The organism is Microbacterium sp. CFBP 13617, from assembly GCF_014839445.1.
GTDB lineage: Bacteria > Actinomycetota > Actinomycetes > Actinomycetales > Microbacteriaceae > Microbacterium.
Map to the genome: position 1 here is coordinate 1 of NZ_JACYNW010000002.1, position 57,671 is coordinate 57,671.

Sequence of the window (57,671 nt, forward strand, 5' to 3'; positions counted from 1 at the left end):
AGTCGGAATGGCCACCCAATGTTGGGTGGCCATTTCGCATTTACGGGCACATTTGGTGTTCGTGTGTGAGCGCCGGGTGGCGTTCCCTGTTGTGGGGGACACCGCCCGGCGCTTCGTCGTACCCCGACGACTGGCTAGAGTCGAGGGGTGAGCGCGTTCTCGGGGCACGTACCCGGGAGTCGCGACTACCGGATGCTGCTGATCGGTCTGTTCTTCGGCGGCGTCGCGACGTTCGCGCAGCTGTACGCCACCCAAGCGGTCCTTCCTCAGATCGCCGACGACATCGGGTCGGGACCGGCCTCGGCAGCCCTCACGGTTTCTGCGTCGACGCTAGGGCTGGCGGCCGCGGTGCTTCCCTGGTCCTTGGTCGCCGACCGTATCGGTCGGGTGCCCGCGATGGCATCCGGTCTCGTCCTGGCGACCGTGCTCGGGGCGGCGACCCTGCTCGCCGACGACCTCGTCGTGCTGCTGACGCTGCGGCTGCTCGAGGGGGCGGCGCTCGGTGCGGTTCCTGCCGTGGCCCTGGCCTACCTGAGCGAAGAGGTGCATCCTCGACACGTGGCGGCGGCGGCCGGCTCGTACATCGCGGGAACCACCGTGGGCGGCCTGTCGGGCCGGGTGGTCTCGGGTTGGGTCGGCGAGCTCGCCGGATGGCGGTGGGGAGTGGCATCCGTCATTCTTGTCTGCGTCGTGGCGGCGGTGATCTTCCTGGTTCTCATTCCCCGTGCGCGGGGTTTCGTGTCGGGGCGCGATCGCGAAGAGCGCGGACCCACGGTGCGCAGGAGGATCGGCGTCAATCTGCGATCCCCGGTGCAGCGGGCGCTGTACGCGCAGGGCTTCCTGCTCATGGGTGCGTTCGTGGCGGTCTACAACTACCTGGGGTTCCACCTCGCCGCTCCACCCTTCTCGCTGGCGCCCGCCCTGGTCACCCTGCTCTTCCTCGCCTATCTCGCGGGCACGGCGTCGTCTCCACGGGCGGGGGCCCTGGCCGTGCGGTACGGGCGGTTCCCCGTGCTGGCGCTCTCGATCGGCGTGATGGCGACGGGGGTCGCGCTGATGGCGGTCCCGGCTCTGGTCGTCGTGGTGGTGGGGTTGATCCTCTTCACCGCGGGCTTCTTCGGCGCGCACGCGGTGGCATCGGGGTGGACGCCCGTCGCGGCCGCGCCCGAGGCGCGCGCGCAGGCGTCGTCTCTGTATTACCTCGGTTACTACGCCGGGTCGAGCGTGTTCGGATGGCTGCTCGGCGTGGTGTTCGGCTCGGTGGGGTGGTTCTTGTTCCTCGTCGTGGTCTTGGCGATGTGCGCCGCGGCTCTCGGCGCCGCCCTCGTGTCGCTGCGCGCGGTTCGCCCCTCGCCGTGACCGTCTGAGCCCTTCTCCTATCCGACCCGCCGAGGTCAATGGCCCGGGGCGATGTCGCCGGAACCGGGTAGCGTCGGAGGTCAGACGTGAGGAGGTCGGGAGTGGACGACGCCGACGAGCGGACGATGGATCAAGGTACCGATGGCGAGACGGTGGGAGAGGTGACTGCAGACGACGTGGCCGAGACCGCGTCGGAGATCAGTTACGACGAGCAGAGGTACCCGGCTCGACCCCGCAGGCTCCGCCCGCGGGATCAGTTCCGAGGGGGAACTCTGCGACGGTTCCTGACGGATCCGCGCAACGCGAACGGAATGAACCCCTCGTACGTCGAGTGGCTCGTGCGCCAGTCGATGCTCAAAGACGCCGACGTCCTCAGCCGACAGCTGTCGGGACAGCCGTCGATGTGGCGGAACCCCTACGCTCGGCCCGACGCGCGACGCGCCATCGATTCGACGGACGTGTGGTTCACCGCCTATCCCATCTCGCTGATCACGCGACCGGGGGAATCCTTCCTCGAATCCCTCGGCAACGAGGCGCTCTGGGAGGCCTTCGAGTGGGTGGGCATCAACGGCATCCACACGGGTCCGGTGAAGCGGGCCGGCGGGATCACCGGATGGCAGGAGACCCCCAGCGTCGACGGCCACTTCGACCGCATCAGCACCCAGATCGACCCGGACTTCGGCGATGAGAACGCTTTCCGCCGCGTCGCCGACGTGGCCGACGCACACGGTGGCAGCGTCATCGACGACATCGTGCCCGGCCACACCGGCAAGGGCGCCGACTTCCGGCTCGCCGAGATGGCGTACAAGGACTACCCCGGCATCTACCACATGGTCGAGATTCCCCGGGAGGACTGGGGACTCCTGCCGGAGGTGCCCGCGGGACGGGACTCGGTCAACCTCGACTCCGACACCGAGCGCGAGCTCAGTGCGCGCGGATACATCATCGGCGAACTGCAGCGGGTCATCTTCTACACGCCGGGCGTGAAAGAGACCAACTGGAGCGCGACCGCCCCGGTGGTCGGCACCGACGGAATGGAGCGCCGGTGGGTCTACCTGCACTACTTCAAGGAGGGCCAGCCGTCGATCAACTGGCTCGACCCCACCTTCGCGGGGATGCGTCTGGTGATCGGCGACGCGCTGCACTCGCTCGGTGACCTGGGCACCAGCGCTCTGCGCCTCGACGCCAACGGCTTCCTCGGCGTCGAGAAGAGCGCGGAGGGTCTTCCGGCCTGGTCGGAGGGTCACCCCCTGTCGCACGCGGCGAACCACATCATCGCCGGCATGGTGCGCAAGGTCGGGGGGTTCACCTTCCAGGAACTGAACCTCACGATGGAGGACATCCGCGACACCGGTGCGGTGGGTGCCGACCTCTCGTACGACTTCGTCACGCGTCCGGGATACCACCACGCTCTGGCGACGGCCAACACGGAGTTCCTGCGTCTCGCGCTGACCACCGCGCTCGAGACCGGCCTCGAGCCGGCGCAGCTCGTGCACGGCATGCAGAACCACGACGAGCTGACGTATGAGCTGGTGCACTGGGCGACCACGCATCGCGACACCCTGTATCCGTTCCGTCACGGCGAGCACACCGGCGGCGAGATCGCCGAGATGGTGCGATCCGAGTTGACCGAGAAACTGACCGTCGAGGCCGACTACAACCTCGTCTTCACGCAGAACGGCATCGCGTGCACGATGACGTCGCTCATCGCGGCGACGCAGGGCAAGGGGACTCTCGCCGAGATCTCCGAGAGCGACGTGCCGGCGATCCGCGACGCCCACCTGCTGCTGGTGAAGTACAACTCGTGGCAGCCCGGGGTGTTCGCGCTGTCGGGATGGGATCTGACCGGATCCCTGACCCTCCCCGCCGACGATGTGCGACACCTCATCTCGTCGGGCGACACGCGATGGATCGAGCGCGGGGCGCACGACCTGCTCGACGTGGCCCCGGAGGCCTCGTCATCGGCATCCGGGATGCCGCGGGCCCGGTCGCTCTACGGCTCGCTGGGCAGCCAGCAGGACGACCCCGATTCGTTCCTCTCGGGGCTCCGCGACGTGCTGCGGATCCGTCGCGAGAACGGCATCGCCGTCGCCTCGCAGGTCGACATCCCGCAGGTCGGACACCCGAGCATGCTCGTGATGGTGCACCGGCTCGACGGTGGCGACAAGCACCTCGACGAGGCCCCGCTGCAGATCACGGTGCTGAACTTCTCGGGCGAGACGATCGAGGGAACGGTGCGCTCCGAGTGGTTGGTCCCGCAGAGCACCGCCGTCGACGCCGAGACGGGCGACGTGGTGGGTCGCGTCGACGAACTGCAGAGCTTCTCGCTCGAGCTGGGGCCGTACGCCGGGCTCTTCCTGACGCTGGAGGCCCCGGTCGCGGGGGAGTGAGCCCCGATGTCGGGGGCCGGACGTAGCGTGGAGCCGTGTCCGCCCCCGACTGTCTCGCCGATCGCTGCCTCGGGCCCGCCGTCGCCGACGCCCCCGTCTCGCTCTGCGCGTGGCATCTGGCCGTCAGCGCCGAGTGGGCGGCATCCGCCGACGGGGTGACCGATCTGCTCCCGACCCCCTGCATCCTCTGCGGATCGCGTCTGGGGGTGCGGTGGCCGAGTGGGTGGCTGTGCGCCGTGTGCGAATGGCGGCACGGGGATCCGATCGACGGTGAGCTCCCGCCGCCGCGCGTCGACGTCGTCTACTACCTGCGATTCGGCGACCGCATCAAGATCGGCACCTCGGCCCGCCCTCGCCAACGCCTGGCCGCGATCTGGCACGACGAGCTGCTGACGTTCGAACTCGGCGATCGTCTGGTCGAACGCCGTCGGCACGCCCAGTTCGCCGACGACCGATTCGACCGGACGGAATGGTTCCGCCGCAGCCCGGCGCTGTCGGCACACGTGGCGGCTCTGGCCGAGGGGGTCGACGACCCCTGGGCGCGATACGCGCTGTGGACGAGCGAGGCTCTCGCCCGACGGGGATGACACCCGGGGAGTCGGCGGGGAGCCGGGGCGCACGGCACAAGCCCCAGCCCGCTCCAAGCCGCGCCTTCTACCGTGAGCGGACACCACCCGGGAAAGGGATCTGATGGGCTTCCTCGATCGACTGTTCGGCTCCGGCGACACCCCTGAGCGCGGCCCCGTCGTGCCACCCGCACCCCGGCAGGCGGCCAGCGGACTGCGCGACGGTGACGGTCGCTACGCGCCACCTCCGCCCCAGACCTCGGCCGGGGCGACGTCGAGCTCAGTCGAGGGCCCCGTCGCCGGATCCGACGAGGATCGCCAGGCCGTCGAGCGGTACCGCTACCTTCTGCGCACGGCGCCGCCCGAGACCGTCGAGCAGGTGCACGCCGAGGCGTTCGGCCGGTTGACTCCCGCACAGCGCCAACAGGTGCTGCAGGAGATGTCCGCCGGCCTGCCGGCGTCGGAGCGACCGACCGGCGACGATCCGTCGTCGTTGGCCCGCGCGGCGACCCGCGCCGAGTACACGCAGCCGGGTTTCATGGAGCGCACCTTCGGCGGGCGGTCGTTCGGGGGTGGACCCGGGTTCGGATCGATGCTCGGGGCCTCGATGCTCGGCACCATCGGCGGCTACGTGGTGGGGTCCGCGCTCGTGGGCGCGCTCTTCGATCCCGGCTACGACGCCGGATTCGCCGACGGGGCGTCCGCCGATTCGGCCGTCGCCGACTCCACCGGGGGCGAGGGTGACGCCGGCGCCGTGGACGCCGGCGGGGGCGATTTCGGAGGCGGTGACTTCGGCGGCGACTTCGGCGGTGATTTCGGGGGAGACTTCGGCTTCTGAACCGAGCGCTGCGCGACGGGCGCCATTTCTGCGCGCCACGGGTGCCCGCGCCCCCACCGAGCCAATGAAAAGGCTATGGTCGAGGCCATGGCGCACCATGAACAGTGAGCGTCTCGGCCTCCGTCGCAGCATCCTGTCGAACCAGTTGCTTCTGTCGGCAGCGACCCTGATCGTTGTCGTGGTGTCGATCGCGCTCGGTCAGGTCGTCTCGGGCCCCTTCTTCGTCGCCGGTGCGGCAGTGATCTTCATCGTCGCCATCGTCAGCGTCCTGGCGCCGTGGCAGCGGATTCCGTGGTGGACCGTCGGTCTCGTGCCCATCGTCGACGTGCTCGCGGTCGCCATGCTGCGTGTGGGCGCTCCCCTCGCCGGAGTGGGTCTGCTCTGGGCCTTCCCCGCGATCTGGGTGGGCATGATCCTCGGCCTGCGCGGCGTGATCGCGTTCACCGCGGTGATCTGCGCGGTCATGTTGCAGCAGTTGGCGACCGACCCCCTGCAACGCTTCAGCGCCTCCACGCTGATCCTTCCCTTCACCCTCGCCGCTCTGGCATCCATGGCGCACTTGACCTCCCGCCGGACCCGCGCCCAACGTGCTCTGCTGGAGAAGCAGTCCACCGAGCTCCGGCGCGCCGTCGACCGGTCGCGCCGACAGGAGGATCTGGTCACCGAGGTGCTGGATGCCGTCGACTTCGGCGTCACGAGCGTGACGCCGACGGGGGAGCTCGTGGTCACGAACACCGCGCACGCGCGCCTGCTCGACCCCGTCGACGCCCTGGGACGCGACCTGGCCGTCTTCGCCGCGGACGGCGCGACGCCCATCGCGCCGCGGGACGCCCCGCTGGCCCGCGCGCGCGCCGGCGAAGCCTTCGAGGGCGAGCTCGTCTGGTACGGACAGCCCGGCGAGGGCCGCCGCGCGCTGAGCGTCACCGCGCGGCGTCTCCCCGCTCGGGCGGGCGAGGATGCCGGCGGCATCATCGTGTCGCGCGACGTCACCGTGGAGGAGCAGGCGCGTCGCATCCGGGAGGACTTCGTCGCGAGCGTCTCGCACGAGCTGCGCACCCCGCTGACCTCGATCCTCGGGTACCTCGATCTGGCCCTCGACGACGACACGATCACCGAGGCCACCCGGGAGCGGCTCGAAGTGGCCGAGCGCAATGCGGCACGTCTGTCGGAACTGGTCGCCGACATCCTCGCCCTGTCCACGGCGTCGGGAGAGGGCTTCGGGGTCGACCTGGAACGTGCGCCGGCCGATGTCTCGGCCCTGGTCCGCACCGCCATCCACTCGATCATGCCGCGCGCCGTCGAACAGCAGATCCGCCTCGACGGAACGGGGATCGACGACGGAGTCATCGCCGTCGTCGACGCGCACCGGGTGCGGCAGGTGATCGACAACCTGCTCTCCAACGCGGTCAAGTACAACCCACGCGGCGGAGCGGTGGCCGTCACCGTGACGGCGGATGCCCGATCCGTGACCGTCGTGGTCGCCGACGACGGCCCGGGCATCAGCGTGAGCGAGCAGGCGCGTCTGTTCGAGCGCTTCTTCCGCGGTGACGCCGTGCGCAAGTCCTCGACGCACGGGAGCGGGCTGGGGCTGGCCATCAGTCGCGACATCGTGCGAGCCCACGGCGGCGAGATCACGGTGCGCACCGCACCCGGTGACGGCGCCGCCTTCGCCGTGCGGCTTCCCCGGACCGGAGAAGAGGGGTGAACCTCGACGTGCTGACGCTGCAGGCGGCGGCGTCGCTCGTCATCGTCGTGTCCACCGTCATGTTCCTGCTCGACACCCTCATGTCGCAGGATTCCCCGCCGGGACGGTTGTGGGCGGGCGCCTACCTGTCGGGCACGCTGTCGGCCGTCTGCTATCTGGCGTGGATGCTCCTCCCCGACGCATGGATGGCCGTCGCGCTCGGCAACGGCGCCTTCGTCGCCGCCACCGGTTTCATCTGGCTGGGGTGCGTGTCGTACAACCGGCACGCCATGAGGGCGCCCGCCGTCGTAATGGCGGTGACGGTTTTCATCGTCATCTCGGCCGCGCTCATCGCCGGCCCCGAGGGCGGCGAATGGGCCGGTGCCGTGCCGTACTTCCTCGGCAACGCCCTGTTCGCGATCGCCGGCGCCGTCGAGACGCGGCGCGCCGCCATCGGCCGACGCTGGAGTTCGGGCGGGCTCACCCTGGTGCTGAGCGTGGAAGCGGTCTGGTTCCTCGCCCGCAGCGTGGTCTTCGTCACCGTCGGCCCCGACAGCGACCTGTTCCGCACCGTCTTCGACACCCGCGTGTCCGCACTGCTCACCATGACCCTGGTGATCGCCGCGGTCATCGTCACCTCGGCGCTGCGCGCGAACGAGTCGGCGCTGCGCGGACTGCCCGACATCCGCCGACTCTCCGTCGATCGCAACGGCGTGCTGTTGCGCGAATCGTTCGAAGCCGCTCTGGCCATCACCTGTGCGCGGGCGGAACGGGCGGGCGAGGGCGTGTGCGTCATCGGCATCCGCATCGACGACCTGCGTCGCGTGGTGACCGCCTTCGGGCCCGACGAAGGCGAGGGGATCGCCCGCGAGCTCTGGGCGTCGGTCCGCCGCCACGCGCCCACGATGGCGCTGGTGGGGGAGATGGATGCCACGGGGCTGAACGTGGCGTTCACGACCACGCCGACGACCGACGTACGCCGCGCCGCGCGTGTGCTGCACGCGCGGGTGATCGCCGACCTGGCGGGGGTGGGGGCGTCGGTCGTCCCGGTCGTCGGGGTCGGGATGGCGCTCTCGGACGAGCACGGGCACGACGCCGCGGTCCTGTCCGAGCGGGCCGACGCCGCGGCGGCGCAGGCGGCGCTCACGGGCGATCAGCCGTTCGGCCTCACCGGGCACTGAACGCGGGCGGGCCCGCCCGGGCGTCGCCCGGCGTCGCTCAGCTCGACGCCACGAGCTTCTGGACGAGCTCGCGCAACTCTCGCGGGCGGAAGGGTTTCGTGAGGTAGTCGTCGGCGCCGGCATCGCGGCCCGAGAGCTGCTCGAGTTCGTCGACGCGGGCACTCACCATCAGGATTTTCGTGGAGCTGAACTCGCGGATCCGCCGGGCCGTCTCGAACCCGTCGATGCCGGGCATGCTCACATCGAGCGTGGTCACGGCCGGATCGTAACGTTGGACGAGATCGATCCCGTCGAAGCCGTTCGGGGCCGTGTGCACGACGAAGCCCGCGCTCTCGAGCACCGCGGCGATCAGCGTGCGGATGTCGAGGTCGTCCTCGATCACCACCGTGATGTTCGGGTCGGTCATCGTCGTGCTTCCTCGGTGGGGGCCGGAGAAGATCCCGCCTCTGGACGAATGCTAGACCACGCTCCGCCCGCGGGACGTCTCCGGGCGCGAGGGCCGAGGTATGGCATCCTCGGATCGTGCCTCTTCTCGCGTTGACGGGCGGAATCGCCTCGGGCAAGTCCACCATCTCCGGTTTTCTCGCCGCCAAGGGCGCCGTCGTCGTCGACGCCGACGCGATCGTGCGCGAAGTGCAGGCGCCGGGGACCCCGGTCCTCGACGGCATCGCCGCGGAGTTCGGCCCCGAGGTGCTCCGCGCCGACGGATCGCTGGACCGCGCGGCGCTGGGTGCTCGCGTGTTCGGGCACCCCGATCGACTGGCCGCGTTGAACGCGATCGTGCATCCCGCGGTGCGGGCGGAGTCGGTCCGGCGCTTCCGGGCGGCGCTCGACGCCGACCCCGAGGCCGTCGTCGTCTACGACGTCCCCCTGCTCGCCGAGGCGCGGGCGGGCGACGAGTGGGATCTCGTCGTCGTCGCCCACGCCCCGGCGGCGGTGCGCGTGCGGCGTCTGGTCGAGACCCGGGGGATGAGCGAGGACGACGCGCGTGCGCGGATCGCATCGCAGGTCAGCGACGACGAACGCCTCGCCCTGGCCGATGTGGTCATCGACACCGCCGCCGACCTCGATGCCACGCGCCGCCAGGTCGACGAGCTCTGGGCGCGCGTGGCCGAGGCCGGCTGAGGGCGATCGCGCCGGCGCGCTCGCCCAGGGCGAACGCAACCCGCCCCCGATGTCGGAGGCCCCGCCTACGCTGGAAGCATGCAGGCCACCCGATCCGTTCGCCCCTTCGAGGTCATCAGCGAATACACCCCCTCCGGCGATCAGCCACACGCGATCGCCGACCTCGCCGCGCGCATCAACGCCGGCGAGACCGACGTGGTCCTGCTGGGCGCGACCGGAACCGGCAAGTCGGCCACGACGGCGTGGCTGGTCGAACAGGTGCAGCGCCCCACCCTGGTGCTGGCGCACAACAAGACCCTGGCCGCGCAGCTGGCGAACGAGTTCCGAGAGCTCATGCCCAACAACGCCGTCGAGTACTTCGTGTCGTACTACGACTACTACCAGCCCGAGGCGTACGTCCCGCAGACCGATACGTTCATCGAGAAGGACAGCTCGATCAACGCCGAGGTCGAGCGTCTGCGGCACTCCACCACCAACTCCCTCCTGTCCCGCCGCGACGTCATCGTTGTGTCGACGGTGTCCTGCATCTACGGCCTCGGTGCGCCCGAGGAGTATCTGCGCGCCATGGTCGCGTTGCAGGTGGGGGAGCGCTACGACCGCGACGCGCTGATCCGCAAGTTCATCTCGATGCAGTACAACCGCAACGACGTCGACTTCTCGCGCGGGAACTTCCGCGTGCGCGGCGACACGATCGAGATCATCCCGGTGTACGAGGAGTACGCCATCCGCATCGAGATGTTCGGCGACGAGATCGAGGCGCTGTACACGCTGCACCCGCTCACGGGCGACGTCATCGAGAAGATGGACTCCGTGCCGATCTTCCCGGCCTCGCACTACGTGGCCGGTACCGAGACGGTCCAGCGCGCCATCGGCACCATTGAGCACGAGCTCGAGGAGCGACTCAAAGAGTTCGAGTCCCAGGGCAAGCTGCTCGAGGCGCAGCGGCTGCGCATGCGCACGACGTTCGACCTCGAGATGCTGCAGCAGCTGGGCTTCTGCTCCGGGATCGAGAACTACTCGCGTCACATGGACGGCCGCATGCCCGGCGACCCGCCGCACACCCTGCTCGACTTCTTCCCCGACGACTTCCTGCTGGTGATCGACGAGTCGCACGTGACAGTTCCGCAGATCGGGGCCATGTACGAGGGCGACGCCTCGCGAAAGCGCACACTCGTCGAGCACGGCTTCCGCCTCCCCAGCGCCATGGACAACCGACCGCTCCGCTGGGACGAGTTCAAGGAGCGCATCGGGCAGGCGGTGTACCTCTCGGCGACGCCGGGGCGGTACGAGATGGGGATCGCCGACGGTGTCGTGGAGCAGATCATCCGCCCCACGGGGCTGGTGGATCCCGAGATCATAGTGAAGCCCTCGAAGGGGCAGATCGACGACCTGCTCGAAGAGATCCGGGTGCGTGTCGAACGCGATGAGCGCGTGCTCGTGACGACCCTGACGAAGAAGATGGCGGAGGAGCTCACCGACTTCCTCGGCGAGCACGGGGTGCGCGTGCGCTACCTGCACTCCGACGTCGACACCCTGCGCCGCGTCGAGCTGCTGACCGAGCTGCGAGCCGGCGTCTACGACGTGCTGGTGGGCATCAACCTCCTGCGCGAGGGGCTCGACCTTCCCGAGGTCTCCCTGGTGGCGATTCTGGATGCCGACAAAGAGGGGTTCCTGCGCAGTGGCACCTCGCTCATCCAGACGATCGGCCGCGCGGCGCGAAACGTGTCGGGCGAGGTGCACATGTACGCCGACCGCATGACCGACTCGATGCAGAAGGCCATCGAAGAGACCGAGCGCCGCCGAGAGAAGCAGGTCGCCTACAACCTGGAGCACGGGATCGACCCGCAGCCGCTGCGCAAGAAGATCGCCGACATCACCGACGTGCTCAACCGCGAGGCCTCCGACACCAAGAAGCTGCTCGCCCGCACCGACAAGGGGGGAAAGGGCAAGTCGCCGACTCCGTCGCTGCGGCGGACCGGTATCGCCGCCGAGGGTGCCGACCAGCTCGAGTCGACCATCGCCGATCTGACGCAGCAGATGCTCGCGGCCGCGGCGGAGCTGAAGTTCGAGCTCGCCGGCCGACTGCGCGACGAGGTGCAGGACATGAAGAAGGAGCTGCGGGCGATGGAGCGGGCCGGTCACGCCTGACCCGGTCGCAGAATCGTCGCGCAGCCGGGGGAGTCACGAGATGCCGTAGGAGGGCTCATGCAGCAGAGAGTGTCGCTGATCACGCTGGGCGTGCGCGACCTGGCTCGGTCGCTGGAGTTCTACGAGGGCCTCGGGTGGAGACGCCACGCGGATTCCGTCGAGGGTGAGGTGGCGTTCTTCGACACCGGGGGCATGGTGGTGGCGCTCTGGGCCCGCGCGTCGCTCGCCGAGGACTCCGCCGTGGACGACGCCGGGGGATGGGGTGGCATCACACTCGCCCACAACGTCCGGCGGCCCGACGAGGTCGATGCGATCCTGCACGCCGCCGTTGCCGCCGGCGCACGCCTCGGTCGTGGCGGTGCGCCGACGCCGTGGGGCGGGTACTCGGGTGTGTTCGTCGACCCCGACGGGCATCCGTGGGAGGTCGCGGTCAATCCGGGATGGCCCCTCGACGAGAACGGGCGTCCGCGCCTCGGCTGACGGCGCGGCCGGGAGGCGCTCCGCCTCTGCTGCGCGCACGGCTGACGTGCGCTGCGCCTCGGCTGAACGCACGGCTTGGCATGCGCACGAACCGCGGGCATCGATTGCGCGCGTGCGTGCGCACGACCGGGACGTGGTCAGGGGCAGTGCAGCAGGGGCTTCGGGCCGGTGCGGTCGACCGAGTGCTCCGTCATCGCGTGCCCGCAGAGCGGGCAGGGCCGACCGGTTCGAACCGGCTCGGGGGTCGTCTCGTACGGGCCGACCGATGCCGGGCCGGCCACCTTGATGAGGCGCGTGTTGAGGTACTGGTACCAGCCACCGGCTTCGCGCACGCGCTCGCGGAGCGGTGGGCGATCGGCATCCTTTCGTGTCATGATCTTTAGTGTACTAACGAATGGGAAGGTGCGGTGATGGACGATCCCCTGAAGCTCGAGAACCAGGTGTGCTTCGCGCTCGTGACGGCCGCGCGCAACGTGGTGTCGATCTATCGCCCCGTGCTCGAGCCGCTCGGGCTGACGCACCCGCAGTACCTGGTCATGCTCGCGCTGTGGCAGCGCGCCCCGCGATCGCTCGGCGACCTCGCTGCCGAACTCGCCATGGAGCCGGCCACGCTCTCGCCGCTCGTCAAGAGACTCGAGGCGCAGGGGCGCGTCGCGCGTACCCGGCGGGCCACCGACGAGCGCGTGCTCGACATCGACCTGACGGACGAGGGTCGGGCGCTGCGCGAACGCGCGCTCGCGGTGCCCGCGCAGATCATGGCGCGCGTCGGCATCGACGAGCGTCAGCTCGTCGCCCTGCGCGATGATCTCGCGCCCTTCGCCGCCTCGCCGCGCGACTGAGAAAGACCGGGCGCGGGCATGCACATCCGTGCGCCGGGTGCGAACCCGGGGCCGATGTCGGAGGCCCGACCTACACTTAACACGTGCCCATCGTTCCCGTTTCCTCTCCCTCGTCGTCAGCGAACTCCGGCACCAGCGGAAAGCTGAGCGTTCGGGGTGCCCGTGTCCACAACCTGAAGAACGTCGACCTCGACATTCCGCGCGACTCGCTCGTCGTGTTCACGGGGCTGTCCGGTTCGGGAAAGTCGAGCCTCGCGTTCGACACGATCTTCGCCGAGGGCCAGCGACGCTACGTCGAGTCCCTGAGCGCCTACGCACGTCAGTTCCTCGGCCAGGTCGACCGGCCCGACGTCGACTTCATCGAGGGACTCAGCCCGGCGGTCTCGATCGACCAGAAGTCGACCAACCGCAATCCGCGATCCACGGTGGGCACGATCACCGAGATCCACGACTACATGCGTCTGCTGTGGGCGCGCATCGGCGTCCCCCACTGCCCCGACTGCGGCGCGCGCATCCAGCGTCAGACCGTGCAGCAGATCGCCGATCAACTCATGGAACTGCCCGAGCGCACGCGGTACCAGATCGTCGCCCCCGTGGTCACGCAGAAGAAGGGCGAGTTCGTCGACCTCTTCAAGGAGCTCAGTGCGAAGGGTTACGCCCGCGCCGTCGTCGACGGTGACCTCGTGCAGCTCGCCGAGCCGCCGACGCTGAAGAAGAGCTACAAGCACGACATCGCCGTCGTCGTCGACCGACTCGTGGCATCCGGAGACAACCTGAGCCGCGTCACCGACTCGGTCGAGACGGCCATGGGCCTGGCCGGTGGCATCATGCAGGTGAACTTCGTCGACGAAGAGGGCGACGACGCCTGGCAGTCGTTCTCCGAGAAGCTCGCGTGCCCCAACGGCCACCCGCTGCAGCTGACCGAGATCGAGCCGCGCACCTTCTCGTTCAACGCCCCGTTCGGCGCCTGCCCGGTGTGCTCCGGCCTCGGCACGCGCATGTCGGTCGACGTCGACCTCATGCTCGGCGACGAAGATCTGTCGATCCGCGAAGGGGCGATCCTCCCGTGGACCACGCAGGGCAAGGGGCTTTTCCAGTACTACGAGCGCCTGCTCGAGGGACTCGCGCGCGACCTCGACTTCTCGCTCGACACCCCGTGGCGCAAGCTCTCGCACGACGTGCAGCAGGCCGTGCTGCGCGGCGAGAACTACAAGGTCACGGTCAAGTGGAAGAACCGTTACGGCCGTGAGATGCGGTACGCGTCGGGCTTCGAGGGCGTCGTGCCCTACATCGAGCGGCAGTACCTGCAGGCCGAATCCGACACGCAGCGTCAGCGGTGGTCGGAGTACCTGCGCGAGGTCCCCTGCGCCGTCTGCGACGGCGACCGTCTCAAGCCCGAGGTGCTGGCGGTGCTCGTCGACGACACGTCGATCGCCGCGGCCTCGCGCATGAGCCTCGCCGACGCCCGGGAGTTCTTCTCGAAGCTGAAGCTCACGGCCCGTGAGGCCACCATCGCCGCCGCCGTGCTGCGCGAGATCCGCGCCCGCCTCGACTTCCTGCTGCAGGTCGGCCTCAACTACCTCAGTCTCGGTCGGGCGGCCGGAACGCTGTCAGGCGGCGAGGCGCAGCGCATTCGACTGGCCACGCAGATCGGCTCCGGCCTCACCGGCGTACTCTACGTGCTCGACGAGCCCTCGATCGGTCTGCACCAGCGCGACAACCGCCGCCTGATCCAGACGCTCGAGACGCTGCGCGACCTCGGCAACACCCTCATCGTCGTCGAGCACGACGAAGAGACCATCCACGCGGCCGACTGGGTCGTCGACATCGGTCCCCGGGCCGGCGTCGACGGCGGCAATGTCGTGCACTCCGGCCCCCTCGCCGGGCTCCTGACCGACGAGAACTCCCTCACCGGCGCGTACCTCTCGGGACGCCGCGCGATCGAGGCGCCCAAGAAGCGCCGCAAGATCGACAAGAAACGTCAGGTGACGGTCGTCGGTGCACGCGAGAACAACCTGCAGAACGTCACGGTCGACTTCCCGCTCGGGGTGCTGACGGCCGTCACCGGCGTCAGCGGCTCGGGCAAGTCGACGCTGGTCAACGGCATCCTGTACGAAGTGCTCGCCTCGAAGCTCAACGGTGCCCGCCGCGTTCCCGGCAAGCACACGCGCGTCACCGGGCTCGACAACCTCGACAAGGTCGTGCACGTCGATCAGGCGCCCATCGGCCGCACCCCGCGCTCGAACCCGGCGACCTACACCGGCGTGTTCGACCGCGTGCGCAGCCTGTTCAGCGAGACGCCCGAGGCGAAGGTGCGCGGCTACCAGGCCGGGCGCTTCAGCTTCAACGTCAAGGGCGGACGCTGCGAGGCCTGCTCGGGCGACGGCACGCTGAAGATCGAGATGAACTTCCTGCCCGACGTGTACGTCGACTGCGAGGTCTGCCACGGCAAGCGGTACAACCGCGACACCCTGTCGGTGCACTACAAGGGCAAGAACATCGCCGAGGTGCTCGAGATGCCGATCGCCGAGGCCGCCGAGTTCTTCGAGCCCATCCAGGCCATCCACCGCTACCTCAAGACGCTCGTCGACGTGGGCCTCGGCTACGTGCGCCTCGGGCAGTCGGCGACGACCCTGTCGGGTGGTGAGGCGCAGCGCGTGAAGCTCGCCACCGAGCTGCAGCGCCGGAGCAACGGTCGGTCGATCTACGTGCTCGACGAGCCGACCACGGGCCTGCACTTCGAAGACGTCTCGCTGCTGCTCAAGGTGCTCAACGGCCTCGTCGACAAGGGCAACACCGTGATCGTCATCGAGCACAACCTCGACGTGATCAAGAGCTCCGACTGGGTGATCGACCTCGGCCCCGAGGGCGGCTCCGGCGGCGGCATGGTCGTCGCGACCGGAACCCCCGAGCAGGTGTCGAAGGTCGAGGCGAGCCACACGGGTGCGTTCCTGGCCGAGCTGCTGGAGTCCGGACGCACGGGGACGCAGCGCAACGCCGCCGCGCTCGACGCCGCACGCGCCGAGCCGGAGCTCGTGAGCGCGGCGGGCTGAGCCGTGGCATCCCGAGAACGGATGTCGCACCTGCCCTATCGTCCGAAAGCCGGCGAGATCCCCACCAACCCGGGGGTCTACCGGTTCCGCGATGCCGAGGGCCGTGTGCTGTACGTCGGCAAGGCCAAGAATCTGCGCGCCCGGTTGTCGAATTACTTCGCGCCCCTGCACTCGCTGCACGAACGCACCCGCCGCATGGTCACGACCGCGGCGAGCGTGGAGTGGACGGTCGTGCCCAGCGACATCGACTCGCTGCAGCTCGAGTTCATGTGGATCAAAGAGTTCGATCCGCCCTTCAACGTGCGCTACCGTGACGACAAGTCGTACCCCTTCATGGCGATCACCCTCGCCGACGAGGCGCCGCGAGTGATCGTGACCCGCAACCCCAAGATCCGCGGGGCGAAGTACTTCGGGCCGTACCCCAAGGTGTGGGCGGTGCACGACACGATCGACCTGATGATCAAGGTCTTCCCGATCCGCACCTGCAGCGATTCGTCGTACAAGAAGGCCATGGCCTCGGGGCGGCCGTGCTTCCCCGGGCAGATCGGCCGCTGCGGCGGACCCTGCTCGATGAAGGTCACCATCGCCGAGCACCGCGCGATGGTCGACGATTTCGTCGCCTTCATGTCGGGCGGCGACCAGCGTTTCGCGCGCGAGCTCACCGCCCGCATGAAAGAGGCGTCGGCGGCGATGGACTACGAGGCCGCCGCCCTCTACCGAGACCGTCTGCAGGCCATCGACGCCGTGCTGGGCAAGAGCGCCCTGGTGCTGGCGCCCGACACCGACGCCGATCTCTTCGGCATCGCCGAAGACGAGCTCGCCGCCACCGTGCAGCACTTCGTCGTGCGGGGCGGGCGCGTGCGCGGTGTGCGCGCCACGACGATCGAGAAAGAGATCGACATCTCGGGCGCCGACCTCGTCGACCAGGTGCTGCAGCGCACCTACGGCGATGCGGATGCCGCCGACATCCCGCGCCAAGTGATGGTTCCCGAGCTGCCCGACGACGCCCCGCAGCTCGAGGACTGGCTGCGCGAGCGACGCGGCCGCCCGGTGACGCTGCAGGTCGCCCAGCGCGGGCGCAAGGCCGACCTGCTCAAGACCGCCACCCTCAACGCGCAGCAGGCGCTGATGCTGCACAAGACGCGGCGCACGAGTGATTACGTCGCCCGGTCGCAGGCTCTCACCGACCTGCAGGAGGCGCTCGGCATGACCGAGGCGCCGTTGCGCATCGAGTGCTTCGACATCTCACACCTGTCGGGGACCAACGTCGTGGCCTCGATGGTGGTCTTCGAAGACGGGCTTCCCCGCAAAGACCAGTACCGCTCGTTCGGGGTCGCCGAGACGACCGACGACACCGACTCGATGTACCAAGTGCTCACGCGACGCGTGGCGTACCTGGACCGACCCGACGAGATCGAGCCCGAGACGATCGACGGCGCGATCGTGACGTCGCCCGACTCCGAAGAGGCCACGGCCGACGGCGACGTCGTGACGGCGCGGAAGCGCCCCCGCTTCGCGTATCGCCCGCAGCTGCTCGTCGTCGACGGCGGTCAGCCCCAGGTCGCGGCCGCCGCACGGGCGCTGGCCGACGCGGGACACGAGGAGATCGCGCTCTGCGGGATCGCCAAGCGTCTCGAGGAGGTGTGGCTGCCGGGGGAGGAGTACCCGGTGATCCTGCCGCGCACCTCCGAGGCCCTGTACCTGCTGCAGCGCCTGCGCGACGAGGCCCACCGGTTCGCGATCGTGCATCAACGCAAGCGCCGCAAGCGCGACATCACGAGCGTGCTCACCGAGGTGCCGGGGCTCGGCGACACCCGCATCAAGGCGCTGCTGCGCCACTTCGGGTCGGTCTCGGCGTTGAGGAACGCCACACCCGACGAGATCACGGAGCTTCCGGGTATCGGGCCGACACTGGCCGAGGCCATCCACACGCACCTGTCTCGGTAGGCTGGACACGACAACGGGAGGCGATCGCCCATGGAACCGGCACGCGACGAGCCAGGCGAGGTGCTGATCGTCACGGGAATGTCCGGCGCGGGGCGGTCGACCGTGGCCAATGCCCTCGAAGACCTCGACTGGTACGTCGTCGACAATCTCCCGCCGCAGATGCTGCGTCCGCTGCTCGAGCTCACCGAGCTCGCCGGTGGGGCGGTCCCGCGCGTCGCGGTGGTCGTCGACGTCCGCGGCCGCAGCCTCTTCAGCGATCTGCCCGAGGCGATGCGCAGTCTGCAGGCGGGCCGCCAGGTGCGCGTGGTGTTCCTCAACGCCAGCGACGCGGTGCTGGTGCGGCGGTTCGAAGCCGTGCGGCGTCCGCACCCGCTGCAGGGCGAGGGCACGATCCTCGACGGGATCCGCCGGGAGCGCGAACGTCTCGCACCCGTGCGGGAGGCCGCCGACGTCGTGATCGACACCTCGTCGCTGAACGTGCATCAGCTGTCGCTGCGCACGGTCGCCCTCTTCGGCGATGAGGGCGCTGCCCGCCACACGGTCACCCTCATGAGCTTCGGATTCAAGTACGGGCTGCCCCCCGACGTCGACCTCGTCGCCGACATGCGCTTCCTGCCGAACCCGTTCTGGAACGAAGACCTGCGCGCTCTCACGGGCGAAGACCCGCGCGTAAGGGAGTACGTGCTCGGGCAAGAGGGGGCGGCGGAGTTCCTCGGCGCGTACGCCGCGGCGTTGAACCCCGTGCTCGAGGGCTACCAGCGCGAGAACAAGCGGCACTCGGTGGTCGCGATCGGTTGCACGGGCGGCAAGCACCGGTCGGTCGTCATGGCCCGTGAACTCGCTGCACGTCTGTCCGATGTGCCCGGGGTGGCCGTACGTGTGGCTCACCGCGACCTCGGTCGCGAGTAGGCTGTACCGTCGTCCCCGCTGCCCCCACCCGAGGAGAACCGTGCCCCTGACCGCCGACGTGAAGGCCGAGCTCATCACCGTCCGCGACCCGCGCCCGACCGCGCGGATCGCCGAGCTCACCGCCCTCCTGCGCTTCTCCGGTGGTCTGCACTCCATCGCCAACCGCGTCGCCGTCGAGGCCGAACTCGACTCCGACATCCTGGCCCGCCGGGTGGCCCGCGACCTCATGGAGCTGTACGGCGTGCGTCCCGAGCTGCACCACGTGCAGGGGTCGGGCGGACGCACCGGCGGCCACTACGCGGTGCGCGTCATCGAGGCGGGCGAGACCCTCGCTCGTCAGACCGGCCTGCTCGACCAGCGCCGTCGCCCCGTGCGCGGCCTTCCCAACAAGCTCACGACGGGATCGCGTCCCGACCTCAGCGCCATCTGGCGCGGTGCGTTCCTGGCGAGCGGCACCCTGAGCGACCCCGGCCGCTCGGCGGCGCTCGAGATCTCGTGCCCGTCGTCGGAGGCCGCGATGGCCCTCGTCGGCGCGGGGCACCGCATCGGCATCCCCGCCAAGGCGCGAGAGGTGCGCGGTGTGCCGCGCGTCGTGGTGCGCGACGGCGAAGCCATTCGGGGCGCGCTGTACGAGATGGGCGCGCGCCGCACCGCGGGGGAGTGGGACCAGATGCGTCAGCGCCGCGAGGTGCGCGCGGGCGTGAACCGTCTCGTCAACTTCGACGACGCCAACCTGCGTCGCTCCGCCCAGGCGGCCGTCGCCGCGTGCGCCCGCGTCGAGCGCGCGCTCGAGATCCTCGGCGACGAGGTTCCCGACCACCTGCAGCAGGCCGGCGCTCTGCGCCTGGCCCACCGCGACGCGAGCCTCGACGAGCTGGGTCACCACGCCGACCCGCCCCTGACAAAAGACGCCGTCGCCGGTCGCATCCGCCGTCTGCTGGCGATGGCCGACAAGAAGGCCGAGGTCGAGGGCATCCCCGGCACCGAGGCCGCGGTTCCGGTCGGCGCCGAGGACTGATTCCCCGACTCCGGATGCCGCGCGGTCGACGCGTCGGTTGAGTGGTGGGGCCCGCGGACCGTTCGTGCTCCTCGGGTGCGGCTCGCGTCGGCGTATCCCGAGCCCGCGTCTGCGCCGCCCCGTTCTCGCCGTGCGGGTCCGGCATCCGGGGCCTTCTCGCCACGCTGAGCGACGCGCCCGGGCGATCTATCCTCCGTCATGCGGGGAAGCAACCCCGTGGCTCGTGCGTTACCCGTCACTAGGATGAAAACGTCACCCTCGCTGCTCGGTTCCTCGGCACGCCTTCCCGGTGAAGAGGCCTCGGCGGCGACCGATCGGAAGTAGAGAACATGGCGACCTACACGCTGCCCGAACTGCCCTACGACTACTCGGCGCTGGAGCCGCACATCAGTGCGACCATCATGGAGCTGCACCACAGCAAGCACCACCAGACCTATGTCAACGGCGCGAACACCACCCTCGAGCTCCTCGCCGACGCGCGCGAGAAGGGCGATTTCGCCAACATCAACCGCCTGCAGAAGGACCTCGCGTTCAACCTCGGCGGTCACACCAACCACTCGATCTTCTGGACGAACCTCTCGCCCCACGGCGGAGACAAGCCCACCGGTGATCTCGAGTCGGCCATCGACGACCAGTTCGGTTCGTTCGACGCGTTCCGCGCGCAGTTCACCGCCGCCGCTCTCGGCGTCCAGGGCTCGGGCTGGGCGGGTCTGTTCTGGGACTCGATCGGTCAGAACCTGCTGATCCAGCAGTTCTTCGACCAGCAGGGCCAGATCGTCGCCGGCACGGTTCCGCTGCTGCTGCTCGACGTGTGGGAGCACGCCTACTACCTCGACTACAAGAACGTCCGCGCCGACTACGTGAAGGCGTTCTGGAACATCGCGAACTGGGCCGACGCCCAGGACCGCTTCGCCGCGGCCCGAGAGAAGACCACGGGTCTGCTGGTACTGTCGTAAACGGTGCGGCGTCCCGGTGGGACACCTCACCGGGACGCCGTTGTCCGCCAGCGAACACCGCAATCACGCGCTTCTCGCGCACAACTGATTCAGGAGATATTCCGTGACCGTCAAGATCGGAATCAACGGCTTCGGCCGTATCGGACGCAACTACCTCCGCGCGGCTCTCGCGCAGGGTGCCGACCTCGAAATCGTGGCGGTGAACGACCTCACCGACAACAAGTCGCTGGCGCACCTCCTCAAGTACGACTCCGTCGGCGGCGTTCTCGCCGAGGACGTCTCGTACACCGCAGACTCCATCACCGTCGGCGACAAGACCATCAAGGTCTTCGAAGAGCGCGACCCGGCGAACCTCCCCTGGGGCGAGCTCGGCGTCGACATCGTCATCGAGTCGACCGGCCGCTTCACCAAGGCCGAAGACGCCAAGAAGCACATCACCGGCGGTGCCAAGAAGGTCCTCATCTCGGCTCCCGCCACGGGTGACGACGCGACCATCGTGATGGGCGTCAACGAAGAGACGTACAACCCCGAGACCGACGTCATCATCTCGAACGCGTCGTGCACCACGAACTGCCTCGCTCCTCTCGCCCAGGTCTTCAACGAGGCCTTCGGTATCGAGCGCGGCTTCATGATGACGGCTCACGCCTACACGGCCGACCAGAACCTGCAGGACGGCCCGCACAGCGACCTGCGTCGTGCCCGCGGTGCAGCGATCAACATCGTTCCCGCCTCGACCGGTGCCGCCAAGGCCATCGGCCTGGTGCTGCCCGAGCTCAACGGCAAGCTCAGCGGCTCGTCGTACCGCGTTCCGGTTCCCACCGGCTCGATCGTCGACCTCACGATCGTCACGCCCACCGAGGGCCTGACCGTCGACCAGGTCAACGAGGTCTACAAGAAGGCCGCTGCCGAGGGTCGCCTCAACGGCATCCTGCAGTACACCGAAGACCCGATCGTCTCGAGCGACATCCAGGGCAACCCGCACTCGTCGATCTTCGACGCCGAGCTGACCAACGTCAGCGGCAACCTCGTCAAGGTCTCGTCGTGGTACGACAACGAGTGGGGCTACTCGAACCGTCTCGTCGACCTCACCGAGTACGTCGCCGAGCGCCTGTAAACCTTCATGGCTCTGCGCACCCTCGATTCGCTGGGGTCGCTCGCCGGCACGCGCGTCATCGTCCGTTGTGATCTCAACGTTCCTCTCAAGGACGGGATCATCACGGACGATGGCCGCGTGCGGGCGTCGCTGCCGACTCTCAACGCACTGATCAACGCCGGCGCGCGTGTGGTCGTGTGCTCGCACCTGGGCCGCCCCGACGGCGCGCCCGACCCCAAGTACTCGCTCGAGCCGGTCGCGCAGCGGCTGTCCGAGCTGCTCGGCCAGCCGGTCGCGTTCGCGCGCGACACGGTCGGCGAGTCGGCTCAGGATGCCGTGGCCTCGCTCGAGAACGGCGAGGTCGCCGTCATCGAGAACCTCCGCTTCAACGCGGGTGAGACCTCGAAGGACGAAGCCGAGCGTCAGGCCTTCGCACGGGAGCTCGCCGGACTCGGCGACGCGCTCGTGTCGGACGGCTTCGGCGTCGTGCACCGCAAGCAGGCGAGCGTCTACGACCTCGCCCAGCTGGTGCCCTCGGCCGCGGGCCTGCTCATCCAGAAGGAGCTCGAGGTCCTCGACCGCCTGACCGAGAACCCGGAGCGTCCGTACACGGTCGTGCTCGGCGGATCGAAGGTCAGCGACAAGCTCGGCGTCATCGAGCACCTGCTGCCCCGCGTCGACAAGCTCCTCGTCGGTGGCGGCATGATGTTCACCTTCCTCGTCGCCGAAGGGCACAAGGTCGGCTCGAGCCTGCTCGAGAAGGACCAGATCGACACCGTGAAGGGCTACCTCGCCACGGCGAAGGAGCGCGGCGTCGAGATCGTCCTCCCGGTCGACGCGGTCGTCGCGGCCTCGTTCTCGGCGGACGCCGAGCACGTGATCGCCGACGCGGACGCACTCGAGGACACCGACTTCGGCGCCTCGGGTCTCGGTCTCGACATCGGCCCGCGCACGGCGGAGATCTTCGCCGACGCGATCCGCGCCTCGCGCACCGTCTTCTGGAACGGCCCCATGGGCGTGTTCGAGATGGCGGCGTTCGAAGCCGGCACCAAGACGGTCGCTGCCGCTCTCACCGAGGTCGACGGCCTCAGCGTGGTCGGTGGCGGCGACTCGGCCGCGGCCGTGCGTCAACTCGGATTCTCGGATGACGAGTTCGGCCACATCTCCACGGGTGGCGGCGCGAGCCTGGAGTTCCTCGAAGGCAAGAAGCTCCCCGGACTGGAGGTCCTCGGATGGTCGTAATCGACACGGAATCGTCTGCTGCGCAGAACAGGCGAACCCCCCTCATCGCCGGCAACTGGAAGATGAACCTCGACCACCTGCAGGCGGTCGCGTTCGTCCAGAAGCTGCACTGGACGTTGAAGGACGCCCAGCACGACGACAGCAGCGTCGAGGTGGCGGTCTTCCCGCCGTTCACCGACCTGCGTACCGTCCAGACGCTGCTCGACGCCGACAAGATCCCGTTCGCCCTCGGCGGCCAGGATCTGTCGGCACACGACTCCGGTGCGTACACGGGTGAGATCTCGGGCCAGTTCCTGGCCAAGCTCAACGCGCGGTACGTCATCATCGGTCACTCCGAGCGTCGTCAGTTCCACGCCGAGACCGACGAGGTCGTCGCGGCCAAGACGCAGGCGGCTCTGCGCCACGGCGTCGTGCCGGTCATCTGCGTCGGCGAGACCTCGGAGGACCTCGAGAAGTTCGGCGCCAGCGCCGTGCCCGTGGGTCAGCTCGAGGTCGCGCTCGAGGGCGTGGCATCCGATGCCGACATCGTCGTGGCGTACGAGCCGGTCTGGGCCATCGGCTCCGGCCAGGCGGCGACGCCCGACCAGGCGCAGGAGGTCTGCGCGAAGCTCCGGGCCGTCGTCGCCGACAAGCTCGGCGCCGACGCCGCCGCACGCACCCGTGTGCTGTACGGCGGATCGGTGAAGTCGGGCAACATCGCCGGCTTCATGCGCGAGCCCGATGTGGACGGCGCCCTGGTGGGTGGCGCGAGCCTCGTCGTCGACGAGTTCGCCGCGATCATCCGCTTCCAGAAGCACGTCGGGGTCTGACCCCCGCACGGATGCCCGCGGCGCTTCGCCGCGGGCATCCGTGCGCCCGGCACGCCTCCCCGTATACTTGACGCTTGTGCGGTCGACTGGGCCGCTCGCGAAAGGCTTTCGACAGTGCAGATTCTCGAGTTCGTCCTGCAGGTGCTCCTGGGAGTCACCAGCCTCCTGCTGACCCTGCTCATCCTGCTCCACAAGGGGCGCGGCGGCGGTCTGTCCGACATGTTCGGCGGCGGCATGAGCTCCGCGCTCGGCTCGTCGGGCCTGGCGGAACGCAACCTCAACCGATTCACGATCGTGCTCGCGCTGGTGTGGTTCGTCACCATCGTCGGCCTCGGTCTGCTGACCAAGTTCGCGGAGATCTGACATGGCGACAGGCGGAAACGCGATCCGGGGTTCGCGCGTAGGCGCGGGCCCGATGGGCGAGCAGGACCACGGCTTCCACGCCGACCGCGTGGCCGTATCGTACTGGGATGCCCTCGGCAACGAGACCGTGCGGTACTTCGCGGCGGGCATCGCCGATGCCGAGATCCCCGAGACCATCGACTCCCCGCACTCCGGCCTTCCCGCCGGTCGCGACAAGAGCAACCCGCCGGCCCTCGCGAAGGCCGAGCCCTACAAGACGCACCTCGCGTACGTGAAAGAGCGTCGCACCGAAGAAGAAGCGGCGTCGCTTCTCGACGACGCGCTGCAGCAGCTGCGCGATCGCCGCGGCCAGTAATCTCGAGGGGAGGGGCCGGATGCCGAGGCATCCGGCCCTTTCGTCTGCGTGCCCGTGGTCACCGCACGGGACTCGCGGTGATGAGCGTGGTCCACGGACCGGCCGGGACGTCGGCGTCATCGACGAACGCCCAGTCCACCCGGTCGTCGTCGCCGTTCAGCTCGGCGAATCCCAGGCACCCGTTGAGGGCGGGCGACACGTCGAGGCCGGCGCCGTTGTAGCGAGCGTTCGCCGGACGGCGGTCGTCGGAACCGAAGACATAGGCGGCGTCGTGGTACTCACCGGGGCCGGCGTCCTGGATCTGCCCGTAACATACGCGCCCGTCGCGATGGAGGACGACCCAGCGGTTCTTCATCAGGCTGACGGTGCGATCGTGGACCGCGTCCGCGTACGGCGCCGTCGAGGCCCAGGGCACGACATCGCCGCGGGCGTCGAAAGCCTCGGGGTCGTTCACGTCGTCGAACGGCAGGTCGAGGTAGAACGGGTTCTCGAGCGGCGTCATCGTGGTGGGGAAGTAGCCGTTCTCCCCGGTGCGCCGCTCGGTCGCGCACGCGCCCCCGTGAGCGACGCCGTCGCATCCCCCGTACGACCCGAGCCAATCGGCGTCGTAGGTCGAGAGCCGCTGGCTCCCGTCCGTGGCGTCGGGGTCGAACACCTCGCCCACCCAGAAGGTCGTCGCCACGATGTTCGTGTGCCACGGGTAGCCCGTGTCGCGATCGGGCGGTTGACGGGAGGCGGTGCTGCATCCGCCGCCGAGGACGACGGTGAGGAGCAGGAGCACCGCCGCCGTCATCCTCTCGCCGCGCCTCACCCGGCGACGTCGCTCTCGGTCGGAGTGAAGACCTCGATGGAACCGTCCACGGGCGGAGGCGCGTGACGGGAGAGAGGCGTCTCGGCCTGTGCCGCTCCGATGGCCGGCGGGGGCGCCCCGGCGCTGTCGTACAGAGACAGATCGTCGGTGCGGAGCAGGCCGTTGCCGAACACCGTCAGCGCGAAGCTGATGCCGGTGTATCCGGCCGGAATCGTCGGCGCGGTCCAGGTGGCCTCGGTCCAGGTCGAGGTCGCGGCGAACCACGGGCTGGACGTCCAGTAACTCCACGCCCCGGTACTGGAGCGCAGGTAGACGGCGAACTGCGTGACCACCGTGGCCCGGTACCAACTGCGGAGGGAGTAGGAGCGTCCGGGGGTGACCGTGGGAGAGCACTGACCGAGATCGAACTGGGGCAAGAGCTTGGCGTCACCCGAGGAGTAGCCGGTCATCGAGATCGCACTGGCGACGGCACCCGCGTGAGCCGGGGTGCCCGACGTGAACGTCGGAGAGTTCGTGCCCCAGCCGCCGCGCATCCAACAGGCTGGCCCGCCTCCCGCGGCCGCCGTCTCCAGGCCGGCGTTGACCACCCCGTTGGTCGTCCCGGTGGGGGCGGGGACCACGGGACCGTTGACGACGGGACGAGCGGACCCCCCGACGACGTCACCGACTGTCTTGACGACCGTGCCTCGGGATTTGCGTGCCGCGAGCCACGTGAGGAACTGCGCGAAGGTGGAGGGCGAGACGGCGATCGTACTGCAGGCATTCGCGCAGACGTCATGGAAGGTGTACTGCACCCATCCGCCGCCCGCGTTCTCGGCATTGAGCACGCCCTGCTGCAAATCGGCGAGCGTCCATGTCGTCTCGACCTGATCCAGAGCGCGCAGAGCGAAGGGTGTCGCCGACGGGATCGACTCCGCGTAGGCGCAGGTCGGGCAGCCGAACCGGCTGCGGATGTCACCGAGCGATCGCGCGCTCCGGTAGCCGCAGTCGGACGCGGCCTGTTCGACAGCGGATGTGCTCGAGGCGAACGGATAGGCGAAGCTCCGGACGGTGAAGCCCCAGGTGGTGAGCGTCTTGCGATCGGTGCAGATCTGCCGGCGCGCCTCGTCGATGCCGATGGCGGCCAGATCGGGATGGTTGACGGTGTGGCCGCCGATCTCGTGTCCCGCGGTCTTGAGCGTGTTCAGATTCGCCCTGGTCATGTATCCCGCTGCGCCCACGTAGCCCGACGGGACGTAGAAGGTGGCTTTCATCCCATTCGTCTTCAGCGCCGGGAGCGCGTCGAGCTGATTGGAGTTCGCGTCGTCGAACGTCAGGCTCACGATCGTGGAGGTGGCGGCGTGCACGGGAGTCGGAACGGCGACGAGTGCGCCGAGCACGAACGATACGACGGCCAGAGCGGCCAGGAGACGTGAACGGTGTGCGGGCGGAAGGAGCACCATCGACTGCGTGGGCATCGGCAGGACCTTTCGAGACGGGGTCGCACGGGGCGCGATCCTCATTGGACGGTCACGGACTTGGCGAGGTTGCGGGGCCGATCCACGTTGTGCCCGAGGTGGAGAGCAAGCGCTCGAGCGAACATCTGCAGGGGGACGACGGCATCCAGGGGACCCCACGCGGGAAGCAGGAGGGCGTCGGAAGTGCTCGGACGAGAGGGCGACGTCTGCGGCCCCGGCCCTGACACCCGCACGACATGGCCGCCGCGGGCCTCCACCTCCGCGATGCTGACATCGAGCCGAGGGTCCCCGTCATCGACGACGAACACCGGTGTGCCCTGGCCGACGAGCGCGAGCGGACCGTGCTTGAGCTCGCCGGCGGGCTGATGCTCGGCCCACCGATAGGTCAGCTCCTTGAGTTTCAGAGCGCCCTCGGCCGCATAGACGACGCCGCCCCCGCGTCCGAGGAAGAGGAAGCCCGGCGCCTCGGCGAACCGGTTCGTCAGGCCGGGGACGATGTCGCCCCAGACCCGCAGTGCCCGCTCGATGGCCGCGGGCGCATGATGCAGTGCGCGCTGCTGTGCGGCGAAGACGCGCGGGGCGAGCCGGGGCGAGGTCGAAAGGCCGGACAGCGCCACGCAGACGCCCGTCAGCACCTGGGCGAGGAAGGTCTTCGTCGCCGCCACGCCGATCTCCGGACCGGCGAGGCAGTCGATCACCGCATCGGCACGACGCGCGAGCGTAGACATCGGATTGTTGGTGAGCGCGAGCACCGTGATGCCGGTACGCGGCAGCGCCTCGAATGCGCGCAGCACATCTGCGGTCTCGCCCGATTGGCTGAGGGCGATCACGAGGGTGCGCGGTTCCCACACGGCATCCGCGCACTCGCTGGCCACGAGGGCTCGGCTCGGGAGGCGTCCGAGCTTCGAGAACACACCGCCCACCGCGCGTCCGGCGTGCAAAGACGTTCCACAACCGAGGATCACCACCCGCTCGAACGTCTCGATCGGAGGCAGCGCCAGGTCGTTCCACAGCGCTCCCTCGGCGATGCGCGGTGCCAGCGAGTCGACGATGGACCGGGCTACGGCGGGCTGCTCGTCGATCTCGTTGCCCATGTGATCGGAGTGACGCCCCGCGACGGGGGAGCGGTGCGAGCGTGGCACGGTACGCGCCGCCGGTGTCGGTGCGCTCTGCCCGGCGCCCCACCATCGGATGCCGGCGGAATCGAGCACCACGACATCGTCGTCGTCGATCACACGGAACTCGGTGACCCGGTCGGCCACGGCGCCCACATCGCTCGCGACGTACACGCCGTCGGCAGCTTCTGCGGCGATCAACGGCGAGCCGTGCGCCGTGGCGGCGATCTCTCCGGTGAGGGTGTCGAGTGCGACCACGGCCCAGCTGCCTCGAAGTCGTTCTGCCGCCGCGAAGAGAGCGGCAGCGAGGGAGACGGCAGTGATCAGCGCGTCTTCGAGCAGGTGCACGATGACCTCCGAGTCGACATCGCTGGTCAGCCGGTGCCCCGCAGCGACGAGCTCGGTTCGCAGAATGTCGGCGTTTTCGATGATGCCGTTGTGGGCGATGAACAGGCGACCGGTGCAGTCGCGCAGCGGGTGGGCGTTGCGCTCCGTCACACCGCCGTGGGTCGCCCATCTCGTGTGCCCGATGGCCGCGGTGGTCGGATCATCCGGGGCCGTGCCCAGGGATGCCACGCCCCCCACGGTCCGCGCGTAGGCGACGCCACCGTCAGCCGAGCGCGCGGCGATGCCGGCGGAATCGTAGCCGCGATACTCCAGACGCTCGAGGGCGGCCTTCACCCGAGAGGCCGCGCCGTGGCGACCGACCGAGGCGGCGATGCCGCACATCAGTTCACTCCGCGGACGGCGCCGGTGCGTGCCAGGGGCATGGCATCGGATCCGAGACGTTCACGCGAGAGCAGGTCGTCGGCGACGCGGACGATCGTCGTCGACAGCGATGTCCGGGGCTCGTACCCCACGAGATCGTGGGCTTTGGTGTTGTCGGGCACACGGCGCCGCATGTCCTCGAACCCGGCCGCGTACGCCTGCGCATACGGCACCATCTCGACGGCGCTGGGGCTGTTCAAGGTGGCGATGATCTCGCTTGCCAGCTCGAGGATCGAGATCTCGCGCGCTCCGCCGAGGTTGTACGCCTCGCCGAGGGCGCGCGGGTCGCGCTCGATGAGCTCGAGGGCCGGCACCACATCTTCGACAGCCGAGAAGCATCGGGTCTGGAGCCCGTCGCCGAAGACCGTCAGCGGTTCGCCGCGCAGCGCCTGCCCGACGAGATTCGGCAGGACCATGCCGTAGCGTCCGGTCTGACGCGGACCGACCGTGTTGAACAACCGCACGATGGCGACGTCGAGTCCCTCCTCGTCGCAATAGGCTTTCGCGAACGCCTCGTCGATGCCTTTGGCCCCGGCGTAGGTCCAGCGCGACAGGAGCGGATCCCCCAGGATGCGGTCGGAATCCTCGCGGAGCTTGTCGGCCGTGTTCTTTCCGTACACCTCGCTGGTGGAGAGCATCAGCACCGAGGCCCGCGCCTCGATCGCCGCGGTCAGCACGTTCTCGGTGCCGTGGATGTTGATGCGTAGCCCTCGTAGCGGCTGCTCGACGATGAGTTTGACCCCCACCGCCGCGGCGAGGTGGAACACCCGGTCGCACGACTGCATCGCCGTACGCACGGTCTGTGTGTTCAGGATCGAGCCGTGGACCATCTCGAGACGAGGGTTCTCGGCGGCGGCGGCGAGGTTGCGGGCGGAGCCGGTCGACAGGTCGTCGAGGACCACGACCTCGTCGCCGAGCCGGAGGAGGTGGTCGACGAGGTGGCTGCCGACGAAGCCGGCCCCTCCGGTCACAAGGGTCTTCATGGGGATCTCCTGGATGCGCGCGGAATGGTCGGTGGATGTCACAGCAGCACGCGACCGGCGATGTCGTCGCTTCGGTACGTGCCGTCGAGGACGAGTGCATCGGGGGCGAGCCACTCGAGGTCGGTGTCGCGGTGACGCGTGTGCACGAGCACGAGGTCGGGAGCGAACGTCGCGGGATCGGCGAGCGACTCGCGCGTGCGTCCGGAGTGCAGGCGCACGCTCGGCGCGTGCGGGTCGATGTACTGCACCTCCGCGCCGAGGTCGAGGAGCCCGTCCATGATCTCCAGCGCCGGCGACTCGCGGAGGTCTGCCACGTCAGGCTTGTAGGCGACGCCGACCACGAGCACCCGCGCGTGGAGCGTTCCCTTCCCCGCGCGTCCGAGTTCGTCGCGCACACGCTGAACGACGCGGGCCGGTCGTGCGGAGATCCGGGTCATGGCCTCCGTGATGATGCCCGCGTCGAAGCGGAGGGCCTTCAGCTGCCACAGCAGATAATGCGGGTCGCACGGGATGCAGTGCCCTCCGACGCCCGGACCCGGGTAGAACGCCATGAAACCGTAGGGTTTGGTGCTCGCCGCCTCGATCACCTCGGTGATGGGAACCTCCAGCGCACCGCAGATGTCGGCGAACTCGTTGGCGAGGGCGATGTTCACCGCGCGAAACGTGTTCTCGAGCAGCTTGGTCATCTCCGCCGTCGCCAGGCTGGAGACCCGATGCACGCGTGCGGCGTACCGGGCGAGCAGTCGGGCTCCCTCTTCTTCGCACTCCTGAGTGGCCCCGCCGATCACTCGGGGAACGACCTCCTGCGCGAAACCGACGTTGCCGGGGTCGATGCGTTCGGCGCTGAAAGCCACGAACGCATCGCGCCCGATCGAGAAGCCCCTGTCTCGCAACGGCTGCTCCACGAGATCGTGCGTGCATCCCACGTAGGTGGTCGACGTCAACATGACGAGCTGACCGGTACGGACGGCGGCGACGACGGTGGCGCACGCCGCCCGCAGCGGAGCGAGATCGGGCACCTGCTGGTGATCGACGGGCGTGGGGACGCAGACGACGATCGCCGCGGCGTTCGAGAGCTCTGCCGCGTCGCCGGTCAGGCGAAAGGCGGCGGAGTCGGGGAGGGCCGCGCTCAGCCGCTGGCGATCGGAGTCGAGGAGATCTGCCTTGCCCGAGGCGATGGCTCGAAGGCGCGTCCGTGAGACATCGAGCGCCAGGACGCGGGAGCCGCTCGCGTGGTAGGCCAACGCGGTCGGAAGACCCACGTAGCCCAGACCCACGATGGCGACGTCGTAGGCGAAGGACGCGGAGGTCCGCTCGGTCGGCGGCGGCGTCGGCATCGCCGTCGTGGACGTGGGCACGTCGAGAGTCGTCATGGGGTCCTCCAAATGGGGGTCCGAGGGGATGGGGGCGTCCCCTCGGACGGTCCGGGTGATTCGGCCGGATCGAGTCGACTTCGGCGTCGATCCGCGGCCCACATTGGTCCCGCCGGCCGGTGGGGGTCAAGCAACGGGACGCCATCGTGCGGTGTACCGAAAACCGCAACGACGCGTGTGTAAGACCGCAATCCACCTTGCGGTGGCCGGCCCGCGCGGACCGCGTACGGTCGGGAGCACGCGGCCCTGTCCGCCGGGGAGAGGATGCCATGACCGTCGCACTGGCCGTGCTCGTCGCCGTCTGCACCGTGGGGGTCTCCACCGCGGTGTGGGGGGTGGTGGGAGCACTCCGCATCGCTCGCGCCCACCGTCGCGATCCCCGTCTGCTGGTTCCCTCGATGTACTTTCGATCCGACGACGTCGCTGTGCTGATCGCTGCTCACAATGAGGAACTCGTCATCGCCGACGCGGTGGCCGCCGCCCGGGCGCTCGTTCCAGGACGCAATGTCTTCGTGGTGTCGGATGGTTCCACCGATGCGACCGTCGCGCGTGCGAGGGAGGCCGGGGCGACGGCTCTCGAGGTGTCACCCAACCGCGGCAAGGCCGGGGCCATACGGGCCGGGCTCGGGCGGTTCCGGATCGCTGAGCGCTTTCCGCTGCTGCTGCTCCTCGACGCCGATTCCCGGCCGCGCACCGACTATCTGCGCACCGGGCTCCCCCTCTTCACCACCCCCGATGTCGTGGCGGTGGCGGGACGTGCGACGACCGCCCACGACACGCCGGACACCCGGATGGGTCGATTCCTGACCGCCTATCGCGAGCGCACGTACGTGTGTACGCAGTACCTGCACAAATTCGGCCAGGCTGCGCCCGCTGCCGACGCGGTGGCGATCGTGCCGGGTTTCGCCAGCCTCTACCGAACCGACGTGCTCGGTCGTATCGACATCGACGCCCCCGGCTTGTCGATCGAGGATTTCAACATGACATTCGAGGTGCACGCGAAGGCCCTCGGTCGCATCGCGTTCCATCCCGAGTGCGCCATCGCCGAGACGCAGGATCCGGCGCTCTTCGGCGACTACGTGCGGCAGGTCGGGCGGTGGAACCTCGGATTCTGGCAGACGGTCCGGCGTCACGGCATCCATCTCGGGGTGTTCTGGGCGGCACTGGCGGTCTTCATCGCGGAGACGATCCTGTCGAGTCTCGTCCTCGCGTTGACCCTGCCGGTGCTCCTGGTCGCCACGGCGGCGACGGTGGTCGCACGGGTCGTACCGGGCGGTGATGGCGAGCTGGCACGACAGGTGATGACGGTGCTGCCGGTCGTTCCGCTCCTGCTCGCCTTCGTGGCGGTGGATCTCGTTTCGACGCTGTTCGCCTGCGCGCTCTCGGGCACCCGGCCGCGATCGACGGTGCTGCTGTACCCCCTCATGCGTGTGCTCGATGCCCTGCTGTGCCTCCGAGCCCTCGCGACGGCCTTCGGTCGTGCTTCGGACGGTCGCTGGAAGAGTCCCGACCGTCGCGCGACCGGGCCCACGGATGCTTCCTCAGCTGGCGGAACCGCTGCGCGGCGGAGCGACGAGGTGCATGCGTGAACTGATGCCGAGTTTGCGGTAGACGTTGGTCAGCCGGAGCTCGACGGTTCTCAGCGAGACGAAGAGGGATGCCGCGATCTCCCGGTTCCGAAGCCCTTGCTGGACCAGGGCGACCACTTCCCGCTCGTGTTCCGTCAACCCCGTGCCGGGGACCGCGATGTCCCCGACGCGGGGTGCCCGAGTCTCGGGGACGCTGTGCGGCAGCGTGCGCCGCCGAGCCTCCCGCAGTCGATGATGTTCGTCGGGCGCGTCGTCGGGACGGTAGACGGCTTCGGCCTCGCGGAAGGCCGAAATGCCGAGATGCTCGGAGCGGCAGACGGCACGCGCCCGCGCGACGGCCAGGATCGACCATCGCCGTGCCCGTTTCGTCGCGGCACGCTCGAACTGATCGAGCACGGAGCGGGCCTCGGTGCGCCGACCGCTCAACCACAGTGCCTCGACGAGATCGGCGTGCGCACGCAGCACCGCGGGATCCGTCCCGATGCGTGTGTCGGTGGCCGACCGCAGCGACACGACCGCATCGTCGTAGCGTCCCTCGGCGAGGGCACGCCCCCCGTCGACGACGTCGAACCAGGGCAACAGCGCCGCGATTCCCTCTCGTCGGCACAGAACCCGACCACGTCGGACGAGCTCATCGACGTCGTCGCCTGTGCCGAGAGCGGCGGCCGAGGCGAGGATCAGCACGCAGCCGGCATCCGGCGTACGGCCGGGGGGCCATTCGCGCCGCCAGGCCACCACCGCATCGTGGGTGGTCGACGCGTCGCCGCCGCGGACCTCTGCCGCCACGACGAGTCGCAGCACCCGTTCTCTCCAGAGGGGCTCGATGCGCGGCCTTCGATCGAGCAGCGAAGTACAGAGTCGTAGCGCCATGCGGTACTCCTCGCGCAGCACGTGGACGGCGATCGCCAGGGTCGACTCGTCGAGCGACAGGGCCGCCTCCGGACGGGCGGGATCGGTCGTGACAGGCGAATCCTCCCCGCTGCCGGCGTGGCCCGATTCGCGAACGATGCGGTCCAGGAGCTCGATTTCGACCGACGCGACGCCCAAGGACCGAGCCTCGGCGATGCGAACGGCGGCGTGCTCGATCTCACCCCGTGCGATCCGCAGACGGGCCACCTCTGCGAGGAGGCGGACGGCGTCTTCCGGCGCACAACGGCGCACCGCCTCATCGACGAGAGCGTCGTCGATCGCGTGGTCGGCGACGTCAGTCGTGCGAACCTGTGCCCGGACGGCTCGCGCATTGGTTGCCGAGTCCAGGATGCCGTCGATGCGGTGGAGGTAATGCTGACCCAGCACGGCGTGTCCATGCAGGATCAGCGCCTCCGCGAGCGAGACGAGGAGGAGGTTGCGCTCGCCATCGGCATCGGCTCCTCGCATCCCACGTTCGGCGAACTCCACCGCGGCGGTGTGGTCGCCCGCCGAAGCGAGGTGCACCGCCATCCGCAGGAGCTCCGTAGCGTCCGCGGCGGAGCCATCCGCGAAACTCGCGTGCCAACGATGCACGGCGGGGTGACTGTCGCGATGGGCCTGGGCAGCGTGGGCGTGCAGTCGACGACGCGCGTCGGCCGGGAGCGCGGCGTGAATGCTCAGACGCCGCGCGGGATCGGAGATGCGGGCGAAGCCGTCGTGCGTCGCAATGAGACCGGATTCCACCATCTCGTCGACGTCGCCCCCGAGCTCGACGGCCTCCGCCCGCAGAAGGTCGTGCGCGAAGAACGGTCCGACCGCGAGGAGATCCATGAGGTCACTGACGGCGGGGGTACCGCGTCGAGGTGCGAGCCTGTGGTGACTGATCTCCTCGTCGGCGAGGCGTAGCGGCTGGGGGAGCGGGGCGTCGCCCGCGGCTTCCTCCGGCGTGAGTCGCACGCGCGAGATCACCGAGGGATTGCCGTTCGTGGACGACACCACGATGTGCAGGACGGCGAGTGCCGTCTCTGACCCCAGGAAGAGCTGCGAGAGATCGACGGCCTCACCGAACGAGAGGTCGTCGATCCTCGTTTGGGGCAGCCCGGCGAACGCGTGCTGTGGACCCATCGGACCCACGGTGGCGAGCACGCTCACGCCCGTCCCGCGAAGTCGTCCGCAGACGTACGCCCACACCGTCTTGCTCGAGGCGTCCATCAGGTCGAGGTCGTCGATCACGAGAACGACCGGTTCGTCCCGCACCAGGCGGAGTACACGGCTGAGCTCTTCGGCGAGCATCTGCTCGGGCCAGTCGCGACCGCGCGAGAGCACGCCGTCAACAGCTTCCGCGCGGAGCCCGCTCAAACCCGACGCGACGACCGAGAGACCCGAGTACGGCCACATGCGCTCGCTCTGGCGGACGACCGCGACGGCGGTTCCGTTGTGGCGGGCGAGCTCGGACGCGAGGGCCGACTTGCCGGTGCCACGATCACCTACGAACAGGCCCGCCGACTCGACTCTCGAGTGGACGATTCTCTCTGCAAACCACTTCTCTCGTTCTCGACCGAAATAAGGCATCCGGACGCTCCCAACTGCGTCGGCCGCCACGCGAGATCAAGATCTCGATGTGACGGTGCCCCCAACCGCAACCTAGACCGCGCCCACAGACAACGCAAGGCCGTGACTTTCGGGATCCGACCTGGGAATATCGTTGGTCCTTCTTCGCAGGAGCGTGCGTCCTCGCGCTCAGTACTCGCGTTCGATGAGCTGCGGCGGCACCTGATCGGCTGCCGCCTCGTCGACGAAGAACGCGGTGCGACGACGGCCCTTCGCCCCGGCGGCGGGCACGCTCTGGTAGCTGGCTCCCGCGAGGGCGAGTCCGAGGGCGGCGGCCTTGTCGGCGCCGGCGATCACCATCCACACGCGCTTCGACGAGTTGATCACCGGGCGCGTCAGCGAAACGCGATCACTCGGCGGCTTCGGCGATTCGCGCACCGGAACCGTGGCACGGTCGGTCACCGAGATCTCGGGACGATCGGGGAAGAGCGACGCGATGTGCGCATCGGGACCGACGCCCAGGAAGCAGATGTCGAACGACGGCCACGGCCCCGTCTCACTGCGGTCCGACGGCGCGAACTGCGCGAGCTCGTCGGCGTAGGCGATCGCTGCGGCATCCAGATCGAGGCCCTCGTCGCTCGAGGCGACGGTGTGGATGTTCTCGGCCGGGATGTCGAGATGGTCGAGGAAGGCCTCGCGCGCCTGCTTCTCGTTGCGGTCGTCGGAATCACGGGGGACGAATCGCTCGTCGCCGAACCAGAAGTGCACGAGCGACCAGTCGACCCGCGCCGCACGCTCGTCGCGCGCCGCGGTCCGCAGGACCGCTCCGCCCATCGTGCCGCCGGTGAGGCAGATGTGCATGCGCTTGCCCTCGGCCACGCGCTTCACGATGCGGTTCATGAAGCGCGTCGCGACGTACTCGGCGAGCGTGTCGGTGTCGTGCTTGATGATGACGTTCTTGGTCGCTCCGGTGTCGGTCATGAGGCGTTCCGTTCGCTCGCGGCCAGCAGCATCTCCTGGCCCTCGGTGATGACGCGGCCGTAGAGCACATCGGGGTCGAGGCGGCGCAGCTCTTCGGCCAGGCACTCGCGGAGCGTGCGCCGGGGGAAGGCCAGGTCGTGGGTCGGCTGACCCGGCTGCGTGAGCACCGCGACGCTCGCCTCGGGGCGCTCGAGCAGCGTGTCGCCGCTCGCGCGGGTGAGCCGCACCGACTTGATGCCGCTGGACCATTCGTCGGCGGGCAGGTACGCGTAGTCGACGGGGGCGTCGAGCTTCATGCCCAACCACGCTGCCAGCAGCGCCGTGGAGGGGGAGTCGCCGGCGCCGCGCACCTCGATCGCGGTCACGGGCTCGTAGGGCGGCTGGTCGAGCACGGCCGCGAGCTGCTCGCGCCAGCGGGTGACGCGCGTCCACGCGAAGTCGGTGTCGCCGGGGGAGTAGTGCTCACCGAGGTGGGCCACCCACGCGGCGGGGTCGGACTGCGACGAGGCGTCGGTGATGCGGCGCTGCGCGATGCGACCGATGGGGGAGTGCGCGGGGTCGGCGGGCGCCTCGGCCGGCCACCAGGCCACGACGGGGGCGTCGGGCAGCAGCAGGCCCGTGACCAGGCTCTCGGCGTTGGAGCCGGCGGCGCCGTGCGCGCGCAGCACGACGACCTCGCTCGCGCCGGCGTCGCCGCCCACGCGGATCTGGGCGTCGAGTCGCGGCTCTTCGTCCTCATCGCCGAACAGCACGGCGATGACCCGCATGGGGTGCTCTCGGGAGGCGTCGTTGGCGGCCTCGATGACCTTCTCTTCGGCCCCGTGGTGGGTCACGATGATGAGCGTGAGCACGCGGCCGAGGGCGACGGCGCCGCCCTCTTCGCGCACGCTGACGAGCTTCTTCGAGATCGCGCTGACGGTGGTGTCGGGCAGATCGATGATCACGGGCGTCTCCAGGTGCGGCCGTCACGGGCGAGCAGTTCGTCGGCGGATGCCGGTCCCCACGACCCGGGCGAATACTGTTCGAGCGGACCGCTCTGGGCGGCCCAGAACTCCTCGATCGGGTCGAGGATCTTCCAGCTGAGCTCCACCTCTTCGTGACGCGGGAACAGCGGCGGGTCGCCGAGCAGCACGTCGAGGATGAGGCGTTCGTACGCCTCGGGGCTGGCTTCGGTGAACGCGTGGCCGTAGCCGAAGTCCATGGTGACGTCACGCACCTGCGTGCCGTCGCCGGGGACCTTGGAGCCGAAGCGGATCGTGACGCCCTCGTCGGGCTGCACGCGGATGACCAGCGCGTTCTGACCGAGCTCCTGAGTCTGGCTGCGCGAGAAGAGCTGCTGCGGGGCGCGCTTGAACACGACGGCCACCTCGGTGACGCGACGGCCCAGCCGCTTTCCGCTGCGCACGTAGAACGGCACGCCCGACCAGCGGCGGGTGTTGATCTCGAGCTTGATGGCCGCGTAGGTCTCGGTGACGGACTCGGGGGCCATGCCGTCTTCTTCGAGGAAGCCGAGGACCTCCTCGCCGCCCTGCCATCCGCCGGCGTACTGGCCGCGGGCCGTCGCCTCGGCGAGGTTCTCGGGCAGGTGCACCGCCGCGAGGACCTTCTCTTTCTCGGCGCGCAGATCGGAGGCGTTGAAGCTGATGGGTTCTTCCATCGCGGTGAGCGCGAGTAGCTGCAACAGGTGGTTCTGGATGACGTCGCGCGCGGCGCCGATCCCGTCGTAGTAGCCGGCACGGCCGCCCACTCCGATGTCCTCGGCCATCGTGATCTGCACGTGGTCGACGTAGTTTCGGTTCCAGAGGGGCTCGTACAGCTCGTTGGCGAAACGCAGCGCCAGGATGTTCTGCACCGTCTCTTTGCCGAGATAGTGGTCGATGCGGAAGATCGAGTCGGCGGGGAAAGCGCTCTCGACGACCTCGTTCAGCTCTCGCGCCGAGGCGAGGTCGTGGCCGAAGGGCTTCTCGATGACGACGCGGCGCCACCCGGTGGTGTCGTCGGCGGATTCTCCGACGAGTCCCGACGCCTTGAGCTGCGTCGTCACCAGGGGGAACGCCTTGGGCGGGATCGACAAGTAGTACGCGTGGTTGCCCATGGTGCCACGCTCGGTGTCGAGCTTGTCGACCGTGCTCTTCAGCCGCTGGAACGCCTCGGGGTCGTCGAACTCGCCCTGGACGAAACGGATGCCCTCGAGCAGTTCCTTCCACGTCTCTTCGCGGAACTCGGTGCGCGCGTACTTCTTGACGGACTCGTAGACGACCTCGGCGAAGTCCTGGTCTTCCCAGTCGCGTCGCGCGAAGCCGACCAGCGCGAAGCCGGGGGGCAGCAGCCCCCGATTCGCCAGGTCGTAGACCGCGGGCATGAGCTTCTTGCGCGAGAGGTCGCCGGTGACGCCGAAGATGACGAGGGCGCTGGGCCCCGCGATCCGGCTCAGTCGGCGGTCCTCGGGGTCCCGGAGGGGGTTGTGACCCGGTGTGATCTCTACGACCATGCTTATTGTGCCGCCTCGAAGAGTGAGAGCACCTCGACCTGCGGGTCGGTCAGCGTCAGCGTGACGACGGGACGGCCGTGGCCCTCCGCCAACACGCTCGCGTCTCCCGCGGCCTGTGCCTGGATGAGTTGTCCGAAGGTGAACGGCCGACCGGGGATCTCGAGATCGAGGTCGGTACGTTCGAGGATCTGCAGGAAGACGCCGTTGGCGGGTCCGCCCTTGTGGTACTGACCGGTCGAGTGCAGGAAACGCGGACCCCAGCCGAACGTCGTGGGGCGACCGGAGTCGGCCGCCACGAGCTCGCGGAGCCCGGCCAGCTGCGACAGGTCGAGACGGTTCACGTACGCCTGGATGCTCACGTAGCCGTCGGCGGGAACCGTCTGCCACAGCGCCGCCAGCACGCCGGCAACCGTGCCGCTGGAGGCCAGGGCCGGGTCGGAGACGCGCACCTCGACGCCGTCGACGACGAAGGCCGGCGCGGTCGGTTCGGGGCGGGCGTCGAGCAGGCCGCGGGTGGCGACCTTCGCCGACTCGACGTCGGGCTGGTCGAAGGGATCGATGCCGATCATGCGGCCGGCGATCGCGGTGGCGTACTCCCACACGACGAACTGCGCCCCGAGCGAGCCGCTGACGAGCACCTCGCCGGTGTGCCGCTCGAAGAGGTGGAAGGCGTGGGCGTCGTCGACGAAGCGCACGACCTGGAGGTCGGCGGGCTTCGCGTCGAGCTCGGGCGAGACGGGCAGCAGCACCACGGGCAGGATGCCGGTTCCCTGCTTGCCGGTCGACTCGGCGACGAGCTGTTCGATCCAGTCGGGCAGGCCGATGAGGTGGCTGCCGTCGGTGATCAGCCCGAGCTTGTCGCGCCGCGCGACGCCGCCTCCGGCGATCGCCGCGGCGAGCACGAGGGCGGGGTTGTCGGGCGAGTCGATCGCGACCTCGAGCAGGGTGGCATCCGCCTCGTCGAGGAGGTCGCCGATGTCGACGCCGGCCAGTCCCGCGGGCACGAGGCCGAAGGCGGTGAGGGCGGAGTACCGGCCGCCGACGGTGGGGTCGGCCGTGAAGACGCGGTAGCCGTCGGCGCGGGCCGATTCCTCGAGCGGGGAGCCCGGGTCGGTGACGACGACGATGCGTCCGGCGGGGTCGATGCCCAGATCGCGGAAAGCGGCTTCGAACGCGCGCTTGGCCGAGTCGGTCTCGATGGTGGAGCCGGACTTGCTCGAGACGACGAGCACCGTCTGGGCGAGCCCGCCGGACTCGGCGTCGCCGTCGATGGCGGCGAGCACCTGTCCGGGCGAAGTCGAATCGAGGATGACCAGCGGAACGCCGGCCGACTGCGCGATGACCTCGGGGGCGAGCGAGGATCCGCCCATGCCCGCGAGCACGACGCGGGTCACGCCCTGCGCGACGAGTTCGTCGCGCAGGGCGGTGACCTCGGCCACGAGCGGGCGCGAGACGGAGACCGCTCGCACCCACCCGAGGCGACGTGACGCCTCGTCTTCCGCGGCGGCGCCCCAGAGGCTGGCGTCGCCCGCGGTGATCCCCGACGCGATGAGTGAACCGGTCAGGCCCGGCAGCTCCGCGTCGACGACCGACTTGACGTGGCCCGTGACCTTGACCGCGAAGCTCACTGGGCGGCCTGGGCGCTTCCGGCGTCGAGAGCGGTCTTGACCGTGTCCTGCAGCTCGTGCCACGAGGCGATGAACTTCTCGACACCCTCGTCCTCGAGCGTCTGCGTCGCATCGGTGACGTCGACGCCGGCCGCGGCGAGGCGGTCGAAGACGTCGTGCGCCTCGGCGTAACCGCCGGTCACGGTGTCGCCGGTGATGACGCCGTGGTCGAAGGTCGCCTCGAGCGTCTTCTCGGGCATCGTGTTGACGGTGCCGGGGGCGACGAGCTCGGTGACGTAGAGCGTGTCGGGCAGGGCGGGGTCCTTGACGCCGGTCGACGCCCACAGCGGACGCTGCACCGTGGCGCCGGCCTCGAGCAGCTTCTTCGCGCGGTCCTCGCCGAACTTCTGCTCGAAGAGCTCGTAGGCCAGGCGGGCGTTGGCGATGCCGGCCTTGCCCTTGAGGGCTGCGGCTTCGTCGGTGCCGATCGCGGCCAGACGCTTGTCGATCTCGGTGTCGACGCGCGACACGAAGAACGAGGCCACGGACTGCAGGTTCGCGATGTCGTGACCGGCGGCCTGCGCCTTCTCGACACCCGCGAGGTACGCGTCGATGACCTCGGCGTAACGCTCGAGGCTGAAGATCAGCGTGACGTTGACCGAGATGCCCGCGCCGATGACCTCGGTGATGGCCGGGAGGCCGGCCTTGGTCGCGGGGATCTTGATGAGGACGTTCTTACGGTCCACGCGGGCCGAGAGGTCCTTCGCCTGGGCGATCGTGCCCTCGGTGTCGTGCGCCAGATCGGGGGAGACCTCGATCGACACGCGGCCGTCGACGCCGTTCGTGGCGTCGAAGACGGGGAGGAAGATGTCGCACGCGTCGCGCACGTCGTCGGTGGTGATCGAGAAGATCGCCTCGTCGACGCTGGCGTCGGCCGCGGCGAGCTCCTTCACCTGGCCCTCGTAGGCCTCGCCCTTGGACAGGGCGCCGGCGAAGATCGTCGGGTTGGTGGTGACGCCGACGACGTTGCGCTGCTCGATGAGCTCGCCGAGGTTGCCGGACTGGATGCGCTGGCGCGAGAGGTCGTCGAGCCAGATGCTGACGCCGGCGGCCGAGAGGTTCTCAGTGGGAGTGCTCATGGTCGTTATCTCCTCGATTACTTCTTCGCCGCAGCGAGCGACTCGCGTGCGGCCTCGACGACGGCCTCAGCCGTGATGCCGAACTTCTGGAACAGGGTCTTGTAGTCGGCCGACGCACCGAAGTGGTCGATCGCGACCGAGCGGCCGGCGTCGCCGACGATGCCCTGCCAGCTGAGGGCGGATCCGGCCTCGACCGAGACGCGGGCCTTCACCGAGGCGGGCAGCACCGACTCGCGGTACGCCTCGTCCTGCTCGGCGAACCACTCCAGCGAGGGAGCCGACACGACGCGGGCGTGGACGCCCTCGGCGGCCAGCGTCTCGCGCGCCTCGACGGCGAGCTGCACCTCGGAGCCCGTCGCGATGAGGATGACGTCGGGCTCGCCGTTCGCGGCCTCGGCCAGCACGTACGCGCCCTTGACGGCGCCGGCGGCCGAGGCGAACTCGTCACCGGATGCCGCACCCTCGCCGCGGGCGAACACGGGGATGTTCTGGCGGGTCAGGGCGATACCGGCGGGTCCGGCCGTGCGGCGCAGCATCTCGAGCCACACGACGCTCGTCTCGTTGGCGTCCGCGGGACGCACGAGGGCGAAGTTCGGGATGGCGCGGAGCGTCGCGATCTGCTCGATCGGCTGGTGCGTCGGGCCGTCCTCGCCGAGCGCGACGGAGTCGTGCGTCCAGACGAAGATGGTCGGGATGTTCATCAGCGCGGCCAGGCGCACCGGGGGGCGCATGTAGTCGCTGAAGATCAGGAACGTGCCGCCGAAGGGGCGCGTGGGCCCGTGCAGCACGATGCCGTTGAGGATCGCACCCATGGCGTGCTCGCGGATGCCGAAGTGCAGCACGCGGCCGTAGGGGTCGCCCGACCACTCGTGGGTCGACCACTCCGACGGGATGAAGGACTTGGCGTCCTTGATCGTGGTGAGGTTCGACTCGGCGAGGTCGGCCGAGCCGCCCCAGAGCTCGGGGAGCTCGGCGGCGAGGGCGTTGATGACGGTGCCGGAGGCGGCACGGGTCGACACGTCCTTGCCGGCTTCGAAGGCGGGGAGCGCGTCGGCGATGTCGGCGGGGAGCTCGCGCGCCTGCAGACGATCCCAGAGCTGCTTGCGCTCGGGGTGAGCCGCGGCCCACTCGTCGAACTTCTGCTGCCAGGCGGCCTTCTCGGCCTCGCCGCGCTCGACGAGCGCACGGGTGTGCTCGAGCACGTCGTCGGCGACGGCGAAGTGCTGCTCGGGGTCGAAGCCGAGCACCTCTTTCGTGGCCTTGAGCTCGTCGGCACCGAGGGCCGAGCCGTGGATCTTGCCGGAGTTCTGCTTGCCGGGCGAGGGCCAGCCGATGATCGTCTTGAGCACGATGAGCGAAGGCTTGCTCGTCTCGCCCTGGGCGGCCTCGATCGCGGCGTGCAGCTCGGCGACGTCTTCGACGTACTGACCGGTCTTCTTCCAGTCGACCGTCTGCACGTGCCAGCCGTACGACTCGTAGCGCTTCTGGACGTCTTCGGTGAAGGCGACGTTGGTGTCGTCTTCGATCGAGATCTGGTTGGAGTCGTAGATCGCGATGAGGTTGCCGAGTTCCTGGTGGCCGGCGAGCGACGACGCCTCGCTGGTCACTCCCTCTTGCAGGTCGCCGTCACCGGCGATCACGTACACGAAGTGGTCGAACGGGCTCTCGCCGGCGGGCGACTCGGGGTCGAACAGGCCGCGCTCGTAGCGGGCGGCGTAGGCGAAGCCGACGGAGGAGGCCAGGCCCTGGCCGAGGGGGCCGGTCGTGATCTCGACGCCGTCGGTGTGGCCGTACTCGGGGTGACCGGGGGTCAGCGAACCCCAGGTGCGCAGCGCCTCGAGGTCCTTCTTCTCGAGACCGAAGCCGCCGAGGTAGAGCTGCACGTACTGCGTGAGCGAGGAGTGACCGACCGACAGGATGAAGCGGTCGCGGCCCGGCCAATGGGTGTCGGCGGGGTCGTGGCGCATGACGCGCTGGTAGAGCAGGTACGCGGCGGGTGCGAGCGACATCGCGGTTCCGGGGTGGCCGTTGCCCACCTTCTCGACGGCATCCGCCGCGAGGATGCGGGCGGTGTCCACCGCGCGCCGATCGATGTCATCCCATTCGAAGTCCGACAACAGGGTCGCCTTTCTCGATACTGAGCGCCCGGTTTCACTTCCGACGCCGCACTCACCACCGTAGGAGTGGGAGTGGGGTGGGGTGTCGGCGCGGGGCGCGCGTTCTTCGCCAGCATAGCGAGAACGACCGGCACCGTTGCCTCTCGTGACGGGGGTCGACAGGCGGCCGGTCGTGTGGTGGACATGGCATAGAATCGTGGAGGTTCTATACGCGCTACCCCGGGGGACGATGGACATCTCGACGACGTCGCACGTCACTGCGACGACCGATCGCCGCTCCGTCGGACGCACCCTTCGGGCGTACATCGCCCTCACGAAGCCGCGCGTCCTCGAGCTGCTGCTGGTGACGACCGTGCCGGTCATGATCCTGGCGCAGAACGGTCTGCCCCACCTGTGGCTGGTGTTCGCGACCGTCATCGGCGGCTCGCTGAGCGCGGGCTCGGCGGCGGCGTTCAACATGTACCTCGACCGCGACATCGACGCGCACATGCAGCGCACCGAGAAGCGCCCCCTCGTCACCGGCGAGGTCTCTCCGCGCGGTGCCCTGGTGTTCGCCTGGTCGCTCGCGGTGGTCTCGACCGTGTGGCTGTGGGTCTTCACCAACCCGCTCGCGGCGGGACTGTCGGCCGCGGCCATCTTCTTCTACGTCGTGATCTACACGATGATCCTCAAGCGCCGCACCGAGCAGAACATCGTGTGGGGCGGCATCGCCGGCTGCTTCCCCGTGCTCATCGGCTGGTCGGCGGTCACCGGATCGCTGTCGTGGGCGCCGGTCATCCTGTTCGTGCTCGTCTTCCTGTGGACGCCGCCGCACTACTGGCCGCTGTCGATGAAGTACGCGGACCAGTACGACGAGGTCGACGTGCCCATGCTCGGCGCGACCCGCAGTGGTTCGCAGGTCGGCCTGCAGGTCATCCTGTACGCGTGGGCCACGGTGGCCTGCTCGCTGCTGCTCATCCCCGTGGCATCCATGGGCCTGGTGTACTCCGTGTCGGCGCTGGTGTTCGGCGGGTGGTTCATCTACGAGTCGCACCGTCTCTACGCGCGTGCCGTGCGCGGTGGTGAGCCGCGGCCGATGCGCGTGTTCCACGCGTCGATCACATACTTGACGTTGCTCTTCGTCGCGATCGCCGTCGACCCGCTGCTGCCGTTCTGACGGCGGCTCCGCACGCCGCGAAAGCGCCCACCCCGACGTGAGAGGGTGGGCGCTTTCTCGTGGGGGAGCGGGGCGGAATCGTCGGCCGACCGCGTCCGGCGTCGGGCGCGGACTCCGCAACGTCGAGAGCGCGCAGCGGGCCTGGGCGGGGTGCGGATGCCGGCGAGCCGGGCGCCGCGGACGGGCTGCCACCTCCGTGGAGACCGCGGTCGGGCGGCGGGGGTGCGCGCGAGCGCATCGGCGAACGAGACGCTCGTCGTCACGGCATCCGGTCCGGGCGACGAGGGGCACACACGAAAAAGCGCCCGCCCCGGGGATCGGGGCGGGCGCTTCGTATCGCGGTGTCAGCGACGGCTGGGATCGTCGTTCGCGTCCTGCTGCGCGGCGGCGGCGGCGGCCGGCGGAGCGGGGGTGTTCGACGACGTCTCGACGTCGGCGTCTTCGACCGCCAGGGGCGCCGCGGTCGCGGCGGGGGCGGTGTACGACGGGGTCGACGACACGTGCGGCTCGACCGAGGTCTCGTCGTCGCTCGTCCAGTCGATGGTCTCGATCGCGACGTCGGCGCGGGCACGCGTGGTCACCACGGCGGCCACGGCCAGGGCGGAAGCGATGCCGATGGCACCGGCGGCGAGGACGGCGGCGCCCACCGAAACCCACGCCTGTGCGACGTAGACGGTCACGACCGTGGCGTTGGGGTCGTTGACGAGGGCTTGGATCTCGTCGACCTGACGGAAGACGAGGACGAGTCCGCCGATCACTGCGGCGAGCGACGCGACCACGAGCACCCAGAACGGGATGCTGGTCACCAGGCGGGGACGGGTCTGCATGAGATGAACTCCTTGTCGTACCGTGCTCCGGGGATGCACGACGGCTGTTTCCGGTACCGGGGCACCGGGAGGGGATCCGGGCCTCTCAGGGCACCGGAAGTCCCACAGTGTCGCACGGGTCGGGGTGTCGGCTAGGGGACGCCGATGAATCGCCTATGAGGGTATAAGGGCCGCGGGCTGCCGGGGCGACCGCGCGGACGAGGGTGGCCTCCCCGCGGAAACGCGCGAGAAGTGCCGCCCCGAAGCGATTCTTCCGGCCTCAGCCGCGTGCGGCCGCCGTCTGGCGCGGGGGCGCGGGGCGTTCGGTGACCGCGGGCTCCTTGAGGCGCAGCACGACCACCGTCATGGTGGCCGCGGCGAGGGCGGCGAGCACCATGTGCGTACCGACCGCGATCTCGGGCAGGCCGTTGCGGGCCTGGTACAGGCCCACCGCGATCTGCACGAGCTCGACCGCGAGCAGCGCCGTCGCCCACCGTCGTACGCCCAGGCGCAGGCGCCACGCGAGCACCACCACGATCAGCGTGAGGAAGAACAGCGCGTAGCCCGGCCACGCGTGCACGTGTTCGAGCACCTGGGCGTCGAAGCCGTTGCGCACCGAGGCTGCATCGCCCGAGTGCGGCCCCGCTCCGGTGGTGAGCACGCCGAACACGATCGTGAGGGCGAGGACGGCGGTCGTCGTGTGCACGAGACCGGCGAACCAGTGGGGCACCGCGAGCGTACGCGGGCCGGCGGGCGCGTTCATCAGCACCAGGAAGGCGGCGCACACCGCCACCAACGACACCGAGGCGACGTAGTGGAACCCGACGATGAAGGGGTTCAAGCCGGTCAGCACGGTCACGCCGCCGACGAGCGCCTGAGCGACGACGCCGCCGAGCACGATGAGCGACAGGACGAAGAGGGCGCGACGCTCGCGACGCAGGCGCCAGACCAGCACGACGACCACGATCGCCAGGATGCCGACGAGCCCCGTCAGCGTGCGGTTGCCGAACTCGATGATGCCGTGGATGCCCATCTCGGGCGTGTTCACGATCGAGTCGGCGGTGCAGCGCGGCCAGGTGGGGCATCCGAGGCCCGAGCCGGTCAGGCGCACCGCACCGCCCGTGCCGATGATGAGCACCTCGGCGAGGAACGACAGCCAGGCGAAGACGCGCACGCGCCGATCGACATCGGTGGGGAGCCACGCGAGGAAGCGACCGGGGATCGTGGCGGCGCGGGACGAAGGGGGCGTGGTCGAGGCGGGGGACATGCGCTGGCTTCCTGGCATCGGTCCGCTCGGGCTGCGGGAACAGCGGACCTGCCGTGCCGGGAGCGGGTGTTGCCTGTAGAATCAAAGGGTCCGGGTGCAGCGCTCACGCGATCCGCACCGGAGACAGTCTAGGCGCGCAGCCAGCGCCTTCGAACGGGCCCACCAGCGACATTCCTGGGACTTCGACCGGAGTCCGGAATGCCGGGGCGGATGACACCGTTGAGGCCCGAGAAGGAGAGTGATCACCATGTCCGATGTACTCATCGACCGACCCGAGCTCGAAAGCCTGGGGCAATACGAGTTCGGCTGGCACGACACCGACGCCGCCGGTGCGCTCGCGCAGCGCGGCATCAACGAGGACGTCGTGCGCGGGATCTCCGCTCTGAAGTCCGAGCCCGAGTGGATGCTGAAGACGCGCCTCAAGGGCTACCAGCTCTTCGGTCGCAAGCCCATGCCCACGTGGGGTGCAGACCTGTCGGACATCGACTTCGACAACATCAAGTACTTCGTGCGCTCCACCGAGAAGCAGGCGCAGACCTGGGAAGACCTCCCGGAAGAGATCCGCAACACGTACGAGAAGCTCGGCATCCCCGAGGCCGAGCGTCAGCGCCTGGTTGCCGGCGTCGCCGCGCAGTACGAGTCCGAGGTCGTCTACCACCAGATCCGCGAGGACCTGGAGCAGCAGGGCGTCATCTTCATGGACACCGACACGGCGCTGCGCGAGCACCCCGAGTTCTTCGAGGAGTACTTCGGCACCGTCATCCCCGCCGGTGACAACAAATTCGCCGCGCTCAACACCGCCGTGTGGTCGGGCGGATCGTTCGTGTACGTGCCGAAGGGCGTGCACGTGGAGATCCCGCTGCAGGCGTACTTCCGCATCAACACCGAGAACATGGGCCAGTTCGAGCGGACCCTGATCATCGCCGACGAAGACAGCTACGTGCACTACATCGAAGGCTGCACGGCGCCGATCTACAAGAGCGACTCGCTGCACTCGGCCGTCGTCGAGATCATCGTGAAGAAGAACGCCCGCGTTCGCTACACGACGATCCAGAACTGGTCGAACAACGTGTACAACCTGGTCACCAAGCGGGCCGTGGCCCACGAGGGCGCGACCATGGAATGGGTCGACGGCAACATCGGCTCCAAGGTGACGATGAAGTACCCCTCCATCTACCTCATGGGCGAGCACGCCAAGGGCGAGACCCTGTCGGTCGCCTTCGCCGGTCCCGGACAGCACCAGGACGCCGGCGCCAAGATGGTGCACATGGCGCCCTACACGCAGTCGTCGATCGTGTCGAAGTCCATCGCGCGCGGCGGCGGTCGCGCGGGCTACCGCGGCGAAGTGCGCGTGGATGCCAACGCGCACCACTCCGCGAACACCGTGCGCTGCGACGCGCTGCTGGTGGACACCATCTCGCGCAGCGACACGTACCCCGCGATCGACATCCGCGTCGACGACGTGCAGCTCGGACACGAGGCGACCGTCTCGAAGGTCAGCGAAGAGCAGCTCTTCTACCTGCAGTCGCGCGGCATGCCCGAAGACGAGGCCATGGCCATGATCGTGCGCGGGTTCATCGAGCCCATCGCGCGCGAACTCCCCATGGAGTACGCCCTCGAACTCAACAAGCTCATCGAGATGGGCATGGAGGGCAGCGTCGGATGATCTCTTCGGCGACATCCGCGCCTCCCGTGTTCTCCCCTCTCGCGCCGAACGGAGTATCAGCTCAGTGACCACAGCGACCACGACCCCCGCGGATTCCGCGGCGGGTCACATCGACCCGGCCGCCCTCGTGGCATCCATCGTTCCGGTGCAGACGCGCTCGGAGCGGGCGACCTCGTTCGATCCGGCCGACTTCGGCACGCCGACAGGCCGCGAGGTGAACTGGAAGCTCAGCCCGATCGACCGGCTCGCGCCGCTGTTCGTCGACCAGGCCGGTCCCACGGGCGTCATGCAGGTCGAGGTGCACGCCCCGGCCGAGCTCGAGCAGCTGCGTCTCGGTCACGGTGACGCGCCCCGCGGCGAGCACTTCCGCCCCGAAGACCTGCCCAGCGCCATCGCGTGGTCGCAAGAGGCCGAGGCGCCGCTGCTGCGCATCCCCGCCGATGTCGAGCTGACCGAGCCGGTCGTCGTCCGCCTGACCGGCACGGGCGGCCTCGCGCACGCCCACGTGGTCATCGAGGCGCAGCCGCACTCGCGCGGCACCGTCGTGCTGCGCCACGAGGGCACGGCCCAGCACGCGCAGAACGTCGAGATCATCGTCCGCGACGGCGCCGACCTCACGGTCGTGTCGGTGCAGAACTGGGACGACGACGCGGTCCACGCCTCGGCGCACCAGGCGCGCGTCGACCGCGACGCGAAGTTCACGCACATCGTCGTCAGCTTCGGCGGCGGCGTCGTGCGCGTGAACCCGTCACTGGAGCTCTCGGGCGCCGGCGCCGAGGGACGCATGTACGGTCTGTCGTTCTCGGACGCCGGCCAGCACCTCGAGTCGCAGGTGTACCTGCACCACAAGGGCCCGCACACCGTCGGCGACGTGCTCTACAAGGGAGCCCTCCAGGGCCAGGGCGCTCGGAGCGTCTGGATCGGCGACGTGCTCATCGGACCGGATGCCACGGGAACCGACTCGTACGAGGCCAACCGCAACCTCGTGCTCACCGATGGCGCGCGCGCCGACTCGATCCCGAACCTCGAGATCGAGACCGGTGACATCCAGGGCGCCGGCCACGCGAGCGCGACCGGTCGTTTCGACGACGAGCAGCTGTTCTACCTGCAGGCGCGCGGCATCGACGAGTACGAGGCCCGCCGTCTGGTGGTGCTCGGGTTCCTGAGCGAGATCGTGCAGCGCATCGGCATCCCGGAGCTCGAGACCGAGCTCACCGCGGCCATCGAGCGCGAATTGGCCGACGGAGCCGCAGCGTGAGCGCCGCGCGCGCCTGCGCCCTCAGCGACCTCACGCAAGACGAGGCGCACCGTGTCGAGCTCGACGGCGTCGCGATCGCGGTCGTGCTCGACGGCAACGGCGAGGTGCACGCCATCGGCGACGTCTGCACCCACGGCGACATCTCGCTGTCGGACGGATTCGTCGAGGGCGAGACGCTCGAATGCTGGGCCCACGGCTCGGCGTTCTCGCTGCGCACCGGCCGCCCCCTCAACCTGCCGGCCTTCGAGCCGGTCCCCGTGTACGAGGTCGTGATCGACGGAGACGACGTGCTCATCGACACCTCCGTCACCAAGGCGACGGCCTGAGCCGCGCCCACGAACCCAGATTTACGTAAGGAACCCCATGTCTGTCCTCGAGATCCGCGACCTCCACGTGACGGTCGAGACGGAGAACGGTACGACCCCCATCCTCAACGGCGTGACGCTGACCATGCGCACCGGTGAGACCCACGCCATCATGGGCCCCAACGGCTCCGGCAAGTCGACCCTGGCCTACACGATCGCCGGACACCCCAAGTACACGGTGACGAGCGGTTCCATCACGCTCGACGGCGAAGACGTGCTCGCGATGACCGTCGACGAGCGCGCGCGCGCCGGCCTCTTCCTCGCCATGCAGTACCCGGTCGAGATCCCGGGCGTCACGGTCACCAACTTCCTGCGCACGGCCAAGACGGCCATCGACGGCGAGGCGCCGGCGATCCGCACGTGGACCAAGGACGTCAAGCAGGCCATGGGCAACCTGCGCATGGACCCCAAGTTCGCCTCGCGCAACGTCAACGAGGGATTCTCGGGCGGCGAGAAGAAGCGCCACGAGATCCTGCAGCTCGAGCTCCTCAAGCCGAAGATCGCCGTGCTCGACGAGACCGACTCCGGCCTCGACGTCGACGCGCTGAAGATCGTCTCCGAGGGCGTGAACCGCGCCAAGGAGCAGACCGGTCTCGGCGTGCTGCTCATCACGCACTACACGCGCATCCTGCGCTACATCCGTCCCGATTTCGTGCACGTGGTCGTTCAGGGCCGCATCGTCGAAGAGGGTGGATCCGAACTCGCCGACCGACTCGAGGAAGAGGGTTACGACCGTTTCCTCGAGGCCGGTACGCCGATCGACGCGTAGGATCGTTACATGACCGCAACGCTCGCTCCCGAGAAGTACGACGAGGTCACCGAGGCCTTGAAAGACGTCATGGACCCCGAACTGGGGATCAACGTCGTCGACCTGGGACTCATCTACGACCTCGCGTGGGACGACGAGAACGACGCGCTCGTCATCCACATGACCCTGACGTCGGCCGGCTGCCCGCTGACCGATGTGCTCGAAGAACAGACGGCGCAGTCGCTCGACAACGTCGTGGACCGTTTCCGCATCAACTGGGTGTGGATGCCGCCGTGGGGTCCCGAGCGGATCACCGACGACGGCCGCGACATGATGCGCGCCCTCGGCTTCGCGATCTGAGATCGCCCGACGAAACGCCCGCTCCGCTCCGGCGGGGCGGGCGTTTCGTGTGTCGCCGTCTGACGCCGACCCCCGCGTGGCGCGAGCGTGCTCGTTAGGCTTTCGGGATGAGCGTTCCCCCCTTGAAGGCCCTGCCGCTCGAGCTCCTCCGTCAGCGCAGCAGTACCAAGTGGCGCTCGTACGGGGATGACGTCATCCCCATGTTCGTCGCCGAGACCGACTTCGCCCTCGCCCCCGCGATCACCGCGGCGCTCACCCGCGCCGTCGAGATCGGCGACACCGGTTACACCCCGCCGCGTCCGGGCATCGACCTCGACTTCGCCGCGTACGCCGAGCGGCAGTGGGGGTGGCGACCCGATCCGGCGCGCATCCGGTGGACGGGTGACGTGATGATGGGCGTGGTCGAGGTGCTGCGCGCGGTCACCCGGCCGGGCGACCGTGTGATCGTCACGCCGCCGGTGTACCCGCCCTTCTACGACACCGTCGAAGAGGCCGGTGCGGTCGTCGAGCGCGTGCCCCTCGTCGACGACGGCGAGCGGTGGTCGCTCGATCTCGACGGCATCGAGCGCGCCCTCGCCGCCGGCGCCCGCTCGGTGCTGCTGTGCAACCCGCACAACCCCACCGGCACCGTGCACACCCGTGCGTCGCTCGCGGCGCTCGCGCGCCTCGCCCACCGGTACGGCGCCACCGTGGTGAGCGATGAGATCCACGCCCCGTTGACGCACGCTCCGACGACCTTCACCCCCTTCTTGGATGCCGGCCCCGAGGCCGCCCTCGTCGGGTACACCGTCACGAGCGCGAGCAAGACCTACAACCTCGCGGGTCTGAAGTGCGCGGTCATCGTGACCGGCGACGAGTCGACCGCTGAGGTGGTGCGCGGGCTGCCCTGGGAGGTCGAGTGGCGTGCCGGATTGTTCGGGGTCATCGCCAACAGGGCCGCGTTCTCGGCCGAGAGCGACGAGTGGCTCGAGGGTCTGCTGGCCGCCCTGGACGAGAACCGCCACCTGCTCGCCGACCTGCTGGCCGAGCACCTGCCGCTCGCGCGGTACCGGCCGCCCGAAGCCGGCTTTCTGGCGTGGGTCGACGTCTCGGCCTACGGCTGGGGCGACAACCCGGCACCGTACCTCCGCCGCGAAGCGGGGGTGGCCCTGCACCACGGCCCGCTCTTCGGGGAGCAGGGAGTGGGGCACGTGCGCATCAACGTCGGGTGTGCACCCGAGGTCTTGCGCGAGGCGATCGAACGCATCGGCGCGCTGGCCCGCCGCGCCTGACGCGGGCAGGCCGTCGCGCGTGGCGCGGGTGCATCGGTGCGCCGCGCCCGACGTGGGCGGGTCGCCGCGCCTGGCGCGGATGCATCGGTGCTCCGCGCCCGACGTGGGCGGGTTGTCGCGTCAGTACTCGGCGCGACCCGTGCGCCAGTAGCCCATGAACGCCACGGCGCGGCGGTCGACGCCGCGCTCGGTGACGAGGTGCCGGCGCAGCGCCTTGATCGCCGAGGCCTCGCCCGCGAGCCAGGCGTAGAGCGGGGCCTTCTTCAGCGCCGCGCCGCCCTTGGCCGTGCGGGGAACCTCCCAGAGCATGTCCTCGTCGATGTCGATCTCTTCGACCTCGTCGCCGTGGCCCTCGGGGGTGAGGGCGAAGGCCGCGTCGCGCGTCGCCGTGACCAGGTGCGCGTGGCGGTCGCCGCCCGCGCGGGCAGCGATCCGGAACGAGAAGCCCGGGTGCCGCGGGAGATACGCGCAGTCCTCGGGCGTGGGTACCTCGAGCACGACCGTGCCGGTGGCATCCGGGGGCAGCTGCTCGAGGATGACGGCGATGGCGGGAGCTGCGGTCTCGTCGCCGGCGAGCAGGTACTCGCCGGTCTGCGCGGGCGGAACGAAGTCGACGCCGAAGCTCACGTCGGTGAGGGCGATGGTGGGGGCGAAGATGAGCACCTCGTCGCCGGGGCGCGCGTTCTCGATCCACGCCGAGGCCGGTCCGATCACCTCGTGCGCGACCATGTCGATGTCGACCTCACGGTCGCCGCGTCGCACCGCCCGCGTCGTGTAGGTGCGGAAGGGCAGGCGGTGCTCGTCGGGCAGGGCGCGCCAGTCGGTCCACCAGTCCGCGCCCGTGGGCATGGCATCCAGCCCCAGGTCCTCGGTGGGGAAGACCACCTTGATGCGCTGGTCGAAGCCGGGGTCGCCGTACTCGTGCAGGTCGTCGCCGGTGAAGGTGAACCGACGGAAGCTGGGGGTGAGGTCGGTGATGCGGGCGACGCGGACGCGGAAGAACCGCGCGGTGTCAGGAGTGGAGGGCATCGAGGGTCTCCGGCGAGGCGTCGGGGGCGGGAACGCGGGGGCTCACGTGGTGGCGACCGCGGGGGAGGACGAGGGGCGTGCCCGAGACGGGGTCGGGGACGACGAGGGCATCGAGGCCGAAGACGTCGGCGATGAGCTCGGAGGTCATGACCGCGCTCGGGTCTCCGGCGGCGACGATGCGGCCGTCGCGTAGGGCCACCAGGTGGTCGGCGTAGCGCGCGGCCATGTTCATGTCGTGCAGCACCATCACGGTGGTGGTGCCGCGGTCGCGGTTGAGGTCGGTCAGCAGGTCGAGCACCTCGACCTGGTGGGCCACGTCGAGGAAGGTCGTCGGCTCGTCGAGGAGCAGGATGTCGGTCTCTTGCGCGAGAGCCATGGCGATCCACACCCGCTGGCGCTGGCCGCCCGACAACTCGTCGATGGAGCGGTCGGCGAGGTCGCTGATGCCGGTGGCCGCGAGAGCCTCGGCGACGACCTCGTAGTCGCGCGCGCTCCACCGCGCCAGAGCGCGCTGGTGGGGGTGGCGTCCCCGGCCGACGAGGTCGGCGACGGCGATGCCCTCGGGGGCGATCGGGCTCTGGGGGAGCAGACCCAGGATGCGGGCGATCTCTTTGGAGGGCCGCTCGTGCAGCGCCTTCCCATCGAGGACGACGCGCCCGGTCTTGGGGGGCAGCAGGCGCGCGAGGGCGCGCAGCAGCGTGGACTTGCCGCACCCGTTCGCACCGACGATGGCGGTGATCCGCCCGGCGGGCAGCTCGAGGTCGAGCTCGTCGATGATCGTGCGGTCGCCGTACGAGAGGGTGAGCTTCTCGGCCGAGAGCGTGCGGTTAGCAGTCACGAGAGGCCTCCCCGGTCGGCGTGGGTCGGCGGGACGGTGCTTCGGGTCGCGATCACAGCGAGCCTCCGGAACGGTTCGTTCTGATGAGCAGGTAGATGAGGTAGGGGGCACCGAGCACGCCGGTGATGACGCCGACGGGGTAGCGGTTGTCGAAGGCGAACTGGCCGATCAGGTCGGAGACCATCACGAGCAGCGCCCCGACGAGTCCCGCGGGCAGCAGCAGCGAACCGCCCGGGCCGATGAGTCGCGCGGCGATGGGGCCGGCCATGAAGGCCACGAAGGCGATGGGACCGCTCGCGGCGGTGGCGACGGCCAGCAGCACGACGGCGCCGACGATGAGCAGCAGGCGCGTGCGCTCGACGCGCACGCCCAGCCCCGCCGCGGAGTCGTCGCCGAGGCGCAGCACGGCCAGACCACGGGTGTTCGCGACCATGAGCGGCACGATGACGACGACGGCGATCGCCAGGGGGAGCAGGCGCCCCCATGAGGCGTTGTTCAGGCTGCCGGTCAGCCACTGCATCGCGGTCTGCAGGTCCCAGTTGGCCGCGCGGGTGAGCATCCAGGTGGTGACGCTGTCGAGCATCGCGGCGACGCCGATCCCGATGAGGACGAGCCGGGTGCCGGTGAAGGCTCCGCGGCGCGAGAGCAGGTAGATCGCTCCCGCGGTGCCCAGGGCGCCGACGAGGGCGAAGGCCGAGACCGCGGCATCCGAGAGAGAGAAGCCGACGATGGCGACGACGGCGAAAGCGCTCGCCCCCGACGAGATGCCGATGATGTCGGGGGAGGCCAGGGGGTTTCGCAGCATGGTCTGGAACGTCACGCCCGCCATGCCGAAGGCGAGGCCCGCGAGAAGACCGAGGCTCGCGCGGGGGAGGCGCAGCTCGCCGATGGTGAAGGACGCGCCGGGCACGGTCTGCCCGAGGAGCACCCGCACGACCTGGTCGGGCGTGTAGAAGGTGTTGCCGACCATCAGGGTGATGACGAAGGTGGCGACCACGGCGGCGACCAGGATGCCGGTGACCGTGGTGCGTCGACGGGCGCGGCTGCGTCGGCCGCGTACGAGGGCGGCGACGTCGGGTGCGGCGGCTCCGGACGCGGCCGCGGCGGGCGTGGCGACCCGGGGAGTGAGGGGGGTGCGCACGGTGGTCCGGCCGTCGCGGGTGTCGTGGGCGCTCACAGCTCGCGTACTTTCTGCCGACGCACGATCCAGATGAAGAACGGCGCTCCGATGAGGGCGGTGAGGATGCCGACCTCGATCTCGGTCGGACGAGCGACGAGGCGCCCGATGACGTCGGCGCCGACGAGCAGCACCGCCCCGCCCAGGGCCGAGAAGGGGACGAGCCAGCGGTGGTCGGTGCCGATCAGCAGTCGGCAGACGTGCGGCACGACCAGACCCACGAAGGCGATCGGGCCGGCGACGGCGGTCGCCGCCCCCACGAGCACGACGGCGCCGGCCGAGGCGACCAGACGGGTGCGCCCGACGTGCTCGCCGAGGCCCGTCGCGACGTCGTCGCCGAGCGCGAGGGAGTTCATGCCGCGCGAGCACAGGAGGCAGACCAGCGCGCCGGCGGCCAGCACGGGGATCACGACCTGCACGCGGTCCCACGTGGCGCCGCCGATACCGCCGATCTGCCAGAACCTGAACGTCTCGAGCAGATCCACCCGGGGGAGCAGGATCGCACTCGAGAGCGATCCGAACGCGGCCGTGGTCGCCGCTCCCGCGAGGGCGAGCTTGAGCGGGGTCGCGCCTCCGCGTCCGAGCGAGCCCACGGTGTAGACGAACACCGCGGCGACCGCCGAGCCCACGATCGCGAAACCCAGGTAGCCGAACGAGCTCGACAGGCCGAAGAAGGCGATGCCGGTGACGACCGCGAGCGAGGCTCCGGCGGACACACCGAGGATGCCGGGGTCGGCGAGCGGGTTGCGGGTCACGGCCTGCATCGTGAGACCGGCCATGGCCAGGGCCGCGCCGACGAGCAGGCCCAGGACGGTGCGGGGGATGCGCGTCGTCACCGCGGCTTCGCCGACCCCGGTGCCGCCGGTGAAGGCCGAGACGATCTCGGTGATCGACACGTCGCGCGTGCCGAAGGCGACGGATGCCACCGACACCACGACCACGCCCACCGTGAGCACCAGCAGCCAGAGGAGCCGTCGGCTCGCCGGGCGCCGCAGGGAAGCGGCATCCGGGAGCACGTCGACGACGGTGGAGCGGGAGGTCACGATGGGCGCGGTCCGGTGTGCGGGGTGGGGGATCAGCCGACGGCGGCGGTGAGCAGGTCGAGGTACCGGCTGAAGCCCCAGCTGATCGACAGCGGCGAGGGGTTCGCCGAGGCCGCGAGGGGCGTGCCGTCTTCGAGGACCGCGATATGGCCGGCGGCGATGGCGGGGATCTTCGACAGCAGCGGGTCGGCCTGCAGCTGAGCGACGGTCGAGCCGTCGGTGTTGCCGTAGGTGATCCACAGGCCCACGTCGCTGAAGGTATCGGCCTCTTCAGCGCTGATCTCGCTGTAGAACGCGTCGATCTCAGCCGAGGTCTTGCTCACCTGTGCGGGCACGGGCATGCCGAGCTCGTGCAGGTAGCCCGCGCGCGGGTCGTGCGAGGTGTAGTAGGTGATCTTGCTCATGTTGGTCGGGTCGGTGAACGCGAACAACGGCGCGACGTCGGCGAGGGCGGGATGGGCGTCGAACGCCTCCTGCGACTCGGTCTTGATCTGGTCGATGAGGGCGTCGCCCTCGCTCTCGAGCCCGAGGGCCTTCGAGTTGAGCTGGATCATCTGGTCGAGCGTGGTTCCCCAGGCGGCGTCGGGGTAGGCGACGACGGGGGCGATCTTCGACAGGGTGTCGTAGTCCTCCTGCGTCAGGCCGGAGTACGCGGCGAGGATCACGTCGGGCTGCGTGTCGGCCACGGCCTCGAAGTCGATGCCGTCGGTCTCGTCGAAGAGCACGGGGGTCTCACCTCCCAGCTCGGTCAGCTTGTCTTCGACCCAGGGGAGGATGCCGTCGCCGTCGTCGTCGCCCCAGGTGGCCTTGGCCATGCCCACGGGCACGATGCCGAGGGCGAGGGGGACCTCCTGGTTCGACCACGCGACGGTGGCCACGCGCTCGGGCTTCTTCTCGATCACGGCCTGGCCGAGGGCGCTGTCGACCGTGACGGGGAACACGCTGTCGGACTCCTGAGCCGCCCCGCCTTCCGACGTTGCGGGCGAGCCGGCGCAGCCGGCGAGAACGAGGGCGGAACCGGCGGCGAGAGCAGCCAGGGCGCGGAATCGGGACACAGAGAGCCTCCTGTGATCTAAGTAAGGACAGGCTTAGCTTATGTCCTCGATCGGGTGAGAACGCAAACCCGCGGCCCCGCTCCCGCGCCGATCGTCTCGACACCGAGGTATCGACGGCGACCACCCCGCGCCCGGATCGGGTGCGCGTCCACGACCGCCGGGACGGGGCTTTCGGGGCGCTGTCGGAATGCGTGCAGGAAGCCGCCGTATACTGGGTGGCTGGCCTGCTGGGCCACCCACCCCCAACCCCGAAGAACGGACGTTCGCTGTGCTCGCCGTGCACGACCTCGAGATCCGCGTGGGTGCCCGCGTGCTCATGTCCGACGTGGCGTTCCGCGTCTCCGACGGCGACAAGATCGGCCTCGTCGGGCGCAACGGCGCGGGGA

50 protein-coding genes (1 of these 50 running past the window's edge) are annotated in these 57,671 nt (G+C 69.6%); 29 read left to right on the plus strand and 21 right to left on the minus strand.

Translation table 11 applies throughout. From position 1 onward, the window contains the following. Positions 1 to 147: 147 nt before the first annotated feature. From IFU40_RS04535 to IFU40_RS17170, 6 genes are all read left to right on the plus strand, one after another. On the plus strand, positions 148 to 1,359 hold the full coding sequence (locus IFU40_RS04535; protein ID WP_342343478.1) for an MFS transporter: 1,212 nt from the start codon (positions 148 to 150) through the stop codon (positions 1,357 to 1,359). 125 nt (positions 1,360 to 1,484) lie between these two features. Further along, a complete protein-coding gene (gene treS, locus IFU40_RS04540) occupies positions 1,485 to 3,749 on the plus strand; it encodes a maltose alpha-D-glucosyltransferase (protein WP_194716863.1) in 2,265 nt (754 codons plus the stop codon). Between the two features lie 35 nt (positions 3,750 to 3,784). Further along, positions 3,785 to 4,336 carry a GIY-YIG nuclease family protein gene (locus tag IFU40_RS04545; RefSeq protein WP_191925568.1) on the plus strand — a complete coding sequence of 184 codons (552 nt, stop codon included), beginning with the start codon at positions 3,785 to 3,787 and terminating at the stop codon, positions 4,334 to 4,336. Between the two features lie 103 nt (positions 4,337 to 4,439). Beyond that, positions 4,440 to 5,153 carry a hypothetical protein gene (locus IFU40_RS04550; RefSeq protein ID WP_249404099.1) on the plus strand — a complete coding sequence of 238 codons (714 nt, stop codon included), beginning with the start codon at positions 4,440 to 4,442 and terminating at the stop codon, positions 5,151 to 5,153. A 97-nt stretch (positions 5,154 to 5,250) separates the two neighbouring features. Next, positions 5,251 to 6,858, plus strand: coding sequence for a sensor histidine kinase (locus tag IFU40_RS04555; RefSeq protein ID WP_191925569.1), 1,608 nt, complete (start codon positions 5,251 to 5,253; stop codon positions 6,856 to 6,858). Then, on the plus strand, positions 6,855 to 8,018 hold the full coding sequence (locus IFU40_RS17170) for a diguanylate cyclase domain-containing protein (RefSeq protein ID WP_191925570.1): 1,164 nt from the start codon (positions 6,855 to 6,857) through the stop codon (positions 8,016 to 8,018). Before IFU40_RS04555 ends, IFU40_RS17170 begins: the two co-directional genes overlap by 4 nt. Positions 8,019 to 8,055: 37 nt before the next feature. Here the strand turns inward: IFU40_RS17170 and IFU40_RS04565 are convergent, their stop codons facing one another. Continuing rightward, entirely contained in the window at positions 8,056 to 8,424 is a 369-nt protein-coding gene (locus IFU40_RS04565) for a response regulator transcription factor (RefSeq protein ID WP_055837772.1), read from the minus strand. Positions 8,425 to 8,540: 116 nt separating this feature from the next. Between IFU40_RS04565 and coaE the strand changes: the two genes are divergently transcribed. The 3 genes from coaE to IFU40_RS04580 all read left to right on the plus strand — a co-directional run bounded on the left by coaE (position 8,541) and on the right by IFU40_RS04580 (position 11,771). After that, complete coding sequence (coaE, locus tag IFU40_RS04570) at positions 8,541 to 9,143, plus strand: dephospho-CoA kinase (RefSeq protein WP_191925571.1); 603 nt, start codon at positions 8,541 to 8,543, stop codon at positions 9,141 to 9,143. 78 nt (positions 9,144 to 9,221) lie between these two features. Next, positions 9,222 to 11,291 carry an excinuclease ABC subunit UvrB gene (gene uvrB / locus IFU40_RS04575; RefSeq protein WP_055837767.1) on the plus strand — a complete coding sequence of 690 codons (2,070 nt, stop codon included), beginning with the start codon at positions 9,222 to 9,224 and terminating at the stop codon, positions 11,289 to 11,291. Positions 11,292 to 11,348: 57 nt separating this feature from the next. Next, positions 11,349 to 11,771: a VOC family protein gene (locus IFU40_RS04580; RefSeq protein WP_070408075.1), complete on the plus strand. Its 423-nt coding sequence runs from the start codon at positions 11,349 to 11,351 to the stop codon at positions 11,769 to 11,771. 137 nt (positions 11,772 to 11,908) lie between these two features. On the opposite strand, the gene IFU40_RS04585 is transcribed toward IFU40_RS04580, so the two are convergent. Beyond that, the gene (locus IFU40_RS04585; protein ID WP_055837761.1) at positions 11,909 to 12,145 is read right to left on the minus strand and encodes a hypothetical protein; all 237 of its coding nucleotides are present in this window, start codon (positions 12,143 to 12,145) and stop codon (positions 11,909 to 11,911) included. A gap of 36 nt (positions 12,146 to 12,181) precedes the next feature. Here IFU40_RS04585 and IFU40_RS04590 point away from each other — a divergent pair, with 36 nt between their 5' ends. The 11 genes from IFU40_RS04590 to IFU40_RS04640 all read left to right on the plus strand — a co-directional run bounded on the left by IFU40_RS04590 (position 12,182) and on the right by IFU40_RS04640 (position 24,355). After that, the gene (locus tag IFU40_RS04590; protein WP_055940067.1) at positions 12,182 to 12,610 is read left to right on the plus strand and encodes a MarR family winged helix-turn-helix transcriptional regulator; all 429 of its coding nucleotides are present in this window, start codon (positions 12,182 to 12,184) and stop codon (positions 12,608 to 12,610) included. An 83-nt stretch (positions 12,611 to 12,693) separates the two neighbouring features. Then, entirely contained in the window at positions 12,694 to 15,663 is a 2,970-nt protein-coding gene (gene uvrA, locus IFU40_RS04595) for an excinuclease ABC subunit UvrA (protein WP_070408073.1), read from the plus strand. Between the two features lie 21 nt (positions 15,664 to 15,684). Further along, positions 15,685 to 17,610 (plus strand): excinuclease ABC subunit UvrC, encoded by a 1,926-nt coding sequence (gene uvrC, locus IFU40_RS04600; RefSeq protein WP_191925572.1) that lies wholly within the window; start codon positions 15,685 to 15,687, stop codon positions 17,608 to 17,610. Between the two features lie 30 nt (positions 17,611 to 17,640). Beyond that, entirely contained in the window at positions 17,641 to 18,519 is an 879-nt protein-coding gene (gene rapZ, locus IFU40_RS04605) for an RNase adapter RapZ (RefSeq protein ID WP_055940070.1), read from the plus strand. A 40-nt stretch (positions 18,520 to 18,559) separates the two neighbouring features. After that, positions 18,560 to 19,537: a DNA-binding protein WhiA gene (whiA, locus tag IFU40_RS04610; protein ID WP_055837743.1), complete on the plus strand. Its 978-nt coding sequence runs from the start codon at positions 18,560 to 18,562 to the stop codon at positions 19,535 to 19,537. Between the two features lie 329 nt (positions 19,538 to 19,866). Then, the gene (locus tag IFU40_RS04615) at positions 19,867 to 20,493 is read left to right on the plus strand and encodes a superoxide dismutase (protein WP_055837740.1); all 627 of its coding nucleotides are present in this window, start codon (positions 19,867 to 19,869) and stop codon (positions 20,491 to 20,493) included. Between the two features lie 103 nt (positions 20,494 to 20,596). Continuing rightward, positions 20,597 to 21,607 (plus strand): type I glyceraldehyde-3-phosphate dehydrogenase, encoded by a 1,011-nt coding sequence (gene gap / locus IFU40_RS04620; RefSeq protein ID WP_055837737.1) that lies wholly within the window; start codon positions 20,597 to 20,599, stop codon positions 21,605 to 21,607. Between the two features lie 6 nt (positions 21,608 to 21,613). After that, entirely contained in the window at positions 21,614 to 22,828 is a 1,215-nt protein-coding gene (locus tag IFU40_RS04625) for a phosphoglycerate kinase (protein WP_055837734.1), read from the plus strand. Further along, positions 22,819 to 23,637: a triose-phosphate isomerase gene (gene tpiA, locus IFU40_RS04630; protein WP_055837733.1), complete on the plus strand. Its 819-nt coding sequence runs from the start codon at positions 22,819 to 22,821 to the stop codon at positions 23,635 to 23,637. The genes IFU40_RS04625 and tpiA overlap by 10 nt, the downstream gene beginning before the upstream one ends. Before the next feature lie 114 nt (positions 23,638 to 23,751). After that, positions 23,752 to 24,000 carry a preprotein translocase subunit SecG gene (secG, locus tag IFU40_RS04635; RefSeq protein WP_013586744.1) on the plus strand — a complete coding sequence of 83 codons (249 nt, stop codon included), beginning with the start codon at positions 23,752 to 23,754 and terminating at the stop codon, positions 23,998 to 24,000. Between the two features lies 1 nt (position 24,001). After that, positions 24,002 to 24,355: an RNA polymerase-binding protein RbpA gene (locus IFU40_RS04640; RefSeq protein ID WP_055837729.1), complete on the plus strand. Its 354-nt coding sequence runs from the start codon at positions 24,002 to 24,004 to the stop codon at positions 24,353 to 24,355. Between the two features lie 58 nt (positions 24,356 to 24,413). On the opposite strand, the gene IFU40_RS04645 is transcribed toward IFU40_RS04640, so the two are convergent. The 5 genes from IFU40_RS04645 to IFU40_RS04665 are packed head-to-tail and all read right to left on the minus strand — an operon-like array spanning position 24,414 to position 30,862. After that, positions 24,414 to 25,136: a hypothetical protein gene (locus IFU40_RS04645; protein WP_070408072.1), complete on the minus strand. Its 723-nt coding sequence runs from the start codon at positions 25,134 to 25,136 to the stop codon at positions 24,414 to 24,416. 26 nt (positions 25,137 to 25,162) lie between these two features. After that, positions 25,163 to 26,623, minus strand: a complete 1,461-nt coding sequence (locus IFU40_RS04650) for a polysaccharide deacetylase family protein (protein WP_191925573.1) — start codon at positions 26,621 to 26,623, stop codon at positions 25,163 to 25,165. A 41-nt stretch (positions 26,624 to 26,664) separates the two neighbouring features. Next, a complete protein-coding gene (gene glmS, locus IFU40_RS04655; protein ID WP_191925574.1) occupies positions 26,665 to 28,467 on the minus strand; it encodes a glutamine--fructose-6-phosphate transaminase (isomerizing) in 1,803 nt (600 codons plus the stop codon). Continuing rightward, the gene (locus tag IFU40_RS04660; RefSeq protein ID WP_191925575.1) at positions 28,467 to 29,489 is read right to left on the minus strand and encodes an NAD-dependent epimerase/dehydratase family protein; all 1,023 of its coding nucleotides are present in this window, start codon (positions 29,487 to 29,489) and stop codon (positions 28,467 to 28,469) included. Before IFU40_RS04660 ends, glmS begins: the two co-directional genes overlap by 1 nt. 38 nt (positions 29,490 to 29,527) lie before the next feature. After that, entirely contained in the window at positions 29,528 to 30,862 is a 1,335-nt protein-coding gene (locus IFU40_RS04665; RefSeq protein ID WP_213016668.1) for a nucleotide sugar dehydrogenase, read from the minus strand. A 269-nt stretch (positions 30,863 to 31,131) separates the two neighbouring features. On the opposite strand from IFU40_RS04665, the gene IFU40_RS04670 reads away from it, so the two are divergent. Continuing rightward, a complete protein-coding gene (locus IFU40_RS04670) occupies positions 31,132 to 32,451 on the plus strand; it encodes a glycosyltransferase (protein WP_191925576.1) in 1,320 nt (439 codons plus the stop codon). Here the strand turns inward: IFU40_RS04670 and IFU40_RS04675 are convergent. The 7 genes from IFU40_RS04675 to tkt all read right to left on the minus strand — a co-directional run bounded on the left by IFU40_RS04675 (position 32,404) and on the right by tkt (position 43,246). Further along, positions 32,404 to 34,932, minus strand: a complete 2,529-nt coding sequence (locus tag IFU40_RS04675; RefSeq protein ID WP_191925577.1) for a helix-turn-helix transcriptional regulator — start codon at positions 34,930 to 34,932, stop codon at positions 32,404 to 32,406. The two genes, IFU40_RS04670 and IFU40_RS04675, sit on opposite strands and share 48 nt — an antisense overlap. A gap of 168 nt (positions 34,933 to 35,100) precedes the next feature. Continuing rightward, positions 35,101 to 35,892 carry a 6-phosphogluconolactonase gene (gene pgl, locus IFU40_RS04680; RefSeq protein ID WP_055940072.1) on the minus strand — a complete coding sequence of 264 codons (792 nt, stop codon included), beginning with the start codon at positions 35,890 to 35,892 and terminating at the stop codon, positions 35,101 to 35,103. Continuing rightward, complete coding sequence (locus tag IFU40_RS04685; RefSeq protein ID WP_191925578.1) at positions 35,889 to 36,836, minus strand: glucose-6-phosphate dehydrogenase assembly protein OpcA; 948 nt, start codon at positions 36,834 to 36,836, stop codon at positions 35,889 to 35,891. The genes pgl and IFU40_RS04685 overlap by 4 nt, the downstream gene beginning before the upstream one ends. Continuing rightward, entirely contained in the window at positions 36,833 to 38,383 is a 1,551-nt protein-coding gene (gene zwf / locus IFU40_RS04690; protein ID WP_055837719.1) for a glucose-6-phosphate dehydrogenase, read from the minus strand. Before zwf ends, IFU40_RS04685 begins: the two co-directional genes overlap by 4 nt. A 2-nt stretch (positions 38,384 to 38,385) precedes the next feature. Further along, the gene (locus tag IFU40_RS04695; RefSeq protein ID WP_191925579.1) at positions 38,386 to 40,011 is read right to left on the minus strand and encodes a glucose-6-phosphate isomerase; all 1,626 of its coding nucleotides are present in this window, start codon (positions 40,009 to 40,011) and stop codon (positions 38,386 to 38,388) included. Continuing rightward, positions 40,008 to 41,129, minus strand: coding sequence for a transaldolase (gene tal, locus IFU40_RS04700; RefSeq protein WP_191925580.1), 1,122 nt, complete (start codon positions 41,127 to 41,129; stop codon positions 40,008 to 40,010). The genes IFU40_RS04695 and tal overlap by 4 nt, the downstream gene beginning before the upstream one ends. Before the next feature lie 17 nt (positions 41,130 to 41,146). Beyond that, a complete protein-coding gene (tkt, locus tag IFU40_RS04705; RefSeq protein WP_055940078.1) occupies positions 41,147 to 43,246 on the minus strand; it encodes a transketolase in 2,100 nt (699 codons plus the stop codon). A 229-nt stretch (positions 43,247 to 43,475) separates the two neighbouring features. Here tkt and IFU40_RS04710 point away from each other — a divergent pair, with 229 nt between their 5' ends. Next, entirely contained in the window at positions 43,476 to 44,402 is a 927-nt protein-coding gene (locus tag IFU40_RS04710) for a heme o synthase (protein ID WP_191925581.1), read from the plus strand. Positions 44,403 to 44,746: 344 nt separating this feature from the next. On the opposite strand, the gene IFU40_RS04715 is transcribed toward IFU40_RS04710, so the two are convergent. Beyond that, complete coding sequence (locus tag IFU40_RS04715) at positions 44,747 to 45,229, minus strand: dinucleotide-utilizing enzyme (RefSeq protein WP_191925582.1); 483 nt, start codon at positions 45,227 to 45,229, stop codon at positions 44,747 to 44,749. A 259-nt stretch (positions 45,230 to 45,488) separates the two neighbouring features. Beyond that, positions 45,489 to 46,475, minus strand: coding sequence for a COX15/CtaA family protein (locus tag IFU40_RS04720; protein ID WP_083285660.1), 987 nt, complete (start codon positions 46,473 to 46,475; stop codon positions 45,489 to 45,491). A 247-nt stretch (positions 46,476 to 46,722) separates the two neighbouring features. Here IFU40_RS04720 and sufB point away from each other — a divergent pair, with 247 nt between their 5' ends. The 6 genes from sufB (at position 46,723) to IFU40_RS04750 (ending at position 52,143) form a co-directional block, all read left to right on the plus strand. Then, positions 46,723 to 48,141 carry a Fe-S cluster assembly protein SufB gene (gene sufB / locus IFU40_RS04725; protein WP_055837990.1) on the plus strand — a complete coding sequence of 473 codons (1,419 nt, stop codon included), beginning with the start codon at positions 46,723 to 46,725 and terminating at the stop codon, positions 48,139 to 48,141. A 64-nt stretch (positions 48,142 to 48,205) separates the two neighbouring features. Next, positions 48,206 to 49,399 (plus strand): Fe-S cluster assembly protein SufD, encoded by a 1,194-nt coding sequence (sufD, locus tag IFU40_RS04730; RefSeq protein ID WP_191925583.1) that lies wholly within the window; start codon positions 48,206 to 48,208, stop codon positions 49,397 to 49,399. After that, complete coding sequence (locus IFU40_RS04735) at positions 49,396 to 49,725, plus strand: non-heme iron oxygenase ferredoxin subunit (protein WP_055837695.1); 330 nt, start codon at positions 49,396 to 49,398, stop codon at positions 49,723 to 49,725. The genes sufD and IFU40_RS04735 overlap by 4 nt, the downstream gene beginning before the upstream one ends. A 37-nt stretch (positions 49,726 to 49,762) precedes the next feature. Continuing rightward, positions 49,763 to 50,533, plus strand: coding sequence for a Fe-S cluster assembly ATPase SufC (gene sufC, locus IFU40_RS04740; RefSeq protein WP_055837692.1), 771 nt, complete (start codon positions 49,763 to 49,765; stop codon positions 50,531 to 50,533). 9 nt (positions 50,534 to 50,542) lie between these two features. Further along, positions 50,543 to 50,872 carry a metal-sulfur cluster assembly factor gene (locus IFU40_RS04745; RefSeq protein ID WP_055837689.1) on the plus strand — a complete coding sequence of 110 codons (330 nt, stop codon included), beginning with the start codon at positions 50,543 to 50,545 and terminating at the stop codon, positions 50,870 to 50,872. Positions 50,873 to 50,979: 107 nt separating this feature from the next. Next, the gene (locus tag IFU40_RS04750; protein ID WP_191925584.1) at positions 50,980 to 52,143 is read left to right on the plus strand and encodes a MalY/PatB family protein; all 1,164 of its coding nucleotides are present in this window, start codon (positions 50,980 to 50,982) and stop codon (positions 52,141 to 52,143) included. Between the two features lie 120 nt (positions 52,144 to 52,263). Here the strand turns inward: IFU40_RS04750 and IFU40_RS04755 are convergent, their stop codons facing one another. The 5 genes from IFU40_RS04755 to IFU40_RS04775 are packed head-to-tail and all read right to left on the minus strand — an operon-like array spanning position 52,264 to position 57,285. Next, positions 52,264 to 53,172, minus strand: a complete 909-nt coding sequence (locus tag IFU40_RS04755) for a siderophore-interacting protein (protein WP_191925585.1) — start codon at positions 53,170 to 53,172, stop codon at positions 52,264 to 52,266. Next, entirely contained in the window at positions 53,156 to 54,010 is an 855-nt protein-coding gene (locus IFU40_RS04760; RefSeq protein WP_191925586.1) for an ATP-binding cassette domain-containing protein, read from the minus strand. The genes IFU40_RS04755 and IFU40_RS04760 overlap by 17 nt, the downstream gene beginning before the upstream one ends. A gap of 52 nt (positions 54,011 to 54,062) precedes the next feature. Next, positions 54,063 to 55,187 (minus strand): FecCD family ABC transporter permease, encoded by a 1,125-nt coding sequence (locus tag IFU40_RS04765; RefSeq protein ID WP_342343480.1) that lies wholly within the window; start codon positions 55,185 to 55,187, stop codon positions 54,063 to 54,065. Next, positions 55,184 to 56,230 carry a FecCD family ABC transporter permease gene (locus IFU40_RS04770; protein WP_342343481.1) on the minus strand — a complete coding sequence of 349 codons (1,047 nt, stop codon included), beginning with the start codon at positions 56,228 to 56,230 and terminating at the stop codon, positions 55,184 to 55,186. Before IFU40_RS04770 ends, IFU40_RS04765 begins: the two co-directional genes overlap by 4 nt. Before the next feature lie 32 nt (positions 56,231 to 56,262). Then, positions 56,263 to 57,285, minus strand: coding sequence for an ABC transporter substrate-binding protein (locus tag IFU40_RS04775; RefSeq protein ID WP_191925587.1), 1,023 nt, complete (start codon positions 57,283 to 57,285; stop codon positions 56,263 to 56,265). 268 nt (positions 57,286 to 57,553) lie between these two features. Here IFU40_RS04775 and IFU40_RS04780 point away from each other — a divergent pair, with 268 nt between their 5' ends. Next, positions 57,554 to 57,671, plus strand: partial view of an ABC-F family ATP-binding cassette domain-containing protein gene (locus IFU40_RS04780; protein ID WP_055837672.1) — the start only. It continues 1,481 nt past the right edge of the window; the window shows 118 of its 1,599 coding nt (coding positions 1-118); it begins with the start codon at positions 57,554 to 57,556; its stop codon lies off the right edge, out of view.

Bases quoted from the DNA above. Each gene is read 5' to 3' on its own strand.
- IFU40_RS04640 (WP_055837729.1), top strand. From the start codon at position 24,002: ATGGCGACAGGCGGAAACGCGATCCGGGGTTCGCGCGTAGGCGCGGGC.
- IFU40_RS04745 (WP_055837689.1), top strand. From the start codon at position 50,543: ATGACCGCAACGCTCGCTCCCGAGAAGTACGACGAGGTCACCGAGGCC.
- uvrC (WP_191925572.1), top strand. From the start codon at position 15,685: ATGTCGCACCTGCCCTATCGTCCGAAAGCCGGCGAGATCCCCACCAAC.
- tal (WP_191925580.1), bottom strand. From the start codon at position 41,129: ATGAGCACTCCCACTGAGAACCTCTCGGCCGCCGGCGTCAGCATCTGG.
- glmS (WP_191925574.1), bottom strand. From the start codon at position 28,467: ATGTGCGGCATCGCCGCCTCGGTCGGTCGCCACGGCGCGGCCTCTCGG.
- rapZ (WP_055940070.1), top strand. From the start codon at position 17,641: ATGGAACCGGCACGCGACGAGCCAGGCGAGGTGCTGATCGTCACGGGA.
- IFU40_RS04750 (WP_191925584.1), top strand. From the start codon at position 50,980: ATGAGCGTTCCCCCCTTGAAGGCCCTGCCGCTCGAGCTCCTCCGTCAG.
- IFU40_RS04585 (WP_055837761.1), bottom strand. From the start codon at position 12,145: ATGACACGAAAGGATGCCGATCGCCCACCGCTCCGCGAGCGCGTGCGC.
- IFU40_RS04580 (WP_070408075.1), top strand. From the start codon at position 11,349: ATGCAGCAGAGAGTGTCGCTGATCACGCTGGGCGTGCGCGACCTGGCT.
- IFU40_RS04675 (WP_191925577.1), bottom strand. From the start codon at position 34,932: ATGCCTTATTTCGGTCGAGAACGAGAGAAGTGGTTTGCAGAGAGAATC.
- tpiA (WP_055837733.1), top strand. From the start codon at position 22,819: ATGGTCGTAATCGACACGGAATCGTCTGCTGCGCAGAACAGGCGAACC.
- uvrB (WP_055837767.1), top strand. From the start codon at position 9,222: ATGCAGGCCACCCGATCCGTTCGCCCCTTCGAGGTCATCAGCGAATAC.
- IFU40_RS04615 (WP_055837740.1), top strand. From the start codon at position 19,867: ATGGCGACCTACACGCTGCCCGAACTGCCCTACGACTACTCGGCGCTG.
- IFU40_RS04710 (WP_191925581.1), top strand. From the start codon at position 43,476: ATGGACATCTCGACGACGTCGCACGTCACTGCGACGACCGATCGCCGC.
- IFU40_RS04555 (WP_191925569.1), top strand. From the start codon at position 5,251: ATGAACAGTGAGCGTCTCGGCCTCCGTCGCAGCATCCTGTCGAACCAG.
- IFU40_RS04550 (WP_249404099.1), top strand. From the start codon at position 4,440: ATGGGCTTCCTCGATCGACTGTTCGGCTCCGGCGACACCCCTGAGCGC.
- IFU40_RS04755 (WP_191925585.1), bottom strand. From the start codon at position 53,172: ATGCCCTCCACTCCTGACACCGCGCGGTTCTTCCGCGTCCGCGTCGCC.
- IFU40_RS04590 (WP_055940067.1), top strand. From the start codon at position 12,182: ATGGACGATCCCCTGAAGCTCGAGAACCAGGTGTGCTTCGCGCTCGTG.
- IFU40_RS04715 (WP_191925582.1), bottom strand. From the start codon at position 45,229: ATGCAGACCCGTCCCCGCCTGGTGACCAGCATCCCGTTCTGGGTGCTC.
- IFU40_RS04665 (WP_213016668.1), bottom strand. From the start codon at position 30,862: ATGACGACTCTCGACGTGCCCACGTCCACGACGGCGATGCCGACGCCG.
- IFU40_RS04670 (WP_191925576.1), top strand. From the start codon at position 31,132: ATGACCGTCGCACTGGCCGTGCTCGTCGCCGTCTGCACCGTGGGGGTC.
- zwf (WP_055837719.1), bottom strand. From the start codon at position 38,383: ATGGTCGTAGAGATCACACCGGGTCACAACCCCCTCCGGGACCCCGAG.
- treS (WP_194716863.1), top strand. From the start codon at position 1,485: ATGGATCAAGGTACCGATGGCGAGACGGTGGGAGAGGTGACTGCAGAC.
- IFU40_RS04625 (WP_055837734.1), top strand. From the start codon at position 21,614: ATGGCTCTGCGCACCCTCGATTCGCTGGGGTCGCTCGCCGGCACGCGC.
- sufC (WP_055837692.1), top strand. From the start codon at position 49,763: ATGTCTGTCCTCGAGATCCGCGACCTCCACGTGACGGTCGAGACGGAG.
- IFU40_RS04660 (WP_191925575.1), bottom strand. From the start codon at position 29,489: ATGAAGACCCTTGTGACCGGAGGGGCCGGCTTCGTCGGCAGCCACCTC.
- pgl (WP_055940072.1), bottom strand. From the start codon at position 35,892: ATGACCGACACCGGAGCGACCAAGAACGTCATCATCAAGCACGACACC.
- sufB (WP_055837990.1), top strand. From the start codon at position 46,723: ATGTCCGATGTACTCATCGACCGACCCGAGCTCGAAAGCCTGGGGCAA.
- IFU40_RS04565 (WP_055837772.1), bottom strand. From the start codon at position 8,424: ATGACCGACCCGAACATCACGGTGGTGATCGAGGACGACCTCGACATC.
- IFU40_RS04720 (WP_083285660.1), bottom strand. From the start codon at position 46,475: ATGTCCCCCGCCTCGACCACGCCCCCTTCGTCCCGCGCCGCCACGATC.
- IFU40_RS04650 (WP_191925573.1), bottom strand. From the start codon at position 26,623: ATGCCCACGCAGTCGATGGTGCTCCTTCCGCCCGCACACCGTTCACGT.